At 70.8% G+C, this 55,597-nt stretch carries 52 protein-coding genes and 1 tRNA gene (1 of these 53 cut by a window edge); 29 read left to right on the top strand and 24 right to left on the bottom strand.

The genetic code is table 11. From position 1 onward, the window contains the following. Nucleotides 1-797 carry the 5' end (the start) of a phosphoethanolamine transferase gene (locus tag EV684_RS20630; RefSeq protein WP_132649228.1) on the bottom strand. 901 nt of this gene lie to the left of the window's left edge, so the window shows 797 of its 1,698 coding nt (coding positions 1-797); the start codon lies at nt 795-797; its stop codon lies beyond the left edge, outside the window. Between the two features lie 465 nt (nt 798-1,262). Here EV684_RS20630 and EV684_RS20625 point away from each other — a divergent pair, with 465 nt between their 5' ends. The 12 genes from EV684_RS20625 to EV684_RS20570 all read left to right on the top strand — a co-directional run bounded on the left by EV684_RS20625 (nt 1,263) and on the right by EV684_RS20570 (nt 12,711). Next, nucleotides 1,263-1,442 (top strand): hypothetical protein, encoded by a 180-nt coding sequence (locus tag EV684_RS20625; RefSeq protein WP_132649227.1) that lies wholly within the window; start codon nt 1,263-1,265, stop codon nt 1,440-1,442. A 346-nt stretch (nt 1,443-1,788) separates the two neighbouring features. Beyond that, the gene (locus tag EV684_RS20620) at nt 1,789-3,159 is read left to right on the top strand and encodes a 2-hydroxycarboxylate transporter family protein (protein WP_242478534.1); all 1,371 of its coding nucleotides are present in this window, start codon (nt 1,789-1,791) and stop codon (nt 3,157-3,159) included. Nucleotides 3,160-3,245: 86 nt separating this feature from the next. Beyond that, nucleotides 3,246-4,145, top strand: a complete 900-nt coding sequence (locus EV684_RS20615; RefSeq protein ID WP_132649226.1) for a fumarylacetoacetate hydrolase family protein — start codon at nt 3,246-3,248, stop codon at nt 4,143-4,145. An 89-nt stretch (nt 4,146-4,234) separates the two neighbouring features. Next, a complete protein-coding gene (citC, locus tag EV684_RS20610) occupies nt 4,235-5,290 on the top strand; it encodes a [citrate (pro-3S)-lyase] ligase (RefSeq protein WP_132649225.1) in 1,056 nt (351 codons plus the stop codon). Between the two features lie 61 nt (nt 5,291-5,351). Continuing rightward, nucleotides 5,352-5,648 carry a citrate lyase acyl carrier protein gene (gene citD, locus EV684_RS20605; protein ID WP_132649224.1) on the top strand — a complete coding sequence of 99 codons (297 nt, stop codon included), beginning with the start codon at nt 5,352-5,354 and terminating at the stop codon, nt 5,646-5,648. Continuing rightward, entirely contained in the window at nt 5,645-6,517 is an 873-nt protein-coding gene (gene citE, locus EV684_RS20600; protein ID WP_132649223.1) for a citrate (pro-3S)-lyase subunit beta, read from the top strand. Before citD ends, citE begins: the two co-directional genes overlap by 4 nt. Before the next feature lie 20 nt (nt 6,518-6,537). Beyond that, nucleotides 6,538-8,058 (top strand): citrate lyase subunit alpha, encoded by a 1,521-nt coding sequence (citF, locus tag EV684_RS20595; RefSeq protein WP_132649222.1) that lies wholly within the window; start codon nt 6,538-6,540, stop codon nt 8,056-8,058. Nucleotides 8,059-8,068: 10 nt separating this feature from the next. Next, nucleotides 8,069-8,611, top strand: a complete 543-nt coding sequence (gene citX, locus EV684_RS20590; protein ID WP_132649221.1) for a citrate lyase holo-[acyl-carrier protein] synthase — start codon at nt 8,069-8,071, stop codon at nt 8,609-8,611. Beyond that, on the top strand, nt 8,595-9,602 hold the full coding sequence (citG, locus tag EV684_RS20585; protein ID WP_242478533.1) for a triphosphoribosyl-dephospho-CoA synthase CitG: 1,008 nt from the start codon (nt 8,595-8,597) through the stop codon (nt 9,600-9,602). The genes citX and citG overlap by 17 nt, the downstream gene beginning before the upstream one ends. 86 nt (nt 9,603-9,688) lie before the next feature. Next, complete coding sequence (locus tag EV684_RS20580; RefSeq protein ID WP_132649220.1) at nt 9,689-11,398, top strand: ATP-binding protein; 1,710 nt, start codon at nt 9,689-9,691, stop codon at nt 11,396-11,398. Continuing rightward, nucleotides 11,382-12,086 (top strand): response regulator, encoded by a 705-nt coding sequence (locus EV684_RS20575; RefSeq protein ID WP_132649219.1) that lies wholly within the window; start codon nt 11,382-11,384, stop codon nt 12,084-12,086. The genes EV684_RS20580 and EV684_RS20575 overlap by 17 nt, the downstream gene beginning before the upstream one ends. A gap of 19 nt (nt 12,087-12,105) precedes the next feature. Next, complete coding sequence (locus EV684_RS20570; RefSeq protein WP_132649218.1) at nt 12,106-12,711, top strand: RBBP9/YdeN family alpha/beta hydrolase; 606 nt, start codon at nt 12,106-12,108, stop codon at nt 12,709-12,711. Nucleotides 12,712-12,818: 107 nt separating this feature from the next. On the opposite strand, the gene EV684_RS20565 is transcribed toward EV684_RS20570, so the two are convergent. The 10 genes from EV684_RS20565 to EV684_RS20520 form a co-directional block, all read right to left on the bottom strand. Beyond that, the gene (locus EV684_RS20565; RefSeq protein WP_132649217.1) at nt 12,819-13,505 is read right to left on the bottom strand and encodes an FkbM family methyltransferase; all 687 of its coding nucleotides are present in this window, start codon (nt 13,503-13,505) and stop codon (nt 12,819-12,821) included. After that, complete coding sequence (locus EV684_RS24460; RefSeq protein WP_242478532.1) at nt 13,466-13,765, bottom strand: hypothetical protein; 300 nt, start codon at nt 13,763-13,765, stop codon at nt 13,466-13,468. Before EV684_RS24460 ends, EV684_RS20565 begins: the two co-directional genes overlap by 40 nt. A gap of 207 nt (nt 13,766-13,972) precedes the next feature. Continuing rightward, a tRNA-Asn gene (locus tag EV684_RS20555) sits at nt 13,973-14,048 on the bottom strand. Nucleotides 14,049-14,084: 36 nt separating this feature from the next. Further along, nucleotides 14,085-16,238, bottom strand: a complete 2,154-nt coding sequence (locus EV684_RS20550) for a TonB-dependent siderophore receptor (protein ID WP_132649216.1) — start codon at nt 16,236-16,238, stop codon at nt 14,085-14,087. 299 nt (nt 16,239-16,537) lie between these two features. After that, nucleotides 16,538-17,626 (bottom strand): NAD(P)/FAD-dependent oxidoreductase, encoded by a 1,089-nt coding sequence (locus EV684_RS20545; RefSeq protein WP_132649215.1) that lies wholly within the window; start codon nt 17,624-17,626, stop codon nt 16,538-16,540. A gap of 23 nt (nt 17,627-17,649) precedes the next feature. Then, a complete protein-coding gene (gene fdxA / locus EV684_RS20540) occupies nt 17,650-17,973 on the bottom strand; it encodes a ferredoxin FdxA (protein ID WP_132649214.1) in 324 nt (107 codons plus the stop codon). Between the two features lie 69 nt (nt 17,974-18,042). Then, on the bottom strand, nt 18,043-18,783 hold the full coding sequence (gene cobA / locus EV684_RS20535) for a uroporphyrinogen-III C-methyltransferase (protein WP_132649283.1): 741 nt from the start codon (nt 18,781-18,783) through the stop codon (nt 18,043-18,045). Between the two features lie 14 nt (nt 18,784-18,797). Continuing rightward, complete coding sequence (locus EV684_RS20530; RefSeq protein ID WP_132649213.1) at nt 18,798-19,529, bottom strand: phosphoadenylyl-sulfate reductase; 732 nt, start codon at nt 19,527-19,529, stop codon at nt 18,798-18,800. A 4-nt stretch (nt 19,530-19,533) separates the two neighbouring features. Further along, the gene (locus EV684_RS20525; protein WP_132649212.1) at nt 19,534-19,911 is read right to left on the bottom strand and encodes a DUF934 domain-containing protein; all 378 of its coding nucleotides are present in this window, start codon (nt 19,909-19,911) and stop codon (nt 19,534-19,536) included. Nucleotides 19,912-19,924: 13 nt separating this feature from the next. Then, nucleotides 19,925-21,637 carry a nitrite/sulfite reductase gene (locus EV684_RS20520; RefSeq protein ID WP_132649211.1) on the bottom strand — a complete coding sequence of 571 codons (1,713 nt, stop codon included), beginning with the start codon at nt 21,635-21,637 and terminating at the stop codon, nt 19,925-19,927. Between the two features lie 121 nt (nt 21,638-21,758). Here EV684_RS20520 and EV684_RS20515 point away from each other — a divergent pair, with 121 nt between their 5' ends. Further along, nucleotides 21,759-22,658: a patatin-like phospholipase family protein gene (locus tag EV684_RS20515; protein WP_132649210.1), complete on the top strand. Its 900-nt coding sequence runs from the start codon at nt 21,759-21,761 to the stop codon at nt 22,656-22,658. A 15-nt stretch (nt 22,659-22,673) separates the two neighbouring features. Here the strand turns inward: EV684_RS20515 and EV684_RS20510 are convergent, their stop codons facing one another. Further along, a complete protein-coding gene (locus EV684_RS20510; RefSeq protein WP_132649209.1) occupies nt 22,674-23,243 on the bottom strand; it encodes a helix-turn-helix domain-containing protein in 570 nt (189 codons plus the stop codon). A 15-nt stretch (nt 23,244-23,258) separates the two neighbouring features. On the opposite strand from EV684_RS20510, the gene EV684_RS20505 reads away from it, so the two are divergent. Further along, nucleotides 23,259-24,158 carry a DMT family transporter gene (locus tag EV684_RS20505; RefSeq protein ID WP_132649208.1) on the top strand — a complete coding sequence of 300 codons (900 nt, stop codon included), beginning with the start codon at nt 23,259-23,261 and terminating at the stop codon, nt 24,156-24,158. Here EV684_RS20505 and EV684_RS20500 read toward each other — a convergent pair. Both EV684_RS20500 and phaP read right to left on the bottom strand, forming a co-directional pair. Further along, on the bottom strand, nt 24,148-24,567 hold the full coding sequence (locus tag EV684_RS20500) for a GreA/GreB family elongation factor (protein WP_132649207.1): 420 nt from the start codon (nt 24,565-24,567) through the stop codon (nt 24,148-24,150). The genes EV684_RS20505 and EV684_RS20500 overlap by 11 nt on opposite strands. Nucleotides 24,568-24,920: 353 nt before the next feature. Further along, a complete protein-coding gene (gene phaP / locus EV684_RS20495; protein ID WP_132649206.1) occupies nt 24,921-25,478 on the bottom strand; it encodes a phasin family protein in 558 nt (185 codons plus the stop codon). A gap of 133 nt (nt 25,479-25,611) precedes the next feature. Between phaP and EV684_RS20490 the strand changes: the two genes are divergently transcribed. From EV684_RS20490 to EV684_RS20475, 4 genes are read left to right on the top strand one after another with little or no spacing between them, the layout of a single operon-like run. Beyond that, entirely contained in the window at nt 25,612-26,556 is a 945-nt protein-coding gene (locus EV684_RS20490; RefSeq protein ID WP_132649205.1) for a histone deacetylase family protein, read from the top strand. Then, nucleotides 26,553-26,996: an acyl-CoA thioesterase gene (locus EV684_RS20485; RefSeq protein ID WP_132649204.1), complete on the top strand. Its 444-nt coding sequence runs from the start codon at nt 26,553-26,555 to the stop codon at nt 26,994-26,996. Before EV684_RS20490 ends, EV684_RS20485 begins: the two co-directional genes overlap by 4 nt. After that, entirely contained in the window at nt 26,993-27,694 is a 702-nt protein-coding gene (locus EV684_RS20480) for a nitroreductase (RefSeq protein WP_132649203.1), read from the top strand. Before EV684_RS20485 ends, EV684_RS20480 begins: the two co-directional genes overlap by 4 nt. Then, the gene (locus EV684_RS20475; RefSeq protein WP_132649202.1) at nt 27,695-28,681 is read left to right on the top strand and encodes a 2-hydroxyacid dehydrogenase; all 987 of its coding nucleotides are present in this window, start codon (nt 27,695-27,697) and stop codon (nt 28,679-28,681) included. On the opposite strand, the gene otsB is transcribed toward EV684_RS20475, so the two are convergent. Continuing rightward, nucleotides 28,682-29,452: a trehalose-phosphatase gene (gene otsB, locus EV684_RS20470; protein ID WP_132649201.1), complete on the bottom strand. Its 771-nt coding sequence runs from the start codon at nt 29,450-29,452 to the stop codon at nt 28,682-28,684. It lies immediately after the preceding gene. Further along, the gene (locus tag EV684_RS20465; RefSeq protein WP_132649200.1) at nt 29,449-31,698 is read right to left on the bottom strand and encodes an alpha,alpha-trehalose-phosphate synthase (UDP-forming); all 2,250 of its coding nucleotides are present in this window, start codon (nt 31,696-31,698) and stop codon (nt 29,449-29,451) included. Before EV684_RS20465 ends, otsB begins: the two co-directional genes overlap by 4 nt. 159 nt (nt 31,699-31,857) lie before the next feature. On the opposite strand from EV684_RS20465, the gene EV684_RS20460 reads away from it, so the two are divergent. After that, nucleotides 31,858-33,129: a DNA recombination protein RmuC gene (locus EV684_RS20460; protein WP_132649199.1), complete on the top strand. Its 1,272-nt coding sequence runs from the start codon at nt 31,858-31,860 to the stop codon at nt 33,127-33,129. Continuing rightward, nucleotides 33,122-34,306, top strand: a complete 1,185-nt coding sequence (locus tag EV684_RS20455; RefSeq protein WP_132649198.1) for an MFS transporter — start codon at nt 33,122-33,124, stop codon at nt 34,304-34,306. Before EV684_RS20460 ends, EV684_RS20455 begins: the two co-directional genes overlap by 8 nt. On the opposite strand, the gene EV684_RS20450 is transcribed toward EV684_RS20455, so the two are convergent. The 5 genes from EV684_RS20450 to EV684_RS20430 form a co-directional block, all read right to left on the bottom strand. Next, nucleotides 34,303-34,914: a glutaredoxin family protein gene (locus EV684_RS20450; protein ID WP_132649197.1), complete on the bottom strand. Its 612-nt coding sequence runs from the start codon at nt 34,912-34,914 to the stop codon at nt 34,303-34,305. The two genes, EV684_RS20455 and EV684_RS20450, sit on opposite strands and share 4 nt — an antisense overlap. A gap of 9 nt (nt 34,915-34,923) precedes the next feature. After that, nucleotides 34,924-36,957, bottom strand: coding sequence for a M3 family metallopeptidase (locus tag EV684_RS20445; protein ID WP_132649196.1), 2,034 nt, complete (start codon nt 36,955-36,957; stop codon nt 34,924-34,926). Then, nucleotides 36,954-37,805, bottom strand: a complete 852-nt coding sequence (folD, locus tag EV684_RS20440) for a bifunctional methylenetetrahydrofolate dehydrogenase/methenyltetrahydrofolate cyclohydrolase FolD (protein WP_132649195.1) — start codon at nt 37,803-37,805, stop codon at nt 36,954-36,956. Before folD ends, EV684_RS20445 begins: the two co-directional genes overlap by 4 nt. Nucleotides 37,806-37,877: 72 nt before the next feature. Continuing rightward, nucleotides 37,878-38,501, bottom strand: a complete 624-nt coding sequence (locus EV684_RS20435; RefSeq protein ID WP_009856189.1) for a response regulator transcription factor — start codon at nt 38,499-38,501, stop codon at nt 37,878-37,880. Further along, nucleotides 38,498-41,086, bottom strand: coding sequence for a PAS domain-containing sensor histidine kinase (locus EV684_RS20430; protein WP_132649194.1), 2,589 nt, complete (start codon nt 41,084-41,086; stop codon nt 38,498-38,500). The genes EV684_RS20435 and EV684_RS20430 overlap by 4 nt, the downstream gene beginning before the upstream one ends. Before the next feature lie 165 nt (nt 41,087-41,251). Here EV684_RS20430 and aceE point away from each other — a divergent pair, with 165 nt between their 5' ends. The 3 genes from aceE to lpdA are packed head-to-tail and all read left to right on the top strand — an operon-like array spanning nt 41,252 to nt 47,406. Continuing rightward, entirely contained in the window at nt 41,252-43,954 is a 2,703-nt protein-coding gene (gene aceE / locus EV684_RS20425; RefSeq protein WP_132649193.1) for a pyruvate dehydrogenase (acetyl-transferring), homodimeric type, read from the top strand. Nucleotides 43,955-43,983: 29 nt separating this feature from the next. After that, nucleotides 43,984-45,651 carry a dihydrolipoyllysine-residue acetyltransferase gene (aceF, locus tag EV684_RS20420; RefSeq protein ID WP_132649192.1) on the top strand — a complete coding sequence of 556 codons (1,668 nt, stop codon included), beginning with the start codon at nt 43,984-43,986 and terminating at the stop codon, nt 45,649-45,651. Nucleotides 45,652-45,663: 12 nt separating this feature from the next. After that, entirely contained in the window at nt 45,664-47,406 is a 1,743-nt protein-coding gene (gene lpdA, locus EV684_RS20415) for a dihydrolipoyl dehydrogenase (RefSeq protein ID WP_132649191.1), read from the top strand. 93 nt (nt 47,407-47,499) lie between these two features. On the opposite strand, the gene EV684_RS20410 is transcribed toward lpdA, so the two are convergent. After that, nucleotides 47,500-47,802 (bottom strand): high-potential iron-sulfur protein, encoded by a 303-nt coding sequence (locus EV684_RS20410; protein ID WP_132649190.1) that lies wholly within the window; start codon nt 47,800-47,802, stop codon nt 47,500-47,502. A gap of 305 nt (nt 47,803-48,107) precedes the next feature. Here EV684_RS20410 and EV684_RS20405 point away from each other — a divergent pair, with 305 nt between their 5' ends. Then, nucleotides 48,108-49,487, top strand: coding sequence for an EAL domain-containing protein (locus EV684_RS20405; protein ID WP_243651236.1), 1,380 nt, complete (start codon nt 48,108-48,110; stop codon nt 49,485-49,487). Between the two features lie 12 nt (nt 49,488-49,499). Here EV684_RS20405 and EV684_RS20400 read toward each other — a convergent pair whose 3' ends face one another. Next, the gene (locus EV684_RS20400) at nt 49,500-50,045 is read right to left on the bottom strand and encodes an NUDIX hydrolase (RefSeq protein ID WP_132649188.1); all 546 of its coding nucleotides are present in this window, start codon (nt 50,043-50,045) and stop codon (nt 49,500-49,502) included. A 63-nt stretch (nt 50,046-50,108) separates the two neighbouring features. Between EV684_RS20400 and EV684_RS20395 the strand changes: the two genes are divergently transcribed. The 3 genes from EV684_RS20395 to pgeF are packed head-to-tail and all read left to right on the top strand — an operon-like array spanning nt 50,109 to nt 52,230. Next, a complete protein-coding gene (locus EV684_RS20395; protein ID WP_132649282.1) occupies nt 50,109-50,801 on the top strand; it encodes a fumarylacetoacetate hydrolase family protein in 693 nt (230 codons plus the stop codon). Nucleotides 50,802-50,803: 2 nt separating this feature from the next. Further along, nucleotides 50,804-51,439: a maleylacetoacetate isomerase gene (gene maiA / locus EV684_RS20390; RefSeq protein ID WP_132649187.1), complete on the top strand. Its 636-nt coding sequence runs from the start codon at nt 50,804-50,806 to the stop codon at nt 51,437-51,439. A gap of 5 nt (nt 51,440-51,444) precedes the next feature. Beyond that, nucleotides 51,445-52,230 (top strand): peptidoglycan editing factor PgeF, encoded by a 786-nt coding sequence (pgeF, locus tag EV684_RS20385; RefSeq protein WP_132649281.1) that lies wholly within the window; start codon nt 51,445-51,447, stop codon nt 52,228-52,230. Here the strand turns inward: pgeF and EV684_RS20380 are convergent. Continuing rightward, nucleotides 52,159-52,419 carry a hypothetical protein gene (locus EV684_RS20380; protein WP_132649186.1) on the bottom strand — a complete coding sequence of 87 codons (261 nt, stop codon included), beginning with the start codon at nt 52,417-52,419 and terminating at the stop codon, nt 52,159-52,161. The genes pgeF and EV684_RS20380 overlap by 72 nt on opposite strands. A gap of 131 nt (nt 52,420-52,550) precedes the next feature. Here EV684_RS20380 and phaC point away from each other — a divergent pair, with 131 nt between their 5' ends. Together phaC and EV684_RS20370 are read left to right on the top strand one after the other, a co-directional pair. Continuing rightward, complete coding sequence (gene phaC / locus EV684_RS20375) at nt 52,551-54,242, top strand: class I poly(R)-hydroxyalkanoic acid synthase (RefSeq protein WP_132649185.1); 1,692 nt, start codon at nt 52,551-52,553, stop codon at nt 54,240-54,242. Between the two features lie 37 nt (nt 54,243-54,279). Continuing rightward, complete coding sequence (locus tag EV684_RS20370) at nt 54,280-55,461, top strand: acetyl-CoA C-acetyltransferase (RefSeq protein ID WP_132649184.1); 1,182 nt, start codon at nt 54,280-54,282, stop codon at nt 55,459-55,461. The last annotated feature ends 136 nt before the right edge of the window (nt 55,462-55,597 follow it).

Here is a 55,597-nt window from a genome sequence, read left to right as displayed (position 1 = left end):
TGCGCGAGGACCGGGTTGGTTGCACGCGCATAACCATTGAGCTGGAAGTTCTGGCCGCGCGCCGTTTCGCCGACGACGACCACCACCAGCTTGTGCCGTTCGCCACCGGCCGCGGCGGGGCGCGTCGCGTCTTCGGCCACGGTGCGCAAGGGCTGCGACTTCGCGCTGTACTGCCGCTTGAGATAAGCGTGGGTGCTGCGCACGAAGTTCAGAGGCAGCACCTGGTCCTTGAGCTGCCGGTGGTTGCGCAGCAGTGACGCGTAGTCCTTGTAGAAGACCAGGGTCACCGCCGCCAGCACGGCGATCGTCACCCCGAGGTTCGCGAGCCACAGCAGGGCGACGTTCCGCAGGCGGCCGACGGCTTCGGTCGGAATCGCCAGCAGCGCACCGGCAGGCAGCACGCCGAGGACGAAGACGGCGAGCACGAGCGGCGCCGACAGGTATGCGCCGACTTCCGCCGCGCTGGTTTCGAAAATGTTCTGCACCATGCTCCGGTCGATCAGCACGGAGTATTCGAACATGAAATACTGGCAACTCGCGCTGATGACGACGAGCAGCGCCAGCAAGGGTTTTCGCAGATAAGGCAGAACCAGTACGGGCGCCAGCAGCAGGTTCAGGAGGCAAAGGAGAAATACCGGCAGGCTGAGCGCGAACAACAGGGCATGGAGGCCGTCGATCTCGATCTCGTGCCACAGCGAATGCCACAGCACGAGGTTGCCAAAGGTCGCGAAGAAGAATGCGGCGACCCAGCCCAGCTGCACTGGATTGAGCCGCACGGAGAGCAGACGTGGAAACACGCGCAAATCCCATGAGCGGAAGGCTGCGCAGTTTCAGGAAGCGTCCGTCAAGAAGTTGTCAAGAGCGCCGCCGGTCGCTCGCCGTGAGCTGCCGGCCCGGAGCCGGTGCGCGCCGCGCCGGTGTGCCCGTCGTCCGCCACGACACCCGCTGCGGTTTTGCGCCATGCCGTGCGCGGCGCGCCACCGGTCCGGGTGCGGCCGGCGCCTCCTGCTCGAGGCTGCTGCCGCGGCGCGCCGGGGCGGCGCCGGTCCGGGGGCGCCGAAGTGCCCTGGATGCGCCCGCGGGAATTGACGGCAATAACCAAATAAACGCCATTAAAACCACGGCGGGATTTTGACTTGATGCAAGTCCGGCGGGCGTCCGGGCGCTAACTTAGGCGCACTTTCCGATTCGCCCTGAGTGCACAGTTGAACGTCACGGAAATAACCGACAACTGCACACCGATAACCGATCCGGAGGACATCATGGAAGTTCTCGAAGTCATTCCCAGCAAAACCCTCAAGAAATCCCGCGCGATACCCGCGGGGGAATCCCGCGCGGTCAGCTTCAGTGCCGCCGCCGCACGCGTCGCCGAGCGCCCGCCGTTCGACGACGAAGCCCGGGAGGCCGAGCTCGAGCACGTCGCCGTGCTCGGCTACAACTGAACGCCCCGGGCCGCCCGCAGCCTCGCTGACGCCAAGGGTCCGAGCACCCCTGGCCGTTCGTCCGAACCGTGCCGGCTGACGCCGGCACGATGACCCTTCACGCCCCGACAGGCGCCGAACTCCCGGGTTCGGCAGCCTCGGCGGAGCTCGCCCGGAAACAGGCCTGGGAAGGGCGGACGAAAGCGCGTGGCGGGCGGTCCGGGTCACTCCAAAGAAATTCAAGCCTCGTTCACCGAGAAACCGCAGCCGGCACCCGAAATACCCATTCGGGATATTGCCGGAGAGAGACAGACTCCCCCCGTGGATACCGGGGAAACCGCAAGACGGAAACCAACGGAGCGATATCATGAGTGAAGCAAGCCCCGCAACCCTGGAGGCCGTGCCCGGTGGCACCGCTGCCGCCGGGCAGAAGTTCTGGCCCCATGGCTGGTGGCGCCTGATGGAGGCCAAGGTCGGCGTCATACCGCTGCCGCTGTTCGTGCTGGCCGGCGCCCTGGTGCTGGCCCTGGCCAATACCAAGGGCGGCCTGACGAACGAGCTGACGGTGATGGCCGTGACGCTCGCCTTCTTCGGTTTCGCCTGCGGTGAGATCGGCAAGCGCATCCCGGTGATCGGCAAGATGGGGGCGGCCGCGATCTGCGCCACCTTCATCCCGTCGGCGCTGGTGTACTACGGCCTGCTGCCGGACATCGTCGTCGAGGCGACGACGAAGTTCTACAAGGCCACCGGCATCCTCTATCTGTACATCTGCTGCGTCATCGTCGGCAGCATCATGAGCATGGATCGCAAGACGCTGATCCAGGGCTTCATGAAGATCGTGATCCCGATGGGCTGTGCCGCCGTCGCCGGCATGGTGGTGGGCACGCTGGCCGGCGTCGCCGTCGGCAAGAGCGCCTACGAGACCTTCTTCTTCATCGTCCTGCCGTGCATGGCCGGCGGCGTCGGCGAAGGCGCGATCCCGCTGTCCATCGGCTTCGCCGAGATCCTCCATCAGGACCAGGGCGAGATGTTCGGCCGGATCATCCCGATGGTGATGATGGCCAACGTCGTCGCGATCATGCTCTCGGGCGTGCTCGGTGCGATCGGCAACCGCCACCCGCACCTGACCGGCAACGGCAAGCTGCTGCCGGGCGCCGCCGACGAGAACGAGCTCGCGGCCAAGAGCGAGGCCGGCGGCAAGGGCCTCGACGTCACCGGCCTGGCGGCCGCGGCGCTGATGGCCATCAGCCTGTACATGATCGGCATGCTGGGCTTCCGCGTGATCGGGCTGCCGGCGCCGGTGGGCATGCTGTTCGTCGCCGTGCTCGTCAAGCTGACGCAGGCCGCCTCGCCTTCGCTGACCGAAGGTGCGCGCTCGGTCTACAAGTTCTTCCAGACCTCGGTGACCTACCCGGTGCTGTTCGCCGTCGGTGTCGCCATCACGCCGTGGGAGCGCCTGGTCGCCGCCTTCGCGCTGGACAACATCGCCGTCATCGTCGCCACCGTGCTGACCGTCGTCGGCACCGGCTTCCTGGTCTCGCGCAAGCTCGGCATGTACCCGGTCGACGCCGCCGTCGTGTCCTGCACGCAGTGCGGCCAGGGCGGCACCGGCGACGTGGCCATCCTGTCGGCGTCCAACCGCATGCAGCTGATGCCCTTCGCCCAGATCGCCACCCGCATCGGCGGCGCGATCAACGTGACCGTCTCGCTGCTGGTGCTGTCGCGCCTGGTGGCCTGAGTCCCGAGTCCCGCATCTCCCTATCCACGGCGTCGGCGACCTGCCGCCGCGGCAGCGCCGACGCCCCAGCTCCCCAAGAGGACCCCATGAAACTGCTCAGTTTCCGCAACAGCCGCGGCAAGCGCAGCTACGGCATCCGCACCGAACGCGGCATCGTCGACCTCGGCAGCCGCCTCGGCGAACGTTTCCCCTCCCTGCGCTCGCTGCTGGCCGTGACCGGCGGCGTCGCGCTGGCCCGCCACCACGAGGCGGCCGCGCCTGACTACCAGGAAGACGAAGTGAGCTTCCTGCCCGTCATCGAGCACCCGAACAAGATCTTCTGCGTCGGCATGAACTACGCGGCCAAGCGCCAGGAGTTCAACGAGACGAATCCGGCGCCGACGCTGTTCGTGCGTTTCCCCGACTCGCAGACCGGCCACCGCTGCCCGGTCATCAAGCCGGCTCACAGCCGCGAGTTCGACTACGAGGGCGAGCTCGCCGTGATCATCGGCACCGGCGGCCGCGGCATCCGGCGCGAGGACGCGCTGCTGCACGTGGCCGGCTACGCCTGCTACATGGATGGCTCGGCGCGCGACTGGCAGCACACCTGGTTCACCGCCGGCAAGAACTGGCGCGAGACCGGGGCCTTCGGCCCGTGGATGGTGACCAGCGACGAGCTGCCCGACCCGCAGCAGCTGCAGCTGCGCACCTTCCTCAACGGCCAGCAGGTGCAGGACGACTCGACGGCCAACATGATCCACCCGGTGGCCGCGCTGATCGAATACATCAGCACCTTCAGCGCGCTGTCGCCCGGCGACGTGATCATCACCGGCTCGCCCGGGGGCGTCGGCAAGAAGCGCGTGCCGCCGCTGTTCATGAAGGCCGGCGACACGATCGAGGTGGAGATCTCCGGCATCGGCCGGCTCTGCAACGTGATCGCCGACGAGGTGCTCGAACCCTTCGAGGGCTACGAGCTGCCCGAGGCCGCCGAAACCGCCGCCGCATGAGCTGAGCGGATGCGACAAGGCATCCGGGGCCGCCGCGGCGCGGCCCGCCCCGGAGCGCCGTGTCCGTCCGCACCGACGGAGCGCCCATCGTGAGCGACGACATCGAGTTTTACGCCATCGACCCGCGCGAGGCGCCGCAGGAGCGTGCCGAGGTGCGCGAACTGCTGGCGCAGTGCGAGCTGGACATCGAGGACGGCATCGAGACCTTCGTCGTCGGCCGCCACGGCCGCCGGCTGGTCGCCTGCGCCGGGCTGGACCACAACATCGTCAAGTGCGTGGCGACGGCGCCCGACTTTCGCGGCAGCTCGCTGTCGCTGACGCTGATGAGCGAGATCGTGCACCTGGCGCTCGAACGCGGCCACCTGCACCTGTTCCTCTACACGCGGCCGCGCAATGTCGAGTTCTTCGCCGGCTGCGGCTTCCACGCGCTGGCCGAGGTGCCGGGCCACGTCAGCCTGATGGAGAACACGCCGGTGGGCATCAGCGGCTACTGCCGCCGCCTGGCCACCGAGCGCCGCTCGGGCCGGCGCATCGGCTGCGTCGTGATGAACGCCAACCCGTTCACGCGTGGCCACGAGTACCTGGTGCGGCTGGCCGCGGCGCAATGCGACTGGCTGCACCTGTTCGTCGTGCGCGAGGACGTCTCGCAGTTCTCCTACCGCGACCGCTTCGCGCTGGTGCACAAGGGCGTGAGCGCGATCCCGCGGCTGACGCTGCACCACGGCTCTGAATACATGGTCTCGCGCGCCAGCTTTCCCGACTACTTCTTCAAGGAGAAGGGCATCGTCGGCGACTGCTGCACCGCGATCGACCTGCTGCTGTTCCGCGACTACATCGCGCCGGCGCTGGGCGTGACGCACCGCTTCGTCGGCACCGAGCCCTTCTGCGCGACCACCCGCAAATACAACGCCGACATGCAGTACTGGCTGCAGCAGGCGCCTTCGGCGGCGCCGCCGGTGGCCGTCGTCGAGATTCCGCGCACGTCCTGCGAAGGCGTGCCGATCTCGGCGTCCGAGGTGCGGCGGCTGCTGCGCGCCGGCCATCCGGGCCGCATCGCGTCGCTGGTGCCGCCGGACACGCTGCAGCTGCTCAACGACAAGTACGCCCCCGCGTTCCGGCGCGAGCGGGGAGAAGTCAGTGCCTAGCACGGCACGCCGTGCATTCACGGGCCGGCCCGCGGGCCGGCCCACCACGAGAGGTTCAACGATGCAAATCGTCAAGGAAGCCCTGGCAGGGACGCTGGAATCCAGCGACCTGCTGGTCAAGGTCGCTCCAGCCGCCGACGGGCGCCTGGAGCTGGTCATCGAGAGCGAAGTGATGCGCCAGTTCGGCGCCCAGATCCGCCGTGTCATCGCCGAGACGCTGGAGCGCCTGGGCGTGACGGCCGGCCTCGTCGTCGTCGAGGACAAGGGGGCGCTGGACTGCGCCATTCGTGCCCGCGTTCAGACCGCCGTGCTGCGCGGCGCCGGGCAAGTGCAGATCGACTGGAGCCGACTGTCATGACACTGCGCCGAAGCATGCTGTTCCTGCCCGGGGCCAACGCCGCGATGCTGAGCACCGCGTTCGTCTACAAGCCCGACTCGATCATGTTCGACCTGGAGGACGCGGTCTCGCTGCGCGAGAAGGACGCCGCGCGGCTGCTGGTCTTCCATGCGCTGCAGAACCCGGCCTACGCCGACATCGAGACCGTGGTGCGCATCAACCCGCTGTCCACGCCCTTCGGCCTGGCCGACCTGGAAGCCGTGGTGCGTGCCGGCGTCGACATCGTGCGCCTGCCCAAGACCGACAGCGCCGCCGACGTGCACGAGCTGGAGGCCCAGGTCGAACGCATCGAGCGCGAATGCGGCCGCGAAGTCGGCTCCACGCGGCTGATGGCCGCCATCGAGTCCGCCTCGGGCGTCGTCAACGCGCTGGCCATCGCCACCGCGAGCAAGCGCCTGGTCGGCATCGCGCTGGCCGGCTTCGACTACGTGATGGACATGCAGACCGAGCGCGGCGACGGCACCGAGCTGTTCTATGCCCGCTGCGCGGTGCTGCACGCCGCGCGCGTGGCCGGCATCGACGCCTTCGACGTCGTCTATTCCGACGTCAACGACGAGGCCGGCTTCCTGCGCGAGGTCGAGCTGATCCGCAAGCTGGGCTTCAACGGCAAGTCGCTGATCAACCCGCGCCAGATCGAGCTGCTGCACAACGCCTACGCGCCGACCGAAGAGGACGTCGAGCACGCGCAGCGTGTCATCGCCGCCGCCGACAAGGCCGAGCGCGAAGGCCTGGGCGTCGTCTCGCTCAACGGAAAGATGATCGACGCGCCCATCGTCAACCACGCCCGCCGGGTGCTGCAACGCGCCCAGGCCTCGGGCGTGCGCAAGTGACCCCCTCCGGAGTTCCTTCCATGAACACGACATTGCAAGACGTCCTGCGCCACGAGCCGGCGCTGCGCGGGCTCGAAGCCTTCCAGGACTACGCGCACCACACCCCGCACCTGCGCGACCCGCAGGCCAAGCTCTCGCGCAAGATCGCCGCCTCGCTGGAAGAGGCCGTGCGCCGCGTCGGCCTGACGGACGGCATGACGATCTCCTTCCACCACGCGTTCCGCGAGGGGGACAAGACGATCAACCACGTCGTCCAGGTGCTGGCCGACATGGGCCTGCGCAAGCTGACGCTGGCCTCGTCGTCGCTGCTGAGCTGCAACGCACCGCTGATCGAGCACATCCGCAACGGCGTCATCAGCCGCATCTACACCTCGGGCATGCGCGGCAAGCTCGCCGAGGCGATCTCCAACGGGCTGATGGAACACCCGGTGCACATCCACTCGCACGGCGGGCGCGTGCACCTGATCAAGAGCGGCGAGCTGAAGATCGACGTCGCCTTCCTCGGCGTCTCGGCCTGCGACGAGTTCGGCAACGCCAACGGCGTCAGCGGCAAGTCGCGCTGCGGCTCGCTGGGCTATGCCAAGGTCGATGCGCAGTTCGCGCGCCACGTCGTGCTGCTGACCGAGGACTTCGTCGACTTCCCCAACACGCCGGCGAGCATCTCGCAGGACCAGGTCGACTGCATCGTCAAGGTCGCCCAGGTCGGCGACCCGTCGAAGATCAGCGTCGGCGCGGCGCGCGTGACGAGCAACCCGCGCGAGCTGCTGATCGCGCGCTGGGCCGCCGACGTGATGGAGCACTCGGGCTACTTCCGCGACGGCTTCTCGCTGCAGACCGGCTCGGGCGCGTCGTCGACCGCGGCCACGCGTTTCCTCGAGCCGCGCATGCGCAAGGCCGGCATCAAGGCCGCGTTCGCGCTGGGCGGCATCACCGGCGGCATCGTCGACCTGCACCGCAAGGGCCTGATCACCAAGCTGGTCGACACGCAGAGCTTCGATGCCGACGCCGCCGAGTCGCTGCGCAGCTCGCCCGAGCACGTCGAGGTCTCGACCAACGAGTACGCCAACCCGAGCTCCAAGGGCACGTTCTGCGACCGCGTCGACCTGGTCATCCTGTCGGCGCTGGAGATCGACCTGGACTTCAACGTCAACGTCATCACCGGCTCCGACGGCGTGATGCGCGGCGCCTCCGGCGGCCACAGCGACGTCGCCGCGGCGGCCAATCTGGCGATCGTCGTCGCGCCGCTGATCCGCAGCCGCATCCCGACCATCGTGCGCCGCGTGACGACCGTCGTCACGCCGGGCGAGTGCATCGGCGTGCTGGTCACCGACCACGGCATCGCGGTGAACCCCAACCGCCCCGACGTCGCCGAGCGCCTGCGCGCCGCCGGCCTGCCGGTGATGGGCATCGAGGAGCTGCATGCGCGCTCGGTCGCGCTGACCGGCGAACCGCAGGCCATCGAGTTCCTCGACAAGATCGTCGGCGTCGTGCGCTACCGCGACGGCTCGGTGATCGACGTCGTGCGCCAGGTCAAGCCCTGAGGGAGGGCGTATGGACGGCAGCCACACGCCCGTGCCGGTGACGCTGGAGCAGATGCTGGCGGCGCGCGAGGAGCGCGTGCGCAGCCAGCAGGCGGCGCTGGCGGCCCACGGGCTGCCGCTGCTGTCGCTGACGCTGGTGGCGCCCGGCCCGGTGAAGGACAGCGCCGCGCTGCGCGAGGTGTTCTGCGTCGCGCTGGCGCGGCTGGAGGCGCTGTGCCGCGAGCGCGGCTGGCGCGTCGCCGCCTGCCGCGCCTGGCGGCAGGTCACCGGCTGCGAGGCGCTGCTGGCGATCGACGCCGACGCCGTGCAGCTCAAGCGCGCCGCGGTGGCGCTCGAGGACACGCACGCGCTGGGCCGTCTGTGGGACCTGGACGTGCTGGGCCTGGACGGGCGCTCGCTGTCGCGCACCGCGCTGGGCCTGGCGCCGCGGCGCTGCCTGGTCTGCGACGAGGCGGCCCACGCCTGCGCGCGCTCGCGTGCGCACCCGCTCGAACAACTGCAGGCGGCGATCGCCCGCCTCTTGGAGAACCATCGCCATGCGGCCGTTTGCTGATTTCGTCGCGCCCGCGGCAGGGGGGAGCGCGTGTGCGCCGGCGGCCGCCGCGCGCCGGCCTGCGATCCTGGACACCCGCCGCGTCGCCGGCTGGGGCCACGAGGCCCTGATCCGCGAGGTCGAGCTGAGCCCCAAGCCGGGTCTCGTCGACCGCTTCAACAACGGCGCGCACGACGACATGGACCTCGCCATGTTCCGCGCCAGCGCCGCGGCGATCGAGCCCTGGCTCGGCGTCTTCTTCCGCTTCGGGCGCAGCGAATGCGAGCGGCCGGCGGTCGAGTTCCTGCCGCGGCTGCGGCCGCAGGGCCAGGCCTGCGAGCGGGCGATGTTGCGCGCCACCGGCGGCGTCAACACCCACAAGGGCAGCGTCTTCGCGCTCGGTCTGCTGTGCGCCGCGGCCGGCCGCCTGGCCGGGCGCGGCGTGGCCGCCGATGCCGACGGGCTGTGCCTGGAGGTGGCGGCGATCTGCGACGGCCTGGTGGCGCGCGAGTTGCGCGACGGCGGGCCGGCGGCCACCGCCGGCGAGCGCCTGTACCGCGAGCACGGCCTGCCCGGCGCGCGCGGCGAGGCCGCCAGCGGCTTCGCCACCGTGCGCCGCCACGGGCTGCCGGCCTGGCGCCGCGCGCGCGCCGCCGGCCACGGCGAGGAGGGGGCGCTGCACGCCGTGCTGCTGAACCTGCTCGCCTACAATCAGGACACGAATCTCGTGGCGCGCGGCGGGATCTCGGCCCTGCAGTTCGTCCAGACGCGCGCGCGGGCCCTGCTCGCGGCCGGCGGAGTCGACGCTCCGGACCACCTGGCCGAGATGAGCCGTCTCGACCGCGAGATGATCCGGCGCCACATCAGCCCGGGCGGCAGTGCCGACCTGCTGGCCGTGACGTGGTTCCTGTCCCGCTTCGATCCCCAACCGGAAGAGTGCGGTCGGACCGGGCTCCCCGTCGCGCACCGTCGCGCCGCGAAGCCCGAGCCGCTCGCCGCGTGCCCGCCATGAGCCGACGTCCGCCCGGCAAGCCCAGAGCCCCGACGAACCGGCGCACGCGCCGCAGCCGCTGACGGCCCCCCGCCAGGAGACGACGCATGGACGGCGTGCATCCCCGACTTGCCGACGACACGCCGGCGCCCGGCCCGAGACCCGCGGCCCGGCGGCTGGCCGCCGGCTTCGCCGAGCGCCTGGCGCGCATGGCGACCTTCCAGGTGCGGCTGTTCCTGCTGCTGCTGTGCGTCTCGTCCTCGCTGCTGCTCGTCGTCGGCTACTACGTCTTCGAGCGCATGCACGACACGCTGTACGAGCAGCTCGGCCAGCATGCCGTCGTGCAGGCGCAGCAGATCGCCGCGATCCCGCAACTGGTCGAGGCCGTGAAGGTGCGCGACCTGCCGGTCATCGAACGCATCGCCAAGGCCATGAAGCAGCGCACCGACGCCAGCTTCATCGTCATCGGCGACTCCGAGGGGCGGCGGCTGTACCACCCGATGCTGCCGCCGGGCACGCCGATGGTCGGCGACGACAACACGCCGGTGCTGCACGACGGCGTGAGCGAGGTGACGGTGCGCACCGGCTCGCTGGGCCACGGCCTGCGCGGCAAGGCGCCGATCAAGGACGACGACGAGCACATCATCGGCGTCGTCTCGGTGAGCTATCTGCAGGACGTCATCTTCGACCGCGACGTCGCGCAGCGCGGCCCGGTCGTCGTCTTCCTCACCGTCGCGCTGGGCGCCACCTTCCTCAGCGCCTGGTTCTTCGCCCGCAGCATCAAGCGCCAGATGCTGGGCATGGAGCCGGCGGAGATCTCGCGCCTGGTGCGCCAGCAGGAGGCGGTGTTCGACTCCATCATGGAAGGCGTCATCGCCGTCGACCGCCACGACCGGGTGCGCGCCATCAACCACGCCGCACGCGACATCGTCGGCGACACGCGGCCCAGCCACGAGATCATCGGCTGCCGGCTTTCCGACGTCGTCGGCAGCGGCGCGCCCAGCGGCATCGGCGAGGGTGCCGACTCGCCGCCGGAGATCCGCGACGCGGTGCTGCTGTTCAACAACGTGCAGGTCATCGCCAACCGGCTGCCCATCGTCGTCGCCGGCAAGCCGGTGGGCGCGGTGCTCAGCTTCCGGCGCAAGGACGACATCTCCACGCTCAGCCTGCAGCTGTCGCAGGTGCGGCGCCACGCCGACAACCTGCGCGTCGTGCGCCACGAGCACATGAACTGGCTGTCGACGATCTCCGGCCTGCTGGAGATGAAGCACTACGACGAGGCGCTGCAGCTCGCGCGCATGCAGTCGCGCACCCAGCAGCGTGTGCTCGACACGATCTCGCAGGCCTTCTTCAACGCCCCGGTGTGCGGCATGCTGCTGGGCAAGTACTACCGCGCGCGCGAGCTGGGGCTGGAACTCGTGTTCGACCCCGGCTGCCGGCTGACCAGCCTGCCCGAGACGCTGAAGGTCTCGGAGTGGCTGTCGATCATCGGCAACCTGCTGGACAACGCCTTCGACGCCGCGCTGGCGCTCGGCGAGCCCGGGCAGCGCGTGTCCTTCCTGATGATCGAGTCCGACGACGAGATCGTCATCGAGGTCGCCGACAGCGGCGCCGGCGTGCACGCCAGCGTGCGCGAGACGCTGTTCGACCTGGGCGTGAGCAGCAAGCCCGGCGGCGAGCACGGCATCGGCCTGCACCTGGTGAAGACCTACGTCGAGCAGGCGGGCGGTACGATCACCATCGAAGAGAACGAGCCGCGCGGCACCATCTTCTCGCTGTTCATCCCCAAAGGAGCCGCACGTGCTGCCGAAGCATGACGTCTTGATCGTCGAGGACGAAGCGCGCCAGGCGCGGCTGCACGCCGACTTCATCGGCCAGCACCCTCGGCTGCGCGCCGCGGGCACCGCCACGACGATGGCCGAGGCCCGCCGGCTGCTGGAGAGCCTGCAGCCGCGCCTGATCCTGCTGGACAACTACCTGCCCGACGGCAAGGGCATCGACCTGCTCGAGCACCTGGTGACGCAGAAGATCGATGCGCACGTCATCTTCATCACCGCGGCCAGCGAGATGGAGACCTGCAGCAAGGCGATCCGGCTGGGGGCCTTCGACTACATCATCAAACCCATCGCCTACGACCGGCTGAACGCCGCGCTGGAGCGCTTCTGCCAGTTCCTGGACTCGCAGGCGGCGCACCGGCTCGTCGATCAGCGCCGGGTCGACGAGCTCTACAACCTGCAGTCCAAGGCGGCGCTGGAGGAGCGGCGCACCAAGGGCATCGACCAGCTGACGCTGTCGCGGCTGAAGGACCACTTCCTCGACGAACACTGCGAGGAGACCGCCGACACCATCGCGCGCGCGGTGGGCATCAGCAAGACCACCGCCCGGCGCTACCTGGAGTACCTGGTGGAGACACGTTTCGTCGCCGCGCAGATCAGCTACGGCAAGGTGGGGCGCCCGGAGCGCAGCTACCGGCTGCTGCGGCCGGCGGCGCAAGAGGGCGAATGAACGAGGCGGCGGCGCGGCCATGAGCTGGCAGTCGATGATGGACGCCCGGGCCTGCCCGGACACCTCGGCCGCGCTGCAGGAAGCCGCACGCGAGTTCGAGTTCGTGCTCGTGCCCGGGCGCTACGACTCCGGGCCCGAGCACTGGCAGTCGTGCTGGGAGCGCTGCCTGCCGATCTGGCGGCGCATCACCTTGCAGAACTGGCAGGACCCCGACGTCGACCGCTGGGTCGGCGCGATCGGCCGGCTGACGGCGCGCAGCGAGCGCCGCGCGATCCTCGTCGGCCACAGCCTGGGCGCGCTGGCCTCGTGCTGCATGGCGGCCGACCACCCGGCGCGTGTCGCTGGCCTGATGCTGGTGGCGCCGGCCGAGCCGGCCAGGTTCGAGGCCGAGGAGCGCGTGCCGGCCGGGGCGCTGCCGGTGCCCAGCGTGCTCGTCGCCAGCCACAGCGACCCCTTCATGAGCCTGCGCCGCGCCGAGCACTGGGCGCGCACCTGGGGCAGCGAACTCGTCGACCTGGGCGAGGCCGGGCACATCAACGTCGAGTCGGGCTTCGGGCCGTGGACCTACGGGCTGGAGCTGTTGCGGCGGTTGAGCGATCGCGCGCGGGGGGCGGGAGCCTCCTGATCTGCGCTCTCGCCGGCCGGACCCGCCACGCGCCGGACCGGCCCGAGGGCGCGAAGGGTGGCGGGACACGCCCCGCCGCGGTCTCGGAACAACCGTTCAACAGGGGCTCAACGCGGGTCGTAGTTGACCCACTTGGTGAAGTCGAAGGGTTGCTCGAACATCCCCAGCCGGTGGTCGCGCATCATTCCGCTGTTGACGAAGACGGCGTCGAACTGGCAGAGCCGGCCATCGTAGTAGGCGAGGCCCACGAGGTCGAAGAGTTCGAAACCGGCGTCGCGCAGCGGCTCGGCACGCTCCCAGAAGTTCAGCACTCCCGCCTCGATGATCACGACGCTGCATCTGGGCAGGGTTCGACGCGCACCACGCAGGATGCGCACCTCCGCCCCATCGACGTCGATCTTGAGCAGGAAAGGCTCCGGCAGGTTTCTCTGAGCGACGAGACTGTCGACTGTGACCATCGGGACTTCCCGGGCCACGCAGCCGGCCCGGATCTGGTCGGCCATTCGCGCGTGGGAGATCGGCGTCCCGGGGATCACGGACTGAACCTCCAGGGTGACGCTGCCCTCGGCGTCGGAGGCGGCGGCATTGACCACCTCGTGGTCCACGCCGGCGTAGTGGGTCGCGATGGCCGGGTTCCACTCGACGATGGGCTCCACCAACAGGTGCTGGTGGTCGGAGAAGGCCGCGATCAGTTCGGGGGTGGCGCTCAGCACGCCGATGTCGAGGATGGCCCCGATGGGGAGCCCGAGGGACTTCAGGCGAACCAGGCTGTCGGTCTTGGTCGGATGTCGCATGTGATGTCGTCTTCCAGTTGATTCGTCGGTTCAGGCCAACGAGGAACAGAGGCGGGCATGCGGGCCCAAGCAATCTTGCGGCAGGACGCCTCGGCGGCGGTCGCGCGGTGCTGATGAAACGGGCGATGGCGGCCCAGCCGCGTCGCGTCGAGGAGGGCCACGGAGCCCTCGCCGTTCCTGGTGACGGCCATCTCGGCGACGGCCCCGGCCGGGTCGGCCAGTTCGGACAGGTTGGCGTGTGCCTGGGTGAACGGCAGCATGTCGCTGGCTGAAAACCCCATGGCCGGCCCCTTTGCGGGGATAGGACAGGACTCTGGGCAGTCTACCGTGCGTCGCCGGTGCGCTGATCGGGGTGCGTCGGCAGGATTGCTGGCGCGGCAAAAGGGTTGCCCGCGGCGGTGCAATGCGCGTCGGTCCGCCAAAACCAAAAGGGTCAGCGATTTTCATCGCTGACCCTTCGGTTTGTTTGGCTCCCCGACCTGGGCTCGAACCAGGGACCTACGGATTAACAGTCCGGCGCTCTACCGACTGAGCTATCGGGGAAGGAAGACCAAGAGTATAGCCCGAAAACTCAGGTTGTCAAAACTTGAGTGAGGCGCTGGCTCTCCAGGTGCGCGACTGCAGCGGGTACAGGTAGACGTGGTCGAACTGGTAGGGCGACTCTTTCCAGGCCTTGCGGTCGAAGACGTTGTCGACGCCGGTGCGCCAGGTGATGCTGCGGCCGCCGGCCAGCGCCTGCGTCCAGCGCGCACCCAGGTCCAGGCTGGCCCAGCCCGGGATGCGCACGCTGTCGTCATAGGGCAGCACGACGCGGTCGCCTTCGGCGCGCAGGTCGGCCTGCAGCAGCAGGCCGGCGACGCGCCAGTCGGCGCCCAGGCGCAGCGTGCGCGCCGGCACGTTCTCCGGCCGCAGGCCGTCGCCGCTGCCGCTCTCGTGGCGCACGGCGTCCAGCAGCATCGCGCTGGCGCGCCAGTCGACGGCGCCGGTGCGCCAGACGACGCTGGCCTCGACGCCGCGGTGGCGCTGCTCGCCGACGACGCCCAGGCGGCAGGAGTCGTCGACGTCGCCGTCGCAGCCGGCGTTCAGCTCTCCGGTGCGAGGGCGTTCGATCTGGAACAGCGCCAGGCTCGCGTCGACGCTGGCGCCGGCGTGCTTCAAGCCGATCTCGCGCTGGCGGCTCTTCAGCGCCGGCAGCGCCTGGCCGGCGTTGGCGTAGCGCGGCCGGTTCGGCACGACGGCGGACTCGACGCCGCGGCCCCAGCTGGCGTAGACCATCGTCGCCGCCGTCCACTGCCAGGCCAGCGCCATCCACGGCGTGGTCACGGCCTGGTCGTAGTCGGTGGCGCGCAGGCTGCCGTCGCTGTCGGCGCTGGTGCGCCAGCTCTCGCGCGCCAGCCGGGTGTGGCGCAGCCCGGCCCACAGGCTCCAGCCGCCGGGCAGCGTCATCGCGTCTCGCAGGAAGAACTCGGTGCTGGTCTCGTCGCGGTTCGTGTTGGCGTCCGGATAACCGGCGGAGGGCGGCGACACCAGGCTGCCGTCGTCCTTGCCGGTGCCGGCGATGTCGAAGATCTGGTCCTCGAAACGCCCGCGGTAGCGGCTGCGCAGCGCGCCGAACTCGATCGCATGCTCGACGGCGCCGGTGCGCGCCGTGCCGCTGGCGGCCAGCTCCAGCGCCGTGCTGTCACGGCGTTCGTTCAGGCTGACGTACTGCCAGTAGGTGAAGCTGCCGTCGGGCGCGAAGCGGTCGCACCAGTCGGCGCACTCGTAGTTGGCGTCGTAGACGCCGTAGGGGAAGGCGGTGCGGTCGTCGGTGCGCAGCTTCTGCACCATCGCCTGGGCGCGCAGCTGCCAGTCCTCGGCGAGACGCTGGCGCCAGCGCAGCGAGGCCGTCGTGCCTTCCATCTCCACCGGGCCGTTCCAGGGCTGGTGGTTCAGGTTGGTCAGCAGGTTGATGTCGTGCGCGTCAGGCACGGTGTTGCCGCGCAGGCTGTAGCCGGCGGCGCTGGGCTGCTGCTGGCGGCTGTGCTCGATCTCGAACTCGACGAGGCTGCCCGGATTCAGCTGCCAGTCCAGCGCGACGGCCAGCAGGCGGCGGTGGCCGTCGGTGTCGTGCAGCCGCGGCTCCATGTCCTCGTAGGCGGCGTTGACGCGCCAGCCGAAGGCGCCGTCGGGGCCGCTGCGGTCGCCGAGGTCGACGGCCGCGCCGGTCGTGCTCGAGCCTTCCCACCAGACGGTGGCGCTGCGCTTGCCGGCCACCGGGCGCTTGACGCGCAGGTTCACCAGGCCGCCGGGCGCGCTGGTGCCGGCCTGCATGCCGCTGGCGCCCTTGAGCAGCTCGACGGCTTCCTTGTTCTCCAGCGCGAACGCGGTCTCGCCGCTCACCGGCAGGCCCTCGCGGCGCACGTTGAAGCGGTTGTCCAGCGTGTAGCCGCGCACCGACAGCCCGGCCCAGTAGCCGGTCGCGTCGTAGGCCTCGGAGACGCCGGCGTCCAGCCGGGTGATGTCGCCCAGCCGGGTGACGTTCTCGTCGGCCAGGCGCTCGGCGTTCCAGCTCTGCGCCTGCAGCGGCGTGCGGGCGTCGGTCTGGCCGGGGAAGCCGGCGAAGGCCGGCAGGCGTTCGGCCGTGCCGGTGATGGTGATCGTCTCGGTGCCCTGCGCCTGGGTGGCGAAGGCGGAGGCGAACAGGGCCGCGGCGAGGGCGCAGCGGGTCGGGACGTGATGTGTGATTGCCATCGGAAAGCCTTGGACGATGGCAGGTCGGCAAACCGGAGCGCAGCACGGCGCATGACTGCGCCGTGGAACCCGTGGTGTGCTTCCCTGCGCGAGCATTACCTCGTGCCGTCCGGTGAGGGACGGGTCGCCGCCTCGGCCTTGCGGCGTCGGCGGGCGATCAGGTTCAAAGGGACTCTCTCAGTCGGCCGTCCGCGGATGGCAGGCGGCCAACACCCCTAGCGAATGCCTCGCGCACCGGGTCGGCTCGCGAAGCGGGGCGGATGATAGCGGCAGCAGCGCGTGCAGCGCGCCGCGCTGTGTCAATCCTGCGACGGCGTCTCGACGCCCAGCAGCCGGTGCAGCTGCGGGCTGGAGGTCGTGTACTGCAGCAGCGCGCGGCGCTCCGGGTCCACGTAGGGCACGGCGGCGAAGGCGGCCAGCGTCGCCTCGTGGAAGCCGCAGAGGATCAGCTTGCGTTTGCCCGGGTAGTGGCAGATGTCGCCGACGGCGAAGACGCCCGGCGTGCTGGTCTCGAAGGTGGCCGGGTTCACGGTCACCAGCTTGTGGTCCAGCGCCAGCCCCCACTCGGCGATCGGGCCGAGCTTGGGGCTCAGACCGTGGAACACCAGCAGGTCGTCGAGCGCCAGCGTCGTGCTGCTGCCGTCGGGGCGCATCAGCACCAGGCGCGCCAGGCGCTCGCCCTCGGCCTCGAAGCCGGTCGGCTGGCCGATGACGACCTCCACCGTGCCGGCATCGCGCAGCTCGGCCAGGCGGCGCAGTGTCGCGGGCAGGGCGCGGAACTCGTCGCGCCGGTGCAGCAGCGTCACGCGCGCCGGGCGTGCGGCCTCGGTGCTGGCGAAGTGGATCGCCCAGTCGAGCGCCGAGTCGCCGCCGCCGGCGACGACGAGGTGCCGGCCGGCGAAGGCCGCCGCGTCGGCGACGCGGTAGAAGAGCTGGCTGCCGGCGAAGCGTTCGATGCCGGGCAGGCGCAGCGCCTTGGGCTGGAAGGAGCCGACGCCGCCGGCGACGAACACCGTGCGCGCGAGAAACCGCGTGCCGGTGCTGGTGGCGACGTCGAAGCGCCCGTCGGCGGCACGTTCGAGCGAACGCACCTCCTGGCCGAGATGAAAGCTCGCGCCGAAAGGCGCGATCTGCTGCTCCAGCCGCTCGACGAGCTCACGCCCGGTGCACACCGGCACGCCGGGGATGTCGTAGATCGGCTTGTCGGCGTAGAGCTCGGCGCACTGGCCGCCGATGTGCGGCAGCGAGTCGACGACGTGGGCGCGGATGTCCTGCAGCCCGAGCTCGAAGACCTGGAACAGCCCGACCGGGCCGGCGCCGACGATCAGCGCGTCGGTCTCGATCGGGGGAACAGCGGCGGGGGCGCCGGGCGAAGGGGATACGGTCATGCGTTCGCCGGGCGCGGCCCCGGTCAGCGCACCAGGTGCGGCAGCTTGTTCTTGCGGTCCTTCCACTCGTCGGCGTCGGGCAGCGAGCCCTTGCGCTTGGTGATGCTCGGCCAGGTCTTGGCGAGCTCGGCGTTGAGCTGGATGAACTGCAGCTGGTCCGAAGGCACGTCTTCCTCGGGCAGGATCGCGTTGGCCGGGCATTCGGGGATGCAGACCGCGCAGTCGATGCACTCCTCGGGGTCGATGACGAGGAAGTTCGGCCCTTCACGGAAGCAGTCGACGGGGCACACATCCACGCAATCGGTGTACTTGCAGCGGATGCAGGAATCGAGAACGACGTGAGTCATTGGAACGGGCTCGGTTGTGATGTCAGGAACTGACGCGGTCGCGGGCGAGGGCGCCAAGCGGCCGGAATTTTACGCCTCGCCCTCGGGGGCTCCGGCTTGATCTTGCTCATGCGTCAGGGTCAGCGGCGACGCACCGGCGCCGACGATGACGACGGTCGGCTGGCCGGCGTGGCGCGCGCTGGCGTCGGCCAGCGTGGCGACGTCGTGATGGCTGCGCGCTTCGTCGGGCCAGCCGGTGCGCGACACCACCAGCGACGGCGTGTCGGCGGGCCAGCCGGCGGCGCGCAGGCGCTCGCCCAGCACGCCGAGCTGGTGCCCGGCCATGTAGAAGACCTGGGTGTCGGCGGCGTGCGTCACCTCCAGCCGGCGTTCGCGTGTCATCGCGGTGCTGAGAGCGACGCTGCGGCCGCGGGCGCGGCGCGTCAGCGGACGTTGTGCCGAGGCGGCGGCGGCCAGTGCTGCGGTCACGCCGGGCACGACCTCGCTGGCGATGCCGGCGCGAGCCAGCGCCGCCAGTTCCTCCTCGAGCCGGCCGAACAGGCTGGGGTCGCCGCCCTTCAGCCGCACGACGACGGCGTGGCGCTGCGCCATCTCGACGAGCAGGGCGTCGATCTCGGCCTGATGGGTGGAATGGCGAAAGCCCCGTTTGCCGACGTCGATCCACTCGGCGCGGGGCGCCAGCTCGCGCAGCGCCGGGTCGGTCAGCGCGTCGTGCAGCACGACGTCGGCCTCGGCGAGGCGCGTCGCACCGCGCACGGTGATCAGGTCGGCGGCGCCGGGACCGGCGCCGATGAACACGACGCGGCCCATCGACACCTGTTGTATCACGCGGCGATCGGCTCGGCGCGCAGGTGCAGCCCGCACTCCTTGGCGCCTTCCTGCTCCCACCACCAGCGCCCGGCGCGGTGGTCTTCTCCCAGCGACACGGCGCGTGTGCAGGGTGCGCAGCCGATGCTCGGGAAGAACTGGTCGTGCAGCGGGTTGTAGGGCACGTCGTGCGTGGCCACGTAGTGCCAGACGTCGGCTTCGCTCCAGTCGGCCAGCGGGTAGAACTTCTCGCGGCTGTCGGCGTCGAGCTCGAAGTGCGGCACGCGCGCGCGCGATTCCGACTGCTCGCGGCGCAGCCCGGTGATCCAGGCGCTGCGGCCTTCGAGCAGGCGGCGCATCGGTTCCTTCTTGCGCACGTCGCAGCAGCTCTGGCGCAGCTCGACGCTGCGGTACATCGCGTCCTCGCCGTGGCGGCGCACGAACTGCACCACCGCCTCCTGCTGCGGGCGGAAGACCTGCACCTCGACGCCGTAGCGCTGGCGGATGCGCGGGATCAGCGCCAGCGTCTCGGCGTGCAGCGCGCCGGTGTCCAGCGTCGCGACCGGGATCGCCAGGCCGTGGCGCGCGATCAGGTCGGTGATGACCATGCCCTCGACGCCCAGACTGGTGGCCTGGACGATGCGGCCGGCATGGTCGGCGGCGGCCTCGCGCAGCAGCGCGACGGCGTGCGCGACCCGGGCATCGTGGCCGCGGGTCTTGCGGGCGTGCAGTTCGATGGCGGTGGGCATACGTTCAGGCCGCTCGGGCGTACGGGGTGGGTTGGGCGCCGACGGCGTCGCGCTGGTACTGGCCGGGGAAGCGGCCCAGCGTGCGCAGCGCGACCGCCGGGTCCTGGTCGGCGCGCAGCTGGGCGGCGTCGAAGCCGCAGCGCTGCAGCATCGGCAGCATGTCGCCGACGATGTCGCCGGCGGCGACCAGCTCGCCGGCGTAGCGCAGCCGCAGGCGCAGCAGCACGGCCTGCGAGTAGGCGCGGCCGTCGGTCCACTTCGGGAAGTTCAGCACCACGGCGCGGGCGGCGGCGATCTCGTCGCGGCGCTCCAGCACGTCGACGGTGTTGTCGAGGGCCAGCGCATCGGCGGGCAGCGGGGAGTGGGTATCGATCAAACGCATGGACATCTCGGGATCAGGCTTCGGCCGCGGCGGTGCTGCGGCGCACGGCGTCGGCGGCGGCGCGCAGCGGGGCCACGCCCAGGCGGCGCACGGTGTCGACGAAACGTTCGCCGGCCTGGCGCTCGGCGCGGTACAGCTCGACCAGGGCCTCGACGACGTCGGGCACCTCGTCGGCGGCGAAGGACGGGCCGATCACCTTGCCGGCCGCGGCCGGGCCGTTGGCCTGCGAGCCGTCGGAGCCGGCGACCGTGACCTGGAACCACTCGCTGCCGTCCTTGTCGACGCCGAGGATGCCGATGTGGCCGGTGTGGTGGTGGCCGCAGGAGTTCATGCAGCCGCTGATGTGCAGGTCGAGGTCGCCGAGGTCGTAGAGCGCGTCCAGGTCCTCGAAACGCTCGAAGATCGCCGCGGCGACCGGCAGCGAACGTGCGTTGGCCAGCGAGCACAGGTCGCCGCCGGGGCAGGCGATCATGTCGGTCAGCAGGCCGATGTTGGGCGTCGCGAAGCCGTCTTCGCGGGCGGCGAGCCACAGCGCGCGCAGTTCGCTCTCGGCGACCCAGGGCAGCAGCAGGTTCTGGTCGTGCGTGACGCGCAGTTCGCCGTGGCTGAAGCGCTCAGCCAGTTCGGCGGCGCGGTCCATCTGGTCGGCGGTGACGTCGCCCGGCGCCTGGCCGGCGCGCTTGAGCGACAGCGTCACGGCGCGGTAGCCGGCGAGGCGGTGCGCGTGCACGTTGCGCTCCAGCCATCGCGTGTAGGCCTTGGGCGCGTCGGCGTCGACGGCGTGGGCCGGCGGCGCGGCTTCGGTCACCGGGGCGACGAAGTTCGCCGCGACGCGGTCGAGCTCGGCCTGCGGCAGCTCCGGCGCGCCGTCGGCCAGCAGGGCCTCGTATTCGGCGTGAACTTCGCGGATGAACTGCTCGCCCAGCGCCTTGACGAGGATCTTGATGCGCGCCTTGTAGAGGTTGTCGCGCCGGCCGTGCAGGTTGTAGACGCGCACCACGGCTTCGAGGAAGACCAGGATGCGCTGCCAGGGCACGAAGGCCGCGACCTCGGTGGCGATGACCGGCGTGCGGCCCATGCCGCCGCCCACCAGCACGCGAAAACCCACCTCGCCGGCGTCGTCGCGCAGCAGCTGCAGGCCGACGTCGTGCCAGGCGATGACCGCGCGGTCATCGGTCGCGCCGGTGATCGCGACCTTGAACTTGCGCGGCAGGAAGGCGAACTCGGGGTGCAGCGTGCTCCACTGGCGCAGCAGCTCGGCATAGGGACGCGGGTCGACGATCTCGTCGGGCGCGATGCCGGCCAGCGCGTCGGTGGTCACGTTGCGGATGCAGTTGCCGCTGGTCTGCACGCCGTGCAGGTCAGCCTCGGCCAGCAGCTCCATCACATCGGCCGAGCGCTCCAGCGGGATCCAGTTGAACTGGCAGTTGTGGCGCGTCGTGAAGTGGCCGAAGCCGCCGCGTTCGTTCGGCGTGCCGGCGTCCTGCAGGTCGAACTCGCGCGCCACACGCGCCAGCGCGCGCAGCTGGCGCGAGGACAGTTCGCCATAGGGCACCGCGATGCGTGCCATCGGCGCGTGGCGCTGCACGTACCAGCCGTTCTGCAGCCGCAGCGGGCGGAACAGCTCGTCGGGCAGCTGGCCGGCCAGATGACGTTCGAGCTGGTCGCGGAACTGCGCGGCACGGGCCCGGATGAACTGGCGGTCGAACTCGGTGTACTGGTACATGGACGGCAGGATTCGCTGGAGCCCCGACTTTAGGGACCTCCCTTATAGATGCAAACTACAGAGTCGTGACGTGCTTATCGCCTTTGGTTATGAGCAAGCCTTCTTACAATCACCGGCGACCATGCGCAGACTTCTCGGGACGCTCCTCGTCCTTCTTCTGGCCGCGTGCCAGAGCGTGCCGCTCCCGGCACCGCCCCCTTCCCACCCCGCCACCGACACCGCGACCACGCCCAAGCCACCGCCGCGCCCGCCGCGCATCGGCCTGGCGCTGGGCGGCGGTGCGGCACGCGGCTTCTCGCACATCGGCGTGATCCAGGTGCTCGAGGAGAACGGCATCCGCCCGGACCTCGTCGCCGGCACCTCGGCCGGCAGCCTGGTGGCCGCGCTCTACGCCTCGGGCAAGAGCGGCGCGGAGCTGGGCATGCTGGCGATGACGATGGACGAAGGCGCGATCACCGACTGGGCCTATCCCGGCCGTGCGCTGCTGCGCGGCGAGGCGCTGGCGCGCTACGTGCGCGAGCACACCGGCGGCCGCGCGATCGAGCAGATGCGGCTGCCGCTGGGCATCGTCGCCACCGACCTGGACAGCGGTGCGGCGATCCTGTTCCAGCGTGGCGACACCGGCACTGCGGTGCGCGCGTCCAGCGCCGTTCCGGCGGTGTTCCAGCCGGTGACGATTGCCGGCCGCGAATACGTCGACGGCGGTCTGGTGTCGCCGGTGCCGGTGCGTTTCGCGCGCCAGATGGGCGCCGAACTCGTCATCGCGATCGACATCTCGGCCGTGCCCGAGGGCGCGCCGACCGGCGACGCGATGAAGATGCTGCTGCAGACCTTCTCGATCATGAGCCGCAGCATCAACCACTACGAGCTGCGCGACGCCGACGTCGTGCTGCGCCCGGCGCTGGCCGGTGTCTCCAGCGCCGACTTCACGGCGCGCCGGCGTTCGATCCAGGCCGGCCGCGAAGCCGCGCTGGCGGCGCTGCCGGCGATCAAGGCGAAGATCGCGGTGCTCACGCGCTGAGGCGCTGACCGGCGCTCAGGCGACGACGTTGCGCACGAAACGCGTCGGCGCCTCGCCGGCGTTGAGGTACGCGTAGGGCTGCGAACTGGGATAGACGAGGTAGTCGCCCGCGGCCAGTTCGTGTGCGCCGCTGGCCAGTTCGAGCCGCAGCCGGCCTTCGACGACGACGATCATCTCGTGCCAGCCCTCGGGGTCGGGCTCGGCGTCGTAGCGTTCGCCCGGTGCCAGTGTCCAGGCCCAGAGCTGGGCCTCGTGGCGTGCCGGCACGCTGGCCTGCAGCAGCGCGACGCTGCCCTCGTGCCGGCCACGCCAGGCCACGGCGTCCAGGCGCAGCGTCTGCGCCGCCGGATCGCGCACCAGGTCGACGAAACCGACGCCCAGCGCCTCGGCCAGGCGGTCCAGCCGCGACAGGCTGATGTTGGTGTCGCCCTGCTCGAGCGCGACGATCATGCGCCGGCTCAAGCCGGAGGCTTCGGCCAGCGCGGCCTGGCTGAGGCCGGCGCGCTGTCGCGCGGCACGCAGGTTCTGACCGACGAAGGCGAGCACGTCGCCGTGGCGGGGTGCGATGTGCAGTTTATTGCTCATGGTATTCTGAGCAGTATGTTGCACACGTCCGATCGCGGCAAGGCCGCATGGCCTTTCAGCCGCCAGGAGGCGGCGCTGATCGCGATCACGATGCTCTGGGGCACGACCTTCCTGATCGTGCACGTCGCGATGCGCCACAGCGGGCCCTTGTTCTTCGTCGGGCTGCGTTTCGTCACCGCCGGCCTGCTGGCGCTGCTGGTGTTCCGGCGCGCGCTGGCGGGCCTGACGCGCGAGGAGCTCTGGGCCGGCGTCGCGATCGGCATCTCGATCTTCCTCGGCTACGGGCTGCAGACGATGGGCCTGCAGACGATCAGCAGCAGCAAGTCGGCCTTCATCACCGCGCTGTACGTGCCGCTGGTGCCGCTGCTGCAGTGGCTGGTGCTGCGCGAGGCGCCCAGGCCGATGGCGATGCTCGGCATCGTGCTGGCCTTCGCCGGGCTGGTGCTGCTTGCCGGGCCGCAAGCCGGCAGCGGCGCGATCGGGCCGGGCGAACTGGCCACCATCCTCAGCGCCTTCGCGATCGCCGCCGAGATCCTGCTGATCGGCCGCTTCGCACGCCGTGTGGACGTGCGCCGCATCACCGCCGTGCAGCTGCTGGCCGCCGGCCTGCTGTCCTGGGCGGCGATGCCGGTGCTCGGCGAAGCGCTGCCGGCGTTCTCGTGGGTGTGGCTGGCGGCGGCGGTGGGCCTGGGCGCGGCCAGCGTCGCGATCCAGCTGACGATCAACTGGGCGCAGCGTTCGGTGGCGCCGGTGCGCGCGACCATCATCTACGCCGGCGAGCCGGTCTGGGGCGGTGTCGTCGGCCGCCTGGCCGGCGACCGCCTGCCGGCCGAGGCCTTCGTCGGCGCCGCACTGGTGCTGGCCGGTACGCTGGTCAGCGAGCTGAAGCCGCGGCGCTGCCGCGTCAACGACTGAAGTCGCCGGCGGCCTCGGGCTGGTACACCAGGCCGGCGACGCGTGCCGAGTACTGCTTGCCTACCGGGCCGCGCCAGGCGATCTGCTCGCCGACACGGGCACCCAGCAAGGCCATGCCCAGCGGCGAGAACACCGAGATGCGCTCGGTGGCGTCCGGCTCGTCGGCCGGGTAGGCCAGCGTCAGCTCCTGCTGCCCGCCGCCGCGCTCCAGGCGCACGCGCGAGCGCATGGTCACGAGGTCCGCCGGGATCGTCTGCGGGTCGACGACCTCGGCCAGGTCCAGCAGGTCGCGCGCCTGTTCGGCGAGCGCCTCGGGCAGTTGCTGGCCGGCGCGCGGCACGTTCAGCAGGTTGAAGAGACGGACGTGGTCCAGCCAGCCGAGCTGGCGTTCCGGGGCGGGTGTGTTCAAGCGAATCTCCGATCGGCGCAAGGCGCGGGTTCCCCTTGGGGGAGGCCCGGCGACCGGAGGGGAGGGAATCGGGAGAGGCGGTCGCCGGGCTCAGGAAAGTGCGGCCGCGATCGGGCAGCGCCGCACGCGCGCCGCCGCGCCGAGCGCGTGCTCGGGCTGGGCAAGAGGCGTGCGGGGCTTCATGCCGCGATCCTAAGACCGGCGCCTGGCAGCACCAAATAAAAAGCCCGGCACGGGGCCGGGCTGAAGACATCCTTGCGCAGGCGCGGATGCCGAGGAGACAACCTTCCAGAGAATGCCGGGGCGCGCCCCGACGAAACTCAGATGCGGTGCGCCCCGCAGGATTTCAAGACTCAGGCAGCGGTGCGCTTGGCGCGGCCGGCGGTCTGCGTGGCCTTGACGGCGGTGTTCGTGACGGCCTGGAAGTTGGCTTCGGCCACTTCGGCGGCCTGCTTGGCGGCCTTCTGCACGCTCTCGAACGCGTTGTTGGCGGCCGAGACGGCCGAACGCACCAGCGCGGCGGCGCTCTCGGTGCCGGCCGGGGCGTTCTTCACCGCCGTGTCGACCATCGTCATCGCGGTCTTCTGCGCGTCGGCCATCGTCGTTTCGGCGACCTTGGTGAACTCGGCGTTGGTGCCGGCCATGATGTCGTACAGGTGACGGCTGTAGGCGGCGGCCTTCTCGGCGCTCGGTTGCAGCAGGCCGGCCTGCAGCGTCAGCAGTTCCTGCGGGTCCTTGACCGACAGCGCGGCCTTGGTCGTTTCGGCCAGTTCGCTCAGCGAGGTCTTGGTGACCTGCATGTTCAGCTCGACGAGCTTCTCGACGCCTTCGAAGGCGGTCTGGGTCAGGCCGAACAGGGTCTCGACCTGGGCCTTCTGCGCCGCGAGCCATTGTTCCGGGGTGTAGGTCATGTCGATCTCCGATTGAGGGTGGCAAGATTGCTGCACTGCAGCATGACTCGAAGTATAGGGACGACTCCGGGCACTGCAAGCGATTTTTGCTGCACCGCAACATTCTAGGGAGCCGTTCCTAGAATCGGCCGCGATGCGAGCCTTCCACTCGGACCGTTTCGTGCTCCCGCTGCCGGCCGGCCACCCGTTCCCGATGAACAAGTACCGCCTGCTGCGCGAGGCGGTGGCCGCCACGCTGCCGGCCATCCGCGTCGAGCCCGCGCCGGCGGCCAGCGACGGCGAACTGGCGCTGGCGCACGAGCCGGCCTGGATCGACGCCGTCGCCCACGGCACGACCAGCGCTGCGCAGCAGCGCGAGATCGGCTTCCCGTGGAGCGAGGCGATGGCCGAACGTGCCCGGCGCTCGGTCGGCGCGACGATCGCCGCGGCGCGCGCGGCGCTGTTCGACGGCGACGGCGTTGCCGCCAACCTGGCCGGCGGCACGCACCACGCTCACGCGCACAAGGGTTCGGGTTACTGCGTCTTCAACGACGTCGCGGTCGCCGCTCGCCTGATGCAGGCCGAATGGCACCGCGCCCGGCGCGCCGGGCTGCAGGTGCTGGTCGTCGACCTCGACGTGCACCAGGGCAACGGCACGGCGGCCATCTTCCGCGACGACGCCAGTGTCTTCACGCTCTCGCTGCACGGCGCGAAGAACTTCCCGTTCCGCAAGGAGGCGAGCGACCTGGACGTCGAACTGCCCGACGGCTGCGCCGACGCCGAGTACCTGGCGGCGCTGGATGCCGCACTGGCCGAGGCCTGGCGCCGCCTGCGCACGCCGCCCGGGCTGGCCTTCTACCTCGCCGGCGCCGACCCGCACGAGGGCGACCGCCTGGGCCGGCTGAAACTCAGCGCCGAAGGCCTCGCCGAACGCGACCGGCGCGTCTTCGCCGCGCTGGCCGCGCGCCGCGTGCCGGTCGCCGTGGCGATGGCCGGCGGTTACGGCCGCGACATCACGACCACCGTCGAGATCCAGCGCCGCACGCTGGAAAACGCCTTGGCGGCGCAGCGCGCCTGGGCCCGAGAATCGAACGCATGAGCCACCGCCCGCAGCCGCTGCCGCGCAGCCACTACCCGCGTTTCGACTCGATCACGACCCGCTGGATGGACAACGACGTCTACGGACACGTCAACAACGTCGTCTACTACAGCTTCTTCGACACCGCGGTGAACCGCTGGCTGATCGACGCCGGCGCGCTGGACATGCACGCCGGCGAGGTCATCGGCCTGGTCGTCGAGACGCAGTGCCACTACTTCGCGCCGCTGGCCTTCCCGCAGCGCGTCGACGCCGGGCTGCGTGTCGCGCGCCTGGGCCGCTCCAGCGTGCGCTACGAGGTCGGCCTGTTCGCCGAGGGCGAGCCGACGACCGCGGCCGCCGGCCACTTCGTGCACGTCTACGTCGACCGGGCCACGCGGCGCCCGGTTGCGCTGCCGCCGGCGCTGCTCGCCGCCCTGCAACCGCTCGCCGTTCCCGCATGACCCCGACACCCGACTCCATCGCCGTGGTCGACGCCGCGATCGCCTCGCGCCGCTCGATCCGCGCCTTCCGTCCCGACCCGGTGCCGCGCGAGACGGTCGAGCGCATCCTCGAAGTCGCCTCGCGCGCACCTTCGGGCACCAACGTGCAGCCCTGGAAGGTGACGGTGCTGAGCGGCGCCGCCAAGGCGCGGCTGTCGGCGCGCATCCGTGCCGCCTACGACGACCCGGCCGAACGTGCACGTCACGCCGAGGAGTACGACTACTACCCGGCCGAATGGGTCTCGCCCTACATCGAGCGCCGGCGCAAGGTCGGCTGGGACCTGTACGGGCTGCTGGGCATCGCCAAGAGCGACAAGGCGCGCATGCACGCGCAGCACGGCCGCAACTACGCCTTCTTCGACGCGCCGGTGGGCCTGATCTTCACCATCGCCCGCGTGCTCGGCCAGGGCAGTTGGCTGGACTACGGCATGTTCCTGCAGAACGTGATGGTCGCCGCCCGCGCGCGCGGCCTGGACACCTGCCCGCAGGCCGCCTTCACGCAGTTCCACCGCATCGTCGCCGACGAGCTGGCCCTGCCCGACAGCGAGATGCTCGTCTGCGGCATGGCGCTCGGTTACGCCGACCCCGAGGCGCCGGAGAATGCCCTCGTCACCGAGCGCGAGCCCGTCGCGGGTTTCGCGCGTTTCCTGGAGTCCTGAATGTCCCGTCCCGCCGTGCTCGTCGCCCGAGCCGTGTTCCCCGACGTCCTCGAGCGCCTGAGCCGCCATTTCGAGGTCGAAGCCAACCCCGACGACACGCCCTGGAGCCGCGAAGAGCTGCTCGCCCGGCTGGCCGGCAAGTCCGGCCTGTTCGCCACCGGCAGCGTGCAGGTCGACGCCGGGCTGCTCGAGGCCTGCCCGCAGCTGCGTGTCGTCGCCAACATGGCGGTCGGCTACAACAACCTCGACATCGCCGCCTTCAACGCCCGCGGCGTGCTGGCGACCAACACGCCCGAGGTGCTGACCGAGACCACGGCCGACTTCGGTTTCGGCCTGATGCTGGCCGCGGCGCGCCGCATGAGCGAGGGTGAACGTTACCTGCGTGCCGGCGAATGGAAACGCTGGCGCTACGACACGCTGACCGGCAGCGACGTGCACGGCGCGACGCTGGGCATCCTCGGCATGGGCCGCATCGGCCAGGCCATCGCGCGCCGCGGCGCGCTGGGTTTCGGCATGCAGGTCATCTATCACAACCGCAGCCGCCTGCCGGCCGGGCAGGAGGCGCCGATCGGCGCGCGCTGGGTCGACAAGGCGACGCTGCTGGCCGAGGCCGACCACCTGGTGCTGGTGCTGCCCTACAGCCCGGAGAGCCACCACGCCATCGGCGCGGCCGAACTGGCGGCGATGAAGCCGACGGCGACGCTGACCAACATCGCGCGTGGTGGCATCGTCGACGACCGGGCGCTGATCGAGGCGCTGCGCGAGCAGCGCATCGCCGCCGCCGCGCTCGACGTCTACGAAGGCGAGCCGGCCTTCGACCCCGGATTCCTGGAGCTGCCCAACGTCGTGCTGACGCCGCACATCGCCAGCGCGACGGTGGCCACGCGGCGCGCGATGGCCGAGCTGGCGGCCGACAACCTGATCGCCGCGCTGACCGGCGGCACGCCGCCGACGCCGGTCAACCCCGAGGTGCTGGCGCGGCGCTGATCAGCCGCGTTCGGGTAGCTGCGCCAGCAGCTGCTCGAGCAGCTGCGCGACCTCGGACTGGCTGTCGAGGAAAAACCGCGCCCTCGACGCCGGCTCGCGGCCGACCCGCAGCGTCAGCCAGTGCAGCGGCGCACGTTCGAAGACGACCTCGTCGTTGAGGTCGTCGCCGACGAAGAGTGCGCTCTCGCAGCCGGCGGCGGCCACCAGCGAGAAGACCGCGTCGGCCTTGTCCGGCGCGTCGGCGCCGACGACGTTGACGACGCACTTGCCGCCGAAGCGCCGCAGGCCGGCGTCCAGCGTGCCGAGCCGGGCGTCGATCTCGGCCAGTGCCGCCTCGCGGTCGCGTGCCAGGCGGTAGTGCAGGGCGAGCGAATGCTGCTTGTCCTCGATGCGCACGCCGACGGCAGCCAATGCGGGCTCGGCCTCGGCCAGATGGCGGCGCAGCGTGTCCAGCGCCTGCACCGTCTCCGTCGATGCGGGTGCGATCGGGTTCTCGGCGCCGTGGTTGCCGACGATCCAGCCGGGCTCGAAACCCAGCCGCGGGCGCACGTCGCCGACCGAACGCCCGGTGACGATGGCCAGCGGCCGGCGTGCCGCCAGCTGTGCCAGCCGGCGCGACAGTGCCGCCGAGATGCGGGCGTCCTCGGGGCGCGCGACGATGGGTGCCAGCGTGCCGTCGAAGTCGAAAGCCAGCAGCGGGTCGCGACGGCAGATGGCATCGAAGGCGGCCTGGCCTTCGGGCGAGAAGAGATGGCGTTTGAGGGTGTTCATCGGCTGCTGCGGTGCCGGTAGCGTTCGACACGCGCCTCGATGCGTTCGCGCAGGCGCGAGCGCCCGGCGTCGGCAAGCATCAGGCCCGCCCAGCGGAAGACGTTGGCCTCGCGGATCGTCATGCGCAGGCTGGCCATGCGTTCACGCTGTTCGGCGCGCGGCATCGTCAGCGCACGGTGCAGCGCGTCGGCCGTCTCCTCGACGTGGTACGGGTTCACGATCAGGGCTTCGTTCAGTTCGCGCGCGGCGCCGGCGAAGCGGCTGAGGATCAGCACGCCGGCCTCGTCGTCGCGCGCCGCGCAGTACTCCTTGCAGACGAGGTTCATGCCGTCGTGCAGGCTGGTGACCACGCAGACCTCGCTGGCGCGGTAGAGCTCGTTGACCGCGTCGCTGTCGTGGTGCTCGGCCAGCAGCCGCACCGGCTGCCAGTGCTCGTTGCCGAAACGCGTGTTGATGCGCTCGGTGATCTCCTTGATGCGCTCCTGGAAGACGCGGTACTCGGGCAGCGAGCTGCGCGTGGGCGCGGCCACCTGCACGAAGCTGAAGCGGTCGATCCAGCGCGGGTACTTCTCCAGCAGGCGCTCGACGGCGTGCAGGCGCTCGACGATGCCCTTGGTGTAGTCGAAGCGGTCGACGCCGCAGGCGATCAGCTGGTCCTCGGGCAGGCCCAGGCGGCGGCGCACCGCGAGGCGGCATTCGTCGACCGAGGGCCAGGCCGCCACCGTCGCTTCGTCGGGCCACTCGATGGAGATCGGGTAGCTCTCGACGAAGGTCTCGTCGTCGCGGTAGGACACGACCGAGTGCTCGTGCTCGATGCGCGCCTCGAGGTAGCGGTCCACCGTCTCGATGAAGTTCTTGCAGTGGTAGCGCGTGTGAAAGCCCAGGATCGTGCTGCCCAGCATGCCTTCGAGCAGCTCGCGCCGCCACGGGCAGATGCCGAAGCTCTCGGGGTTGGGCCAGGGGATGTGCCAGAAGGTCAGGATCGTCGCGCGCGGCAGCTTGGCACGCACCATCGCCGGCAGCAGCGCGAAGTGGTAGTCCTGCACCAGCACGATCGGGTCCTCGCTGCGCGCCTCGGCGACCACGGCGTCGGCGAAACGCTGGTTGACCTCGCGGTAGCGCTGCCAGTCGGACTCGCGGAACACCGGCCGCACGTGGGCCACGTGGCACAGCGGCCACAGGCCTTCGTTGGCGAAACCGAAGTAGTAGCCGGCTTCCTCTTCCTCGGTGAGCCAGAGGCGGCGCAGCGTGTAGTCCTCGTGGCCCGGCGGCACGCGGATGCGGTCGTTCGCGTCGACGACCTCGCGGTCGGCGCTGCCGCTGCCGTGTGCGATCCAGGTGCCCGAGCAGGCGCGCATCACCGGCTCGACGGCGGTCACCAGGCCGCTGGCCGGGCGCTTGACGACGACGCCGCCGTCGCGGCGCTCGTGCAGGTAGGGCTCGCGGTTGGAGACGACGATGACTTCGTCGCCCCGCAGCTGGGTGCGCAGCAGCAGGCGCAGGCGCTCGGCGGTCCACTCGGACTCCAGCCCGAGCGAGCGCCTGTATTCGTCTTCGAGGTCGCGCAGCCGGGAGCGCAGCTCCAGAGCCAGCGGCTCCAGCTCGGGCGAGGGCTCGTCGACCAGCGGCCGCACGATGCCTTCGCCGCGCAGCAGCGCGCGTGCGCCGCGCATCCAGCCGCGCCAACTGACCTGGGCGACGACCATCGTGATCAGCGAGATCGTCACGCCCAGCGCGATGATCAGGATCAGCAGATAGCGCCGCGTGTCCTGGCTGCGGCGCTCGATGAAGCTCATGTCCTGCAGCAGCACCAGTTCGCCGACCTGGCCGGTCTCGCCCTGCACCGGGTAGATGCCGGCGTGCACCGTGCCGCCGGCGATCGACAGCTCGGGGTCGGGGCGCGACGCGGCCTCGCGCACCTGGGCGCAGGACAGGTCGGGCGGAAAACCGTAGCTGGCCACCGCCAGGCGGTCGCCGGGCTCGCACAGGCCGATCGCGACCATGCGTTCGTCCTGCACGGCGCGGTTGAACAGGCTGCGCAGCCGGTTGGCGCGCCGGCCGTCGGCCAGTGACTCGACGATCGAGTCGGACAGCGTGTTGGCGACGAGGTTGCCGCGGGTGCTGAGGTCGCGCGCGAACCAGCGCAGCGTCAGCTTGTCCATCAGCGGCAGGGCCAGATAGGCGGCTGCCACCAGCGTCGCGACCAGCGGAAGCAGGAAGCGAAGCTGTAGGCGCAGGGTTCGCATCAGGGCAGCAGAACGGGCGCTCGTGCGCCCGTGGTCGTGGACAGGGGACCGACTGTAGCGACCGTGCCCGGCATTCGTGAGAACCCTCACGGATCGCGGGCATGAATCCCGCTTCGGGCGGCAGCGTCGGGGCCAGGCCCGGCCTGAGACAATGGCGTGATGCCCGAATGGACCGTTCCGGCGCTGCTGGCGCTGAACCTGCTGCTGCTGGCGTGGATCGCGCTGCGCCGCCCCGACGACGGCGCCGAGCGCCGACTGGAAACCGAACTGCGCGACGAGTTCGCACGCACGACGACCACGCTGCGCGCCGACCTGGCGACGCTGCAGCGTTCGCTGCTGGCCCACGGCGGCGAGAACCAGCGCACCCAGAACGAGCAGATCGACGCGATCCGGCGCCAGCTGGCCGCCTCCCAGCTGCAGGCCGAAGCCTCGATGCGCCGTTTCGGCGAGACGCTGGCCGAACGGCTGCAGGCGCTGTCCGACGCCAACGAGCGCCGCCTGGGCGCGCTGCAGGAAGGCAACGAGCGCAAGCTCGAGCAGATGCGCGCCACCGTCGACGAGAAGCTGCAGGCCACGCTGGAGCAGCGCCTGGGCGAGAGCTTCCGCCAGGTCGCCGAACGGCTGGAGCAGGTGCACCGCGGCCTGGGCGAGATGCAGACGCTGGCGCGCGACGTCGGCGCGCTCAGTCGGGTGCTGAACAACGTCAAGACCCGCGGCGTCTTCGGCGAGGTGCAGCTCGCGGCGCTGCTGGAGCAGGTGTTCACCGCCGAGCAGTACGCGGCCAACGTCGCCACCGTGCCGGGCAGCAGCGAACGTGTCGAGTTCGCGATCCGGCTGCCGGGGCAGAAAGACGGTGCGCCGCTGTGGCTGCCGATCGACGCCAAGTTCCCGCGCGAGGACTACGAGCGCCTGCTCGACGCCCACGAGCGTGCCGACGCCGCCGGCGTCGAGGCCTCGGCGCGCGCGATCGAGCAGCGCTTGCGCGCCGAGGCGCGCACGATCCGCCAGAAGTACGTCGCGCCGCCGCACACCACCGACTTCGCGATCCTCTTCGTGCCCACCGAGGGCCTGTACGCCGAGGCGCTGCGCCGCCCCGGCCTGGTCGACGCGCTTCAGCGCGAGCACCGCGTGATGCTGGCCGGGCCGACGACGCTGCTGGCCACGCTCAACAGCCTGCAGATGGGGTTCCGCACGCTGGCGCTGGAGCGCCGCTCGGCCGAGGTCTGGGAGGTGCTGGGCGCGGTGAAGACCGAGTTCGGCAAGTTCGGCGACGTGCTCGCCAAGACGAAGAAGAAGCTCGAGGAGGCGCACGGCGCGATCGACCAGGCCGAGGTGCGCACACGCCAGATGGCGCGCCAGCTCAAGGGCGTCGAGGCCTTGCCCGAGAGCCGCGCCGTCGAGCTGCTGCCCGGCGAGGGCCGCGATGGCTGAGGCCGACCCGGCGCCGCAGCGCGGTGCGGGATGGCTGGCGGCGCTGATCGCCGGCCAGGTGGGCCTGCACGCGGCGATGGCCGGGTTGCGCATGGCCGCGCCGCTGCAGGCGCTGCGCGAGGGCTTCAGCCCCTGGGCGGTGGGCCTGCTGCTGGCGCTGTTCGCCGCCGCGCCGGTGGCGCTGGCGCTGCATTCGGGGCGCCTGGCCGACCGCCATGGCTACCACCGGCCGGTCTACATCGCCGTGGTGCTGGAGATCACGGCGCTGCTGATCGCGCTGGCAGCGGACTTCGCCGGCGGCACGCCCGGCTTCGTGCTGCTGTGCGTGGCGGCCATGCTGGCCGGCGCCGGCGCCAACATGGGCATGCTGACGATCCAGCGCACCGCCGGGCTGGCGGCGCACGACGGGCCGGAGCGCGTGCGTGTCTTCAGCTGGCTGGGCATCGCGCCCTCGTTTTCCAACGTCGTCGGGCCGGTGGCGATCGGCTTTGCGATCGACCTCGCGGGTTTCGGCGTCGGTTACGCGCTGATGCTGCTGCTGCCGCTGGTGACGCTGATCACCGCGCGGCGTGTCGCGCGTGTCGTGCCGGCGGCCCGCCCCGGCCGCGACGGCACGGCCTGGGACCTGCTGGACGCCCCCGGCCTGAAGCGCCTGCTGCTGGTCAACTGGCTGCTGTCGATGTGCTGGGACGTGCACAGCTTCGCGGTGCCCATCCTCGGTCACGAACGCGGCTACAGCGCCTCGACGATCGGCCTGGTGCTGGGCACCTTCACGATGTCGGTGACGGCGGTGCGCGCCGTGATCCCGTGGATCGCGCACCGGCTCGACGAGACGACCGTCGTGCGCGCCGCGATGCTGGGCACCGGCGTGGTCTTCGCGGCCTACCCGCTGGCTTCGTCGCCCTGGGCGATGGGCGGCTGCGCGGTGCTGCTGGGCGTGACGCTGGGCGTAGTGCAGCCGATGATCATGTCCACGCTGCACCAGCTGACGCCGGCGCACCGCCACGGCGAGGCGCTGGCCTTCCGGTCGATGGCGATCAACGCCTCGAGCACGGTGATGCCGCTGATCTTCGGTGCCGCCGGCACGGTGGTCGGCGCGGCGGTGCTGTTCTGGGCCGTCGGCGGTGCGGTCGGCGCCGGCTCCTGGGTCGCCCGCCGCCCCGGGGAAGCCGGTTAGAAGCGGAAGCTGCCTTCGGCCGGTGGCGGTGCCTCGGCCGGCGCCGCGGAGGCCGGCACGGCGGCCGGGCGGGCGGCGCGCGCCGGCGTGCCCTCGGCCAGTGGCGCCACCGGCGGCGGCTGCCAGCTGCGCGGCAGCTTCGACTCCTTCGGGTAGCCCGCGGCGTCCAGATAAGCGTTCCAGTCGGCCGGCGCCAGGCCACGCAGCACCTGCTGGCCGATGGTCAGCGCCGGCACGGTGCGGGCGCCGGTCAGACGTTCCAGCGCCAGCGTGTCGTCGTCGCTCGCGATGCGACGCTCGCGGTAGGGCACGCCGCGCTGCTGCAGCAGCGCTCGTGCGCTGTCGCAGGGCGTGCACTCGGCCGTGGCGTAGAGCACGACCGGATAACGTGCGTTCGCCTGGCGCAGTTCCAGCGGCAGCGAGGCGTCGCCCAGCGGCGTCGTCTCGCCATTGCGGCCCAGACTGGTGATGCGTGCGTCCGACGCCGTCGGTGGCCGGTCGGTATAGGTGATGCTGCCGTCGGGGCCGATGACCTTGTACAGCGCCCAGGCCGGGGCGCAGGCCGCGGCCAGCGCGGCCGCGAGAACGAGCTTGGACGCGTGCGACATGGGATCAATCTAGCGCAGGACCGGCGCCGCCATGCCCTGGTGGCGCAACAGCGCGTCCAGACGTGGTTCACGCCCGCGGAAGGCGACGAAGCTCTCCAGCGCCGGGCGGCTGCCGCCGGCTTCGAGCACGCACTCGCGGAAACGCCGCCCGGTCGCCGGGTCGAAGACGCCGGCTTCCTCGAAGGCGCTGAAGGCGTCGGCCGACAGCACCTCGGCCCAGGCGTAGCTGTAATAGCCGGCCGAGTAGCCGCCGTCGAACAGGTGCGTGAAGCTGTGCGGGTAGCGGTGCCAGTCGGGCATCGCCCAGCCGCCGATCTCGGCGCGCACCTCGTCGACCAGCGCCATCACCTGCCGTTCGCGGCCCGGCTCGGCGTGCAGCCGCATGTCGAACAGGCCGAACTCGGCGTGGCGCAGCATCATCAGCCCGCTCTGGAAGTTCTTCGCCGCGACCATGCGCTCGAAGAGCTCGCGCGGCAGCGGCGCGCCGGTGTCGACGTGGGCCGACAGCCGCGACAGCACCTCCCACTCCCAGGCGAAGTTCTCCAGGAACTGGCTGGGCAGCTCGACCGCGTCCCACTCGACGCCGCTGATGCCGGCCACCGCCAGCTCGTCGACCTGGGTCAGCATGTGGTGCAGGCCGTGGCCGAACTCGTGGAACAGCGTGACCACGTCGTCGTGCGACAGCAGCGCCGGCTTGTCGCCGACCGGCGGCGCGAAGTTGCAGACCAGGTGCGCCAGCGGCCACTGCAGGCCGCCGCCGTCGGGCCGTTGCCAGCGCCCGCGTGCGTCGTCCATCCAGGCGCCGGACTGCTTGCCGGGCCGGGCGTGCAGGTCGAGGTAGACGCCGGCGATCGTGCGCCCGTCACGGCGCAGTTCGCAGAAGCGCACGTCGGGGTGCCAGGCCGGCGCCTGGGCGGCCACGATCTCGACGTCGAACAGCGTGTGCACCAGGCCGAACAGGCCCTCGAGCACACGCGGTTCGGTGAAGTACTGGCGGACCTCGGCGTTGGAGAAGGCGTAGCGCGACTGCTTCAGGCGCTCGCTGGCGTAGCGCCGGTCCCAGGGCGCCAGCGTCGACAGCCCGAGCTCGCGCGCGGCGAACTCCTCGAGTTCAAGCTTGTCGGCCAGCGCGAACGGCCGGGCGCGCTGCGCCAGGTCGCGCACGAAGTCCATCACCTGCGCCGGCGTCTCGGCCATCTTGGGCACCAGCGAGACCTCGGCGTGGCTGGCCAGGCCCAGCAGCGTGGCTTCCTCCTGGCGCAGCGCCACGATCTCGGCGATCAGTGGCCCGTTGTCCAGCTCTGCGGCGCCGAACTCGCTGGCACGCGTGGCGTCGGCGCGGAACAGCTGCTCGCGCAGGCCGCGGTCGTGCGCGTACTGCAGCACCGGGCGCAGCACCGGCTCGTGCAGCGTCAACTTGTGGCCGTCGCGGCCTTCGGCGGCGGCCGCCGCGCGCGTGGCCTCGACGACGTCGGCCGGCACGCCGGCCAGCGCGGCGGTCTCGACGTACAGCGCGAAGCCGTCGGTGGCGTCGAGCACGTGTTCGCCGAAGGCCTGCGACAGCTCGGCCAGGCGCGACTCGATGGCGGCGAAACGCTCGCGCGCCGCGCCCTGCAGCTCGGCGCCGCCGAGCACGAAGTCGCGCAGCGTGTCGGCCAGCGCCTTGCGGCGTGCCGGTGCCAGCGCCGCGGCGTCGGGCCGCGCGGCGACCGCCTTGTACTTGGCGTACAGGCGCTCGTCGGCGCCCAGGCGGGTCAGGAAGTCGGTGACACGCGGCAGCGCCTCGCCATAGGCGGCGCGCAGCTCGGGCGTGTCGGCGACGGCCTGCAGATGGCCGACCGCGCTCCAGGCGCGGCGCAGGCGCTCGACCGGCACGTCCAGCGCGAGCGACAGCGCCCCGTAGTCGGCCGGCACCGCGGCAGAGACCGCGGCCTCCAGCGCCGCGTCGGCCTCGGCCAGCAGCGTGTCGACCGCCGGCACGACGTGCCCGGCGCGGATCTCGTCGAACCGCGGCAGGCCGGCGAAGTCGAGCAGCGGGTTCAACGCGCCGCGCCCTGGGCCGTCTCGGCCGCCTGCAGCGTGTTGACGAGCAGCATCGTGATCGTCATCGGGCCGACGCCGCCAGGCACCGGGGTGATCCAGCCGGCGACTTCACGCACGCCGGCAAAGTCGACGTCACCGCAGAGCTTGCCTTCGTCGTTGCGGTTCATGCCGACGTCGATGACGATCGCGCCGGGTTTGACCATGTCGGCGGTGACCGTGTTGCGCCGGCCGACCGCGGCGACGACGACATCGGCCTGGCGCACGTGGTGGGCGAGGTCGGCGGTGCCGCTGTGGCAGACGGTGACGGTGGCGTTGGCCTGCAGCAGCAGCAGGGCCATCGGCTTGCCGACGGTGTTGCTGCGGCCGATGACGACCGCGTGTTTGCCCTTCAGGCTCTGGCCGGTGCTCTCGATGAGCTTCATGCAGCCGAAAGGCGTGCAGGGGCGCAGGCCGGGCAGGCCGCTGGCCAGCTCGCCGGCCGACAGCACCGAGAAACCGTCGACGTCCTTCTCGGGCGTGATCGCGGCGATGACCTTCTGCGGGTCGATGTGTTTCGGCAGCGGCATCTGCACCAGGATGCCGTCGATCGCCGGGTCGGCGTTGAGCGCGGCGATGCGCGCCAGCAGCACGTCCTCGGCGAGCTCGGCGTCGTACTTCTCGAACACCGAGTGCAGGCCGCTCTCGGCACAGGCCTTGATCTTGTTGCGCACGTAGACCGCGCTGGCCGGGTCTTCGCCGACGAGGATGACGGCCAGGCCGGGGCGGCGGGGCAGGGCGGCGGCACGTTCGGCGACGCCGGCACGCAGGGTCTTGGACAGCGCGACGCCGTCGATCAGCTGGGCGGTCATTCTTCTATCGGCTCCACAAACGAGAAAGGCCGCTGGGGCAGCGGCCTCGGGACGGGTGTCCGCGGGTCGGGCTCAGGCCTTGCCGTGCGCGCCGAGCGCGATCTTCAGCAGGTCGGCGACGGTGTTGGCGTTGAGCTTTTCCATGATGTTGGCGCGGTGCGCCTCCACCGTCTTGATGCTGATGCCCAGGTCATCGGCGATCTGCTTGTTCAGGCGGCCGGCGACGATGCGCTCGAGCACCTGCGATTCGCGCGTCGTCAGGCGCGCCAGCAGCGCGTCGCGGCTGGCCTGCTCCTGGTGCTGGCTGAAGGCCTGGCGCGCCTGGTCGAGCATGCGCTCGACCAGCGACACCAGTTCCTCTTCCTTGAAGGGCTTCTCGATGAAGTCCATCGCGCCCTTCTTCATCGTCGTCACGGCCATCGGCACGTCGCCGTGGCCGGTGATGAAGACGATGGGCAGCGGGCTCTTGCGTTCGAGCAGCCGGTCCTGCAGTTCCAGGCCGCTCATGCCGTCCATGCGGATGTCGGCGATGAGGCACGCCACTTCGCGCGGGTCGAAACGCGCGAGGAAGGACTCGGCCGAGTCGAAGCACTTGACGCGGTAGTCCTTGCCTTCCAGCAACCACTGCAGCGAATCGCGTACGGCCTCGTCGTCGTCGACGACGTAGACGGTGCCCTTCTTGGGGATCAGGCTCATGTGGAGGTGACGGTGGTGGTGGATGAAACCGCCTTGCCAGCCTCGTCCCCCGTGCCTGCCGCCTCGTGGCGCGCCGCGATGTCGACGGGCAGGGTGAAGGCGAAACGGCAGCCGACGATGTGGTGGCCATTGTAGAGGTTCTGGGCCCTCATCCGCCCCCGGTGCGACTCGATGATCGATCGGCAAAGGGACAGCCCGATGCCCAGGCCCTCGGCCTTGGTCGAGAAGAAGGCTTCGTACAGCCGGCCCAGCACTTCCTCCTTGATGCCGGGGCCCATGTCGGTGACGCTGAACTCGATGACGTCGCCTTCCTCCTGCGCGAAACGCGGCACCACCGACAGCTCGATGTGGCGCCTGGCCGACGGCAGCCCGGCGCCGTCGATCGCCTCGGCGGCGTTCTTCAGCAGGTTCAGCAGCACCTGCTCGACGAGGATCGGGTCGCACATCAGCGTCGGCAGGCGCTGCGCGACGTAGGTGTGGATCGCCACCTGGCGGCGGCGCAGCTCGATGCCGGCCAGGTCGACCGCGTCCTCGACGATCTGCTGCGCCTGCGCCGGCTGGCGCTGCGGCTCGCTGCGTTTCACGAACGAACGGATGCGGTGGATGATCTGGCCGGCGCGTTCGGCCTGGCGCGCGGTCTTCTGCAGCGCGGCGACCAGATCGTCCTGCGAGATGCTGCCGGCCTTCACGCGCGAGACCATGCCGTTGCAGTAGTTGGTGATGGCCGTCAGCGGCTGGTTGAGCTCGTGCGCCACCGACGAGGCCATCTCGCCCATCGTCACCAGCCGGCTCGTCACCTGCGCCTTTTCGGCCTGCATCGCGGTCTGCTCCTCGGCGCGGCGGCGGGCGGTGATGTCGGTGGCGATCAGCATCTGCGCCAGTCGCCCGTCGGTCCACTGCAGGTAGCGCGAGCGCACGTCGAACCACTTCTGCAGCGACTCGACGTAGACCTCGCGCGGGCTGGTGCCGACTTCGGTCAGCTCGTGCGTCGGCAGGCCCGAGAGCTGGTCGACGTCGTCCTCGGCCCCGGGCAGGAACTCCGCCGGCGCCGCGCCGCCGGTCAGCAGCGCGTGGCCGCGCGCGTCGCCGCCGAACCACAGCCGGTACGAGCGGTTGGTGAACAGCAGTTCGCCCTGCTGCACCGACAGCACCGAGACCGAGGCGTCCAGGCCTTCGAGCACGGTCGTGAAACGTTCGTGCGAGGCCGAGAGCTGGTCGCGGATGCGCTTGGCCTCGGTGATGTTGGTCATCGAGGTCATCCAGCCGGTCTGCTGGCCCTTGGGATCGATCAGCGGCGAGACGTACATGCGCGCGTCGAAGACGAAACCGTCCTTGCGCATCACCTTGACCTCGATGCCGCCCGAAGGGCTGCGGCCCTGCAGCTCGAGCTGCAGGAAGCGGCCGTTCTCCTCGACACGGTCGGGCGGCCAGTAGGGGAAGGGCGGCAGGCGGCCGATCAGCTCCTGGTCGGTGAAACCCGTCATCTGGCAGAAAGCCGCGTTCACGTAGGTCATGCGGCCGTCCAGGTCCATCGCGCGCATGCCGGTGGGCATCGAGTTCTCCATCGCGCGGCGGAAGTTGGTTTCCTGCACCAGCGCGCTCTGGATGCGCGCGCGGTGGCGCACGTGGCGCCAGGTGCCGAAGAGCATCCACACCGTCAGCCCCGACAGCGCCACGACCATCCAGAACAGGGTGTTGCCGACCAGGCCCTTGGAGGTCGGGTAACCCTGGCCACGCAGCATCAGGCCGTTGAGCGCCGGCGTCAGCGGGGCGTCGCTGGTCAGCGGCTCGCGGCCGCCCGCGGCGTCGGGCAGCCGGGTGACGGTGCTCACGAGCACGCTGCCGTACTGGTCGACGACGGAGATCATGTGCCGGCGCGCGACGTCCGCGGGCACGAAGTTGCGCAGCAGCGTGTCCACCGAGTACTCGACGACCAGTGCGCCGGTGAAGCGGCCGTGGTCGATCAGCGGCATCTGCAGCTGGAAGTAGGCGGTGCCGATGTCGTCGACGAAGGCGCCGGAGTAGGTCGGCAGCCGCGTCGTGCGCGCGCTGTCGAAGGCGAGCGCGGCCGCGCCGTTGCGCGCTGTCAGCGGTGCCAGCGGCGCCTGCGAGCCCGGGAGCACCTCGCGCACCGCCGGGTCCGGCGCGTACAGCGTCGCACGATGGATCGCCTTGGGCACGCGGTCTGCCCCGACCCAGCTGATCTGGATGATTTCCGGCCGGTCCTTGGAAAATGCGAGCGCCTGCTCGATGAAACGTTCCGGCGACGCGCCGGGCGTCGCGAGGTCGCGCGCCAGCGGCGTCAGTTGCTCCTGGTTCTGGATCAGGCGCAAACCGATCTGCTGCTGCGTGAGTTCGGCGTCGCGTTTGATGGATTCGGTCTCACGCACGATCTCCTCGTTGCGCAGATACCAGAACGCCGAAATCATCGCTGCCAGGAACAGCAGTACCGAAGCCAGCGGGCCCAGCGTCGCGAGCCGGTCCTGGCGCGACGGAGACAGGCCGCGCCACCAGCCTGCGAACGGACGGCGGCGGGCATGGTGGGCCGGTGCGGTGCCGGGAGTCGGGACGGAGTTCGGGGCCATGGCGGGGATTATCCCGAGGGCGCCGTGGTTGGGTCTCGGGGGCAATGCCGGGTGCTGCGGTGCAATATCAATTCCATAATATGAGAAGAGGCCGCACTATTCGGAATTCGCGCAAGTTGTGCCACACTCGCCGCCGTTTCAGACTGACCAGATGAGGAGACAAGCATGGCTGCTCAGCCGGATGCCCTGCCGGATGATCCCCTTGACCACGATGCGCAAGAGACGCGCGAATGGCTGGAGGCGCTGTCCGCAGTCATGGCCAACGAAGGTCCGCAGCGCGCGCATTTCCTGCTCGACCAGTTGATCGACGAGGCGCGCCGCAACGGCGTCAACCTGCCGTTCTCGGCCAACACCGCCTACGTCAACACGATTGCGCCCGACGAGGAGGAGCGCAGCCCCGGCAACCTCGAGCTCGAGGGCCGGCTGCGTGCCGCGATGCGCTGGAACGCGATGGCGATGGTCGTCAAGGCCAACCGCCTGCACCCCGAGGACGGTGGCGACCTGGGCGGCCACATCAGCTCGTTCGCCTCGGTGGCGCACATGTTCGCCGCCGGCTTCAACCACTTCTGGCACGCCGACAGCGAAGGCCACGGCGGTGACCTGCTCTACATCCAGGGCCACAGCGCGCCCGGCATCTACGCCCGCGCCTTCCTCGAAGGCCGGCTCACCGAGGAGCAGCTGCTGAACTTCCGCCAGGAAGTCGGCGGCAAGGGCCTGTCGAGCTACCCGCATCCGAAGCTGATGCCCGAGTTCTGGCAGTTCCCGACCGTCAGCATGGGCCTGGGCCCGCTGATGGCGATCTACCAGGCGCGTTTCCTGAAGTACCTGCACGCACGCGGCATCGCCGACACCTCCCAGCGCAAGGTCTGGGTGTTCCTGGGCGACGGCGAGATGGACGAGCCGGAGAGCACCGGCGCCATCGGCCTGGCGGCGCGCGAGAAGCTGGACAACCTGATCTTCGTCGTCAACTGCAACCTGCAGCGCCTGGACGGCCCGGTGCGCGGCAACGGCAAGATCATCCAGGAGCTCGAAGGCGAGTTCCGCGGTGCCGGCTGGAACGTCATCAAGCTGATCTGGGGCAGCAACTGGGACCCGCTGCTGGCGCGCGACAAGGATGGGGCGCTGCGCCGCATCATGATGGACACGCTGGACGGCGACTACCAGGCCTTCAAGGCCAACGACGGCGCCTTCGTGCGCAAGCACTTCTTCGGCCGCGACCCGCGCACGCTGGAGATGGTGTCCAAGATGAGCGACAGCGACATCTGGCAGCTGCGCCGCGGCGGCCACGACGCCAACAAGGTGTATGCCGCCTTCCACCGCGCCAACGCCCACACCGGCCAGCCGACCGTCGTGCTCGTCAAGACCGTCAAGGGCTACGGCATGGGCAAGGCGGGCGAGGGCAAGAACACCGCGCACCAGGCCAAGAAGCTGAGCGACGAGGACATCCGCTACTTCCGCGACCGCTTCAACGTGCCGATCCCCGACAGCGAGCTGGCGAAGATCCCGTTCTACAAGCCGGCCGACGACACGCCGGAGATGCGCTACCTGCACGAGCGCCGCAAGGCCCTGGGCGGCTACCTGCCGCAGCGCCGCCGCGTCGCCGAGGAGAGCTTCACGGTGCCGCCGCTGGAGACCTTCAAGGCGGTGCTCGAGCCCACCGCCGAAGGCCGCGAGATCAGCACCACCCAGGCCTACGTGCGTTTCCTGACGCAGCTGCTGCGTGACCAGGCGCTGGGCCCGCGTGTCGTGCCGATCCTCGTCGACGAGGCGCGCACCTTCGGCATGGAAGGCCTGTTCCGCCAGATCGGCATCTACAACCCCGAAGGCCAGAAGTACACCCCGGTCGACCGCGACCAGGTCATGTACTACCGCGAGGACAAGGCCGGCCAGATCCTGCAGGAAGGCATCAACGAGCCCGGCGGCATGGCCAGCTGGATCGCCGCGGCGACGTCCTACAGCACCAACAACCGCATCATGGTGCCGTTCTACGTCTACTACTCGATGTTCGGCTTCCAGCGCATCGGCGACCTGGCCTGGGCCGCCGGCGACATGCAGGCGCGCGGCTTCCTGCTGGGCGGCACCTCCGGGCGCACGACGCTCAACGGCGAGGGCCTGCAGCACGAGGACGGCCACAGCCACATCCTGGCCGGCACGATCCCGAACTGCGTCAGCTACGACCCGACGTTCGCGCACGAGGTCGGCATCATCCTGCACCATGGCTTGAAGCGCATGGTCGAGAAGCAGGAGAACGTCTTCTTCTACGTCACGCTGCTCAACGAGAACTACCCGATGCCCGGCCTCAAGCCCGGCACCGAGGAACAGATCATCAAGGGCCTGTACCTGCTGGAGCCCGGTGCCGAGCACTCGCCGCGCGTCAACCTGCTGGGCAGCGGCACCATCCTGCGCGAGGCCCAGGCCGCGCGCGACCTGCTCGCCGCCGACTGGGGCGTGTCGGCCAACGTCTGGAGCGCACCGAGCTTCAACGAGCTGACGCGCGACGGCCAGGACTGCGAACGCTGGAACCTGCTGAACCCGACGGCCGAGCCGCGTGTGCCCTACGTCGCGCAGCAGCTGGGCGCGCACGCCGGCCCGGTCGTCGCGTCGACCGACTACATGAAGAACTACGCCGAGCAGATCCGCCCGTTCCTGCCCAAGGGCCGGGTCTACAAGGTGCTGGGCACCGACGGGTTCGGCCGCAGCGACTTCCGCAGCAGCCTGCGTGCGCACTTCGAGGTCGACCGCCACTACATCGTCGTCGCGGCGCTGAAGGCGCTGGCCGAGGAAGGCACGGTGCCGGCGACCAAGGTCGCCGAGGCGATCACGAAGTACGGCCTGGATCCGGCCAAGGCGAACCCGCTGTACGCCTGACGAACCCAAGAAGACAACGGAGATAACGCATGGCGGTGGTGGAACTGAAGGTCCCCGACATCGGCGACTTCAATGAGGTCGAGGTCATCGAACTGCTGGTCAAGCCGGGCGACACGGTCGCGCTGGACCAGTCGCTGGCGACGGTCGAGTCGGACAAGGCTTCGATGGAGATCCCGGCAGAGCGCGCCGGCACGGTGCGCGAGCTGAAGATCCAGCTGGGCGACAAGGTCAGCCAGGGCAGCGTGATCGCGCTGCTCGAGGTGGCCGACGACGCCGGCGCAACGGCCGCTCCCGCGGCGGCGCCGGTGGCTCCCGCGGCGGTGCCGGCCCCTGCGTCGGCCGCCACGGCGGCTCCCGCGGCCGCCCCGGCGGCCTCGGCCACCGGCAGCGTCGAAGTGCTGGTGCCCGACATCGGCGACTTCGCCGAGGTGACGGTCATCGAGGTCTTCGTTCAGCCCGGCGACACCGTCAAGGCCGAGCAGAGCCTGATCACCGTCGAGAGCGACAAGGCCTCGATGGAGATCCCGTCCTCGCACGGCGGCGTGCTGCGCGAGCTGAAGGTCGGGCTCGGCGACAAGGTCAGCCGCGGCTCTGTCATCGCGGTGCTCGAAGTGGCGGCGGCGAGCGCGCCGGTGGCGCCGGTCGCGGCACCGGCCCCCACGGGCGCGGCCGCCGCACCGGCCCCCGCCGCGCCGGCCGCCACGCCCGCCGCCGCGCCGGTGCCGGCGCACGACCCGACGGCGCCGGTCTCGGCCGCGCTGCCGCACGCCTCGCCGTCGATCCGGCGTTACGCGCGTGATCTCGGCGTGCCGCTGGCCGAGGTCCGGGGCAGCGGCCCCAAGGGCCGCATCACCCAGGAAGACCTGCAGTCCTTCGTCAAGGGCGTGATGGCCGGCGACGCGCAGACCACGGCGCAGAAGGCCAAGGCGCCGGCGGCACCGGCGGCCGCGGCCGGTGGCTCGCTGCCGGGCCTGCTGCCCTGGCCGCAGGTCGACTTCGCCAAGTTCGGCGCGGTCGAGCGCAAGCCGCTGTCGCGCATCAAGAAGCTCAGCGGCGCCAACCTGCACCGCAACTGGGTGCTGATCCCGCACGTCACCAACCACGAGGACGCGGACATCACCGAGCTGGAGGCGTTGCGCGTCCAGCTGAACAAGGAAAACGAGAAGTCGGGCGTCAAGGTCACGATGCTCGCTTTCCTGATCAAGGCCTGCGCCGCGGCGCTGAAGCAGTTCCCCGAGTTCAACGCCTCGCTCGACGGCGACGAGCTGGTGCTCAAGCAGTACGTGCACATCGGTTTCGCCGCCGACACGCCCAACGGGCTGGTCGTGCCGGTGATCCGCGACGTCGACGCCAAGGGCATCCTGCAGATCAGCCGCGAGATGTCCGAGCTGGCGAAGAAGGCGCGCGACGGCAAGCTGACGCCCGCCGAGATGTCCGGCGGCTGCTTCTCGATCAGTTCGCTGGGCGGCATCGGCGGCACCTATTTCACGCCGATCATCAACGCGCCCGAGGTCGCGATCCTGGGCGTCTGCCGCAGCGCGATGAAGCCGCAGTGGAACGGCCGCGAGTTCGTGCCGCGCCTGATGCTGCCACTGTCGCTGAGCTGGGACCACCGCGTCATCGACGGCGCCGCGGCGGCACGTTTCAACGCCTTCCTGGCGTCGGTGCTGGCGGACTTCCGCCGCGTGATGCTGTAAGGGGACACGACGATGGCCGTCATCGAGATCCGTGTTCCCGACATCGGCGACTTCAAGGAGGTCGCCGTCATCGAAGTGCTGGTCGCGCCCGGCGACACGATCAAGGCCGAGCAGAGCCTGATCACCGTCGAGAGCGACAAGGCGTCGATGGAGATCCCGTCGCCGCACGCCGGCGTGCTGCGCAGCCTGGCCGTGAAGGTCGGCGACAAGGTCGGCCAGGGTTCGGTGCTGGCGAGCATCGAGACCGCCGAGGCGGCAGCGCCCGCAACGGCAGCGCCGGCGCCGGCGGCGGCGTCTCCCGCACCGGCGCCGGCGGCCCCCGTGGCCGCCGCGTCCGGCGGCGCCTACGACTGCGACCTGCTGGTGCTGGGCGGTGGCCCGGGCGGTTATTCGGCCGCCTTCCGCGGCGCCGACCTGGGGCTCAAGGTCGTGCTCGTCGAGCGTTACCCGACGCTGGGCGGTGTCTGCCTGAACGTCGGCTGCATCCCGAGCAAGGCGCTGCTGCACGTGGCCGCGGTCGTCGACGAGGCGGCGCACCTGGCGGCTGCCGGCGTCAGCTTCGGCGCGCCGCAGATCGACCTCGACCAGCTGCGTGCCCACAAGCAGAAGGTCGTCTCCAAGCTCACCGGCGGTCTGGCGGCGATGGCCAGGATGCGCAAGGTGACGGTGGTGCAGGGCGTCGGCGCCTTCGCCGGGCCGCACGAACTGGCGGTCGAACTGGCCGCGGGCGGCACGCAGACGATCCGCTTCGCACAGGCGATCATCGCCGCCGGCTCCGAAGCGGTGAAGCTGCCCTTCCTGCCCGACGACGACCGCATCGTGACGTCCACCGGCGCGCTGCAGCTGCGCCAGCGGCCGAAGAAGATGCTCGTCATCGGCGGCGGCATCATCGGCCTGGAGATGGGCACGGTCTATTCGACGCTGGGCGCGCGCCTGGACGTCGTCGAGATGCTCGACGGCCTGATGGCCGGCGCCGACCGCGATCTCGTCAAGGTCTGGCAGAAGATGAACGCGCACCGCTTCGACCGGCTGATGCTGAAGACGAAGACGGTCGGCGCCGAAGCCACCGCCGACGGCGTCCGCGTGCAGTTCGAGGCCGCCGACGGCACCCGCAGCGACGGTCTCTACGACCTCGTGCTGCAGGCCGTGGGACGGCGCCCGAACGGCCGCGCGATCGGCGCCGAACACGCCGGCGTCAAGGTCGACGAACGAGGCTTCGTGCCGGTGGACGTGCAGATGCGCACCAACGTGCCGCACATCTTCGCGATCGGCGACCTCGTCGGCCAGCCGATGCTGGCGCACAAGGCGGTGCACGAAGGCCACGTCGCGGCCGAAGTCGCCGCCGGCGACGACAAGGCGCGCTTCGACGCGCGCGTGATCCCGGGTGTCGCCTACACCGACCCCGAGGTCGCCTGGGTCGGCCTGACCGAGGACGAGGCCAAGGCGCGCGGCGTCGCCGTCAAGAAGGGCCTGTTCCCGTGGTCGGCCTCCGGCCGCGCGATCGCCAACGGCCGCGACGAAGGCTTCACCAAGCTGCTGTTCGACGCCCAGACGCACCGCATCCTGGGCGGCGGCATCGTCGGCACGCATGCCGGCGACATGATCGGCGAGGTCGCGCTGGCCATCGAGATGGGCGCCGACGAGGTCGACATCGGCCGCACGATCCACCCGCATCCGACGCTGGGCGAGTCGCTGGGCCTGGCGGCCGAAGCCGCGCACGGCAGCTGCACCGACCTGCCTCCGGCACGGCGCTGATCGCCGGCACCAAAAGGAAGAGGGCTCCCTAGGGAGCCCTCTCTTCTTTGCGAAACGCCGGCCCGCGTCGGTGGCGCGGGCGTCCGGGTTTCCTCAGGCCTTCTTCGCCCAGGCGCTGCACCAGCCCTTGTTGGCAACCTGCTTGCCCGCGAACAGCGGGCAGCCGCCGACGGCGTCGGTCGCCTTGCCTTGGAACAGCGCGCAGTTGCCGCAGTGCGAGCCGGCAACGAACTGCTTGTACTTGGCCTTGTCGGCCTTGGCGGCGTCCGAGACGTAGCCCAGCGCGACGGCTTGCGGATCCTTCTCGTCCACCGGGGCGGCCATGGCACTGCGGCCAGTCAGCAGCGCAGCGCCGGCGAGCGGGACGATCTGGATGAATTCACGACGAGAGGTCATTCGCGGTCTCCGAAAGGAAAGTCGATGCGGGTGGCCCGCCGCGTCAAGGCACGTTTGGACCAACACCTGAGACGGTAACGCATCATTGGTCCATTCGGCTGACATAGATCGCATATCGCTCGGCTTTACGTCGCGAATGGACGTCAATGGCGGCTAATGATTGCAAATGCGAAGCGTTCTCAATTGCAAATGGGCGGGCGAATGGCACTGTTTTGCGGGGGCGCGATCAAGTCCCGGCCGACCACGGACGATGGTGCTGGCATGCTGGGCGGCCGGATGCCACCGGCGCTGACGCGACCTGCACCGTGCCGCACCTGCCCGACTTCACGCCCGACTCCCTGCGCCGACGCCTGGCATCCTGGGTGGCCGGGCGACGCGAAGGGCCGCGTCCGGCGTCGCCGCCGGCGCCCGTGGAGGTGTCGCCCGAGCGGCTCGTCGAGGTCGGACGCGAAGCCGATCGGGTGGAGGCGCTGCGGCTCGAGGCCCATACCGATCCGACGTCCGGCCTGCCCAATCGCCGGCATTTCGTCGGTCTGCTGGGCAGCGTGCTCGGCCAGGGCGCCGCGCCCGAGCGCTCGTTGCTGCTGCTGCGCGCGCTCAATCTCGCCGCGTTGCGCCTGCAGACCGGCAGCGAGGCCGTCGAACGGCGCCTGGCGCTGATCGGCGAGGCGCTGGAAGCCTACCCGCAGCACGTGCCGGGCGCCTTTGCCGGCCGTCTGAACGACAGCGATTTCGCGCTGTGCCTGCCTGCGGCGGGCGTGGCCGAGGAAACCGCGCGCACGCTGCTCGAAGCGCTGCGGGCGACGCCCGCGGCCGGGCCGGGTGCGATCGAACTGGTGATCGGCGCCGCTGACGACCTGCGTGCCGGCCTGCCCGGCGACGCGCTGGCGGCGGCCGACCTCGCGCTTGCCCAGGCCGAGGCGGCGGGGCCGTTCAGCATCGAGATCCACACCGCTGGCGGCGCGGTGCTGGGCGAGCAGGTCTGGCGCAGCCGGATCGCCGAGGCGCTGCAGGAAGGCCGGGCGACGCTGGGCGAGTTTCCGGTCTCCGACGCGCACGGCCGGGTGCTGCACCTGGAGTGCCCGTTGCGACTGCAGCTCGAGCCGGGTGGCCCGTTCCGCGAGGCCCAGCGCTGGCTGGCGATGGCGACACGGTCCCGGCTGTTGCCGCGTGTGGATCTGACGGCGATCGAGCTGGCGCTGCTGGCCAGCGAGCGCGATGCCCGGGCGCGCTGCGTGCACGTCGGCGCGGCGTCGCTGACGACTCCCGGTTTTGTCGCCGAGGTGCGGCAGCGCCTGCAGGCCCAGCCCGAGGCCGCGCGGCGCCTGCTCGTCGACGTCGGGGAAGGGGTCTGGCTCGAACGTGCGCTGCCGCGGCTGGCGGACGCGGCCGTGGCCTGGCGTGCCTGCGGGGTGCGCCTGGGCGTCGAGCACGCCGGCGCGTCGATGCACGCGCTGGCCCGGCTGGCCGGCGTCGGCCTGGACCACGTTCGCATCGAAGCGAGGTTCGTGCGCGGGGCGGCGGCCGACCCAGCCGTTCGCGCCTTTGCCGCCGGGCTCGTCGGGCTCGTGCACGGCATGGGGCTGACGCTGGTCGCCGAAGGCGTTGACGACGATGCTGACCTCCAGGCCTTGTTCGGGGCCGGTTTCGACGCCGCCACGGGCCCTGCCGTGCGCCAGCGCTGAAGCCGGGCAGCGTCAGCGGATGTCGCCGGCGTGCACCTCGAAGCGGCCGCGCTCGCGGTCGGCGAAGAACAGGCGCAAGGTCTCGCGCACCGTCCGGAAGGCGAGTTCGTCCCAGGGCAGTTCGTGCTCGCGGAACAGCCGCGTTTCCAGCGTCTCGGGGCCGGGCGCGAAGTCCGTGTCGTGCAGCCTCGCGAGATAGAAGAAATGCACCTGGCCGGCGCTGACGACGTTCAGCACCGTGAACAAGGCACCGAGTTCGATGCGCGCGCCGGCTTCTTCGTCGGTCTCGCGCATCGCACCTTCGGCGGTGCTCTCGCCGAGTTCGAGAAAACCCGCCGGCAGGGTCCACAGGCCGTGCCGCGGCTCGATCGCACGCCGGCACAGCAGGACCTGGTCACCCCAGACCGGCACGGTGCCGACGACGTTGATCGGGTTCTCGTAGTGGATCTCACCGCAGGCGGTGCAGATCGCGCGCTCCCGGGTGTCTTCGGGGGGGACGGCGTAGCGCGCCGGGTGGCCGCAGACCCGGCAATGGCGGATGCGGCGGGACTGGAACATGCGGGCAGTGTAGCGGCGGCGCGTGGCATCATCGTTTCATCGTCCACCGTCTTGATCTTGGATATGCAACTCGTGCTGCCTGCTCCTGCCCCCGTCCTGCTGCCGGTCGCCGGCGGCGCGGCGTTCCCGGTGCGCCGCGTCTTTTGCGTCGGTCGCAACTACGCCGAGCACGCCCAGGAGATGGGCCACACCGGGCGCGAGGCGCCGTTCTTCTTCATGAAGCCGGCGGACGCCCTGGTGCCGGTGGCCGAAGGCGAGACCCGCGTCATCGACTATCCGTCGCTGACGGCCAACCTGCACCACGAGATCGAGCTCGTCGTCGCGCTCGGCCGTGGCGGCTGCGACATCCCTGCGGCCGAGGCCGTCGACTGCATCTGGGGCTACGCCGTCGGCCTGGACATGACGCGGCGTGACCTGCAGAACGAGATGAAGAAGCAGGGCCGGCCGTGGGAGATCGGCAAGGCCTTCGAGCAGTCGGCCCCGATCGGGCCGCTCGTGCCGCGCACGCGCTGCGGTACGCTCGAACGCGGCGCGATCACGCTCGCCGTCAACGGGCAGCCGCGGCAGAAGGGCGATCTGTCGGACCTGATCTGGAGCATCCCGGAGACGATCGAGCAGCTCAGCCGCGCCTGGCGCCTGGAAGCAGGCGATCTGATCTTCACCGGCACGCCGGCAGGCGTGGGGGCGGTCGTGCCGGGCGACGTGATGGAGGGGGCCGTCGAAGGCCTCGGCACCCTGCGCGTGGCCGTGAGGTGAGCATGGAGCTCTACAACTTCTTCCGTTCGTCGGCGTCCTGGCGGGTGCGCATCGCGCTCGCGCTCAAGGGGCTGCAATACGACTACAAGCCGGTGCACCTGCGCCGCGACGAGCAGTTCCAGGAGTCCTATGCCGCGGTGTCGGCGGCGCGCCTGGTGCCGCTGCTGCGCGACGGCGACGCGGTCATCACGCAGTCGCTGGCGATCATCGAGTACCTCGACGAGACCCACCCCGAGCCGCCGCTGCTGCCGGCGGACGCGGCCGGCCGCGCCCGCGTGCGCGCGCTGGCCTACGACATCGCCTGCGAGGTGCATCCGCTGAACAACCTGCGCGTGCTGCGTTTCCTGGTGCGCGACCTGAAGCTCTCGGAGGACGACAAGAACCGCTGGTATCGCCACTGGGTCGAGACCGGGCTGGAGACGCTCGAGCGCCAGCTCGCCGCGCGGCCTTCGACCTTCTGCCACGGCGAGGCGCCGACGCTGGCCGACTGCGTGCTGGTGCCGCAGGTCGTCAACGCGCAGCGTTTCGACTGCCGCACCGAGCACGTGCCGAACGTGCAGCGCATCTTCGACACCTGCATGCAGCTGCCGGCGTTTGCCGACACCCAGCCGTCGCGCTGTCCCGACGCCGAGCCATGAGACCGGTGCTGCTGCACCCTGAATGGCCGGCGCCCGAAGGCGTCTGCGCCGCGTTCAGCACGCGCCAGGGCGGCGTCAGCGCCGCGCCCTTCGACAGCCTGAACCTGCGCCCGCCGGGCCTGCGCGGCGATGCCGTCGACGCACCCGAGGCGGTGCTGGAGAACCAGCGCTGCTTCGCCGCCGCGCTCGGTGCACGCCCGGTCTATCTCGACCAGGTGCACGGCGTGGCCGTCGTGCGGCTGCGTGGCGACGAGCCGTCGGACCTGCTCGCCCGCGCCGACGCCTGCGTCACCACGGCCGCCGGCGTCGCGTGCACGGTGCTGGTCGCGGACTGCCTGCCGGTGCTGCTGTGCACGGCCGATGGGCGCGGCGTCGGCGCCGCGCATGCCGGCTGGCGCGGGCTGGCCGGGGGTGTCGTCGAAGCCACCGCCGCCGCACTGTGCGAGGCCACCGGCGCGGCGCCGCGGGATCTCGTCGCCTGGCTCGGGCCCTGCATCGGGCCGCGGCAGTTCGAGGTCGGGCAGGAGGTCGTCGAGGCCTTCGGCGGCGACACCGACGCCGAGCCGGCCGCCGACGTGCCGGCACTGTTTCGACCGCGCAGGCGCGACGACGGCCAGCGCCGCTGGCTCGCCGACCTGCCCGGGCTGGCGCGGCAGCGGCTGGCCGCGCTGGGCGTCGAGCGTGTCAGCGGCGGCGCCTGGTGCACCGTCGAGGACGGCTCACGGTTCTTTTCTTTCCGCCGCGACCGGATCACCGGCCGCATGGCCGCCGCCGTCTGGCGCCGCGGCTGAGGCTTCGGCGGCGCGGCGCGCACGGCGGCGCGCCGGCGTGCCCATGATGTAGAGCACGATGGCGAGCGGCAGCACGCCGTACATCGTGAAGGTGACGATGGCGCCGAGCACGCTGCCGTTGGCCGACAGCGCTTCGGCCAGCGCCATCATCAGCACGACGTAGATCCAGGCGATGGCAACGATGTACATCTGGGTTAGGGTGTTGCGGTGCGTAAGTATCGCGGCCCGCGTCAAGCCGAGGTAAGCCGTCCGGCCTACAACCGTCGTGCGTCGCGGGGCCGCGCTTTGCCGGGCCACCATCGCCAGCGAGGAGACAAGCAATGACGAGCAAGCGCAGCTTGCCGGCCGCCGACGGCACTCAGGCCGCGGCATTCGGCGCCGCCGTGGGTGAGATGCTGAGGTCGATGTCGGGCCTGCGGGTTCCGCAGGAGGCGCTGGCGGCCATCCAGGGTGAGTACCTGAAGGCCGCGACCGAACTCTGGAACGCGGCGCTGCAGCGGGCCGGCAGCGAGGCCACGACGCCGCAGGCGCTCGGCGACCGCCGCTTCGCCGCAGCCGACTGGGCGCAGAACCTGGGCGCGGCCTACGTCGCCGAGATGTACCTGCTGAACGCACGCACGCTGCAGCGCATGGCCGACGCGGTGCAGGGCGACGCCAAGGCGCGCGAGCGCGTGCGTTTCGCCGTGCAGCAGTGGGTCGAGGCGGCCAGCCCGAGCAACTACCTGGCCTTCAACCCCGAGGCGCTGCGCAGGGCGCTGGAGAGCCAGGGGCAGAGCATCGCCACCGGCGTGCGCCAGCTGGTCGAGGACCTCGCCAAGGGCCACGTCTCGCAGACCGACGAGACGCTGTTCGAGGTCGGCCGCAACGTCGCGACGACCGAGGGCGCGGTCGTGTTCGAGAACGCCCTGTTCCAGTTGATCGAGTACCGGCCGCTGACGGCCACCGTGCACCAGCGGCCGATGCTGTTCGTGCCGCCGTGCATCAACAAGTACTACATCCTGGACCTGCAGCCCGAGAACTCGGTGATCCGCTACACCGTCGAGCAGGGCCACCGCACCTTCGTGATGAGCTGGCGCAACCCCGACGCCTCGGCGCGCCACCTGGGCTGGGACGACTACATCGCCCAGGGGCCGATCGAGGCGATCCGCGTCGTGCGCGAGATCACGCGCTGCGAGACGATCAACACGCTGGGCTTCTGCGTCGGCGGCACCATCCTCAGCACGGCGCTGGCGGTGCTGGCCGCACGCGGCGAGCGCCCGGCGCAGTCGATGACGCTGCTGACGACGCTGCTGGACTTCAGCGACACCGGCGTGCTGGACCTCTTCGTCGACGAGGCCGGCGTGCAGTGGCGCGAGATGACGATCGGCGCCGACGCGCCCGGTGGCCCCGGGCTGCTGAAGGGCCAGGAACTGGCCACGACCTTCAGCTTCCTGCGTCCCAACGACCTGGTCTGGAACTACGTCGTCGGCAACTACCTGAAGGGCGAGAAGCCGCCGGCCTTCGACCTGCTGTACTGGAACAGCGACTCGACCAACCTGCCCGGGCCGATGTACTGCTGGTACCTGCGCCACATGTACCTGCACAACGAACTCAGGCAGCCCGGCGCGCTGACGGTCTGCGGCGAGAAGGTCGACCTGGGCACGATCGACGTGCCGACATTCGTCTACGGCTCGCGCGAGGACCACATCGTACCGTGGAAGGCGGCCTATGCGTCGGTGCCGCTGCTCGGTGGCAAGCGGACCTTCGTGCTTGGCGCCTCGGGCCACATCGCCGGCGTCATCAACCCGCCGGCCAAGGGAAAACGTTGCCACTGGACGAACGCCGCGACGCCGGCCAGCGCCGACGCGTGGCTGTCCGGGGCCACCGAACACGCCGGCAGCTGGTGGCCGGTGTGGACCGAGTGGCTCAAGTCCCATGGCGGCAAGCTCGTCGCCGCACCAAAAACCCCCGGCAACCGCCGGTACAAGGCGATCGAGCCGGCACCCGGCCGCTACGTCAAGGCCAAGGCCTGAAACCACGAACTGCCCGTCAGCAGGAGACAAGACAAGCATGAGTACCGACATCGTCATCGTCGCCGCCGCCCGCACCGCGGTCGGCAAGTTCGGCGGCGCGCTCGCGAAGACGCCGGCCGCGGAACTGGGCGCCGCCGTCATCCGCGCGCTGCTGCAGCGCAGCGGGCTGGAGGGCGGCCAGGTCGGCGAGGTCATCCTCGGCCAGGTGCTGCAGGCCGGCTGCGGCCAGAACCCGGCGCGCCAGGCCGTCATCAAGGCCGGGCTGCCGAACGCGGTGCCGGCCTACACGATCAACAAGGTCTGCGGCTCGGGGCTGAAGGCGGTGATGCTGGGCGTGCAGGCGCTGCGCGACGGCGACACCGAAGTCGTCATCGCCGGCGGCCAGGAGAACATGAGCGCCTCGCCGCACGTGCTGCCCGGCTCGCGCGACGGCCAGCGCATGGGCGACTGGAAGATGGTCGACACGATGATCGTCGACGGCCTGTGGGACGCCTACAACCACTACCACATGGGCATCACGGCCGAGAACGTCGCGCGCCACTACGGCATCACGCGCGAGGCGCAGGACGCGCTCGCGCTGGCCTCGCAGCGCAAGGCGGCCGCGGCGCAGGACGCCGGCCGCTTCAAGGACGAGATCGTGCCCATCGTGCTGCCGCAGAAGAAGGGCGACCCGGTCGTCTTCGACGCCGACGAGTACGTCAACCGCAAGACCAGCGCCGAGGCGCTGGCCGGCCTGCGCCCGGCCTTCGACAAGGCCGGCACGGTGACCGCCGGCAACGCCTCGGGGCTCAACGACGGTGCCGCGGCGGTGATGCTGATGACCGCGGCCCGGGCCGATCGCCTGGGGCTGCAGCCGCTGGCACGCATCGCCAGCTACGCCAGCGCCGGTCTCGACCCGGCGACGATGGGCATGGGCCCGGTGCCGGCTTCGCGCAAGGCGCTGGAGCGTGCCGGCTGGAAGGCCGCCGACCTCGACTTGCTCGAGATCAACGAGGCTTTCGCGGCCCAGGCCTGCGCGGTGCATCAGCAGATGGGCTGGGACACCGAGAAGGTCAACGTCAACGGCGGCGCGATCGCGATCGGCCACCCGATCGGCGCCTCCGGCTGTCGCATCCTGGTCACGCTGCTGCACGAGATGCACCGGCGCGACGCCCGCCGCGGCATCGCCTCGCTGTGCATCGGCGGCGGCATGGGCGTGGCGCTCACGGTGGAGCGCTGAGTCGGCGCGGCGCCCCCCACGAAGAGGAGGCGCTAGTGTCGTCCTGATTAGAAATGTTCGTCAGCCTGCCTGATCACCTTGCCAGTTCTCGGCGCGGCGCGAGCGACGTCGACTATGAGACGAGCGACGAGGCCCT

The organism is Rubrivivax gelatinosus (assembly GCF_004340905.1).
Taxonomy (GTDB): Bacteria; Pseudomonadota; Gammaproteobacteria; order Burkholderiales; family Burkholderiaceae_C; genus Rubrivivax; species Rubrivivax gelatinosus.
Note: the sequence above shows the minus strand (reverse complement) of the source record. Positions and strands in the feature narration are given on the sequence as shown.

What these genes read in the sequence shown, in the direction of transcription:
- citG (WP_242478533.1), top strand. Translation starts at nt 8,595, where the DNA reads ATGCGGCCGTTTGCTGATTTCGTCGCGCCCGCGGCAGGGGGGAGCGCG.
- EV684_RS20550 (WP_132649216.1), bottom strand. Translation starts at nt 16,238, where the DNA reads ATGGCAATCACACATCACGTCCCGACCCGCTGCGCCCTCGCCGCGGCC.
- EV684_RS20520 (WP_132649211.1), bottom strand. Translation starts at nt 21,637, where the DNA reads ATGTACCAGTACACCGAGTTCGACCGCCAGTTCATCCGGGCCCGTGCC.
- aceF (WP_132649192.1), top strand. Translation starts at nt 43,984, where the DNA reads ATGGCGGTGGTGGAACTGAAGGTCCCCGACATCGGCGACTTCAATGAG.
- EV684_RS20370 (WP_132649184.1), top strand. Translation starts at nt 54,280, where the DNA reads ATGAGTACCGACATCGTCATCGTCGCCGCCGCCCGCACCGCGGTCGGC.
- EV684_RS20530 (WP_132649213.1), bottom strand. Translation starts at nt 19,529, where the DNA reads ATGCCCACCGCCATCGAACTGCACGCCCGCAAGACCCGCGGCCACGAT.
- citD (WP_132649224.1), top strand. Translation starts at nt 5,352, where the DNA reads ATGCAAATCGTCAAGGAAGCCCTGGCAGGGACGCTGGAATCCAGCGAC.
- EV684_RS20455 (WP_132649198.1), top strand. Translation starts at nt 33,122, where the DNA reads ATGGCTGAGGCCGACCCGGCGCCGCAGCGCGGTGCGGGATGGCTGGCG.
- EV684_RS20545 (WP_132649215.1), bottom strand. Translation starts at nt 17,626, where the DNA reads ATGACCGTATCCCCTTCGCCCGGCGCCCCCGCCGCTGTTCCCCCGATC.
- otsB (WP_132649201.1), bottom strand. Translation starts at nt 29,452, where the DNA reads ATGAACACCCTCAAACGCCATCTCTTCTCGCCCGAAGGCCAGGCCGCC.
- citX (WP_132649221.1), top strand. Translation starts at nt 8,069, where the DNA reads ATGGACGGCAGCCACACGCCCGTGCCGGTGACGCTGGAGCAGATGCTG.
- aceE (WP_132649193.1), top strand. Translation starts at nt 41,252, where the DNA reads ATGGCTGCTCAGCCGGATGCCCTGCCGGATGATCCCCTTGACCACGAT.
- maiA (WP_132649187.1), top strand. Translation starts at nt 50,804, where the DNA reads ATGGAGCTCTACAACTTCTTCCGTTCGTCGGCGTCCTGGCGGGTGCGC.
- EV684_RS20580 (WP_132649220.1), top strand. Translation starts at nt 9,689, where the DNA reads ATGGACGGCGTGCATCCCCGACTTGCCGACGACACGCCGGCGCCCGGC.
- fdxA (WP_132649214.1), bottom strand. Translation starts at nt 17,973, where the DNA reads ATGACTCACGTCGTTCTCGATTCCTGCATCCGCTGCAAGTACACCGAT.
- lpdA (WP_132649191.1), top strand. Translation starts at nt 45,664, where the DNA reads ATGGCCGTCATCGAGATCCGTGTTCCCGACATCGGCGACTTCAAGGAG.
- EV684_RS20450 (WP_132649197.1), bottom strand. Translation starts at nt 34,914, where the DNA reads ATGTCGCACGCGTCCAAGCTCGTTCTCGCGGCCGCGCTGGCCGCGGCC.
- EV684_RS20465 (WP_132649200.1), bottom strand. Translation starts at nt 31,698, where the DNA reads ATGCGAACCCTGCGCCTACAGCTTCGCTTCCTGCTTCCGCTGGTCGCG.
- phaP (WP_132649206.1), bottom strand. Translation starts at nt 25,478, where the DNA reads ATGACCTACACCCCGGAACAATGGCTCGCGGCGCAGAAGGCCCAGGTC.
- cobA (WP_132649283.1), bottom strand. Translation starts at nt 18,783, where the DNA reads ATGGGCCGCGTCGTGTTCATCGGCGCCGGTCCCGGCGCCGCCGACCTG.
- phaC (WP_132649185.1), top strand. Translation starts at nt 52,551, where the DNA reads ATGACGAGCAAGCGCAGCTTGCCGGCCGCCGACGGCACTCAGGCCGCG.
- EV684_RS20510 (WP_132649209.1), bottom strand. Translation starts at nt 23,243, where the DNA reads ATGAGCAATAAACTGCACATCGCACCCCGCCACGGCGACGTGCTCGCC.
- EV684_RS20505 (WP_132649208.1), top strand. Translation starts at nt 23,259, where the DNA reads ATGTTGCACACGTCCGATCGCGGCAAGGCCGCATGGCCTTTCAGCCGC.
- EV684_RS20395 (WP_132649282.1), top strand. Translation starts at nt 50,109, where the DNA reads ATGCAACTCGTGCTGCCTGCTCCTGCCCCCGTCCTGCTGCCGGTCGCC.
- EV684_RS24460 (WP_242478532.1), bottom strand. Translation starts at nt 13,765, where the DNA reads ATGCTGCCGTTCACCCAGGCACACGCCAACCTGTCCGAACTGGCCGAC.
- folD (WP_132649195.1), bottom strand. Translation starts at nt 37,805, where the DNA reads ATGACCGCCCAGCTGATCGACGGCGTCGCGCTGTCCAAGACCCTGCGT.
- EV684_RS20460 (WP_132649199.1), top strand. Translation starts at nt 31,858, where the DNA reads ATGCCCGAATGGACCGTTCCGGCGCTGCTGGCGCTGAACCTGCTGCTG.
- EV684_RS20490 (WP_132649205.1), top strand. Translation starts at nt 25,612, where the DNA reads ATGCGAGCCTTCCACTCGGACCGTTTCGTGCTCCCGCTGCCGGCCGGC.
- EV684_RS20565 (WP_132649217.1), bottom strand. Translation starts at nt 13,505, where the DNA reads ATGCGACATCCGACCAAGACCGACAGCCTGGTTCGCCTGAAGTCCCTC.
- EV684_RS20430 (WP_132649194.1), bottom strand. Translation starts at nt 41,086, where the DNA reads ATGGCCCCGAACTCCGTCCCGACTCCCGGCACCGCACCGGCCCACCAT.
- citE (WP_132649223.1), top strand. Translation starts at nt 5,645, where the DNA reads ATGACACTGCGCCGAAGCATGCTGTTCCTGCCCGGGGCCAACGCCGCG.
- EV684_RS20380 (WP_132649186.1), bottom strand. Translation starts at nt 52,419, where the DNA reads ATGTACATCGTTGCCATCGCCTGGATCTACGTCGTGCTGATGATGGCG.
- EV684_RS20410 (WP_132649190.1), bottom strand. Translation starts at nt 47,802, where the DNA reads ATGACCTCTCGTCGTGAATTCATCCAGATCGTCCCGCTCGCCGGCGCT.
- citF (WP_132649222.1), top strand. Translation starts at nt 6,538, where the DNA reads ATGAACACGACATTGCAAGACGTCCTGCGCCACGAGCCGGCGCTGCGC.
- EV684_RS20435 (WP_009856189.1), bottom strand. Translation starts at nt 38,501, where the DNA reads ATGAGCCTGATCCCCAAGAAGGGCACCGTCTACGTCGTCGACGACGAC.
- EV684_RS20515 (WP_132649210.1), top strand. Translation starts at nt 21,759, where the DNA reads ATGCGCAGACTTCTCGGGACGCTCCTCGTCCTTCTTCTGGCCGCGTGC.
- EV684_RS20620 (WP_242478534.1), top strand. Translation starts at nt 1,789, where the DNA reads ATGAGTGAAGCAAGCCCCGCAACCCTGGAGGCCGTGCCCGGTGGCACC.
- EV684_RS20525 (WP_132649212.1), bottom strand. Translation starts at nt 19,911, where the DNA reads ATGCGTTTGATCGATACCCACTCCCCGCTGCCCGCCGATGCGCTGGCC.
- EV684_RS20485 (WP_132649204.1), top strand. Translation starts at nt 26,553, where the DNA reads ATGAGCCACCGCCCGCAGCCGCTGCCGCGCAGCCACTACCCGCGTTTC.
- EV684_RS20400 (WP_132649188.1), bottom strand. Translation starts at nt 50,045, where the DNA reads ATGTTCCAGTCCCGCCGCATCCGCCATTGCCGGGTCTGCGGCCACCCG.
- EV684_RS20570 (WP_132649218.1), top strand. Translation starts at nt 12,106, where the DNA reads ATGAGCTGGCAGTCGATGATGGACGCCCGGGCCTGCCCGGACACCTCG.
- EV684_RS20615 (WP_132649226.1), top strand. Translation starts at nt 3,246, where the DNA reads ATGAAACTGCTCAGTTTCCGCAACAGCCGCGGCAAGCGCAGCTACGGC.
- EV684_RS20475 (WP_132649202.1), top strand. Translation starts at nt 27,695, where the DNA reads ATGTCCCGTCCCGCCGTGCTCGTCGCCCGAGCCGTGTTCCCCGACGTC.
- EV684_RS20625 (WP_132649227.1), top strand. Translation starts at nt 1,263, where the DNA reads ATGGAAGTTCTCGAAGTCATTCCCAGCAAAACCCTCAAGAAATCCCGC.
- EV684_RS20480 (WP_132649203.1), top strand. Translation starts at nt 26,993, where the DNA reads ATGACCCCGACACCCGACTCCATCGCCGTGGTCGACGCCGCGATCGCC.